The organism is Mycolicibacterium canariasense (assembly GCF_002101555.1).
Lineage (GTDB): Bacteria > Actinomycetota > Actinomycetes > Mycobacteriales > Mycobacteriaceae > Mycobacterium > Mycobacterium canariasense.
In genome coordinates this window covers 57,672-106,495 of the sequence record NZ_LQOL01000054.1, presented here as the reverse complement: position 1 = coordinate 106,495, position 48,824 = coordinate 57,672, and the positions used below count along the sequence as shown (strand labels likewise).

The 48,824-nt window shown below is 67.1% G+C and carries 51 protein-coding genes, 1 tRNA gene and 2 pseudogenes (1 of these 54 only partly in view); 27 read left to right on the top strand and 27 right to left on the bottom strand.

What is annotated here, in order from left to right:
• The 3 genes and pseudogenes from AWB94_RS19150 to AWB94_RS19140 all read left to right on the top strand — a co-directional run.
• Positions 1 to 183 (top strand): annotated as a pseudogene (locus AWB94_RS19150) (acetyl-CoA C-acyltransferase); the annotation flags it as partial.
• Between the two features lie 56 nt (positions 184 to 239).
• Positions 240 to 605: a DUF3817 domain-containing protein gene (locus tag AWB94_RS19145; RefSeq protein WP_109762228.1), complete on the top strand. Its 366-nt coding sequence runs from the start codon at positions 240 to 242 to the stop codon at positions 603 to 605.
• A gap of 13 nt (positions 606 to 618) precedes the next feature.
• Positions 619 to 1,506: a tetratricopeptide repeat protein gene (locus tag AWB94_RS19140; RefSeq protein WP_062656784.1), complete on the top strand. Its 888-nt coding sequence runs from the start codon at positions 619 to 621 to the stop codon at positions 1,504 to 1,506.
• A 72-nt stretch (positions 1,507 to 1,578) separates the two neighbouring features.
• On the opposite strand, the gene glgB is transcribed toward AWB94_RS19140, so the two are convergent.
• Positions 1,579 to 3,774, bottom strand: coding sequence for a 1,4-alpha-glucan branching protein GlgB (glgB, locus tag AWB94_RS19135; protein ID WP_062656783.1), 2,196 nt, complete (start codon positions 3,772 to 3,774; stop codon positions 1,579 to 1,581).
• A gap of 4 nt (positions 3,775 to 3,778) precedes the next feature.
• On the bottom strand, positions 3,779 to 5,848 hold the full coding sequence (locus AWB94_RS19130) for an alpha-1,4-glucan--maltose-1-phosphate maltosyltransferase (protein ID WP_062656807.1): 2,070 nt from the start codon (positions 5,846 to 5,848) through the stop codon (positions 3,779 to 3,781).
• Positions 5,849 to 6,016: 168 nt separating this feature from the next.
• On the opposite strand from AWB94_RS19130, the gene glgP reads away from it, so the two are divergent.
• Both glgP and AWB94_RS19120 read left to right on the top strand, forming a co-directional pair.
• Positions 6,017 to 8,635, top strand: coding sequence for an alpha-glucan family phosphorylase (gene glgP / locus AWB94_RS19125; RefSeq protein ID WP_062656782.1), 2,619 nt, complete (start codon positions 6,017 to 6,019; stop codon positions 8,633 to 8,635).
• Entirely contained in the window at positions 8,632 to 9,483 is an 852-nt protein-coding gene (locus AWB94_RS19120) for a Vgb family protein (protein ID WP_062656781.1), read from the top strand. The genes glgP and AWB94_RS19120 overlap by 4 nt, the downstream gene beginning before the upstream one ends.
• 10 nt (positions 9,484 to 9,493) lie before the next feature.
• On the opposite strand, the gene AWB94_RS19115 is transcribed toward AWB94_RS19120, so the two are convergent.
• The 3 genes and pseudogenes from AWB94_RS19115 to AWB94_RS19105 all read right to left on the bottom strand — a co-directional run.
• Positions 9,494 to 10,936 (bottom strand): neutral zinc metallopeptidase, encoded by a 1,443-nt coding sequence (locus AWB94_RS19115; RefSeq protein ID WP_062656780.1) that lies wholly within the window; start codon positions 10,934 to 10,936, stop codon positions 9,494 to 9,496.
• Positions 10,937 to 10,979: 43 nt separating this feature from the next.
• Complete coding sequence (locus AWB94_RS19110) at positions 10,980 to 12,962, bottom strand: ATP-dependent DNA helicase (protein ID WP_062656779.1); 1,983 nt, start codon at positions 12,960 to 12,962, stop codon at positions 10,980 to 10,982.
• Positions 12,959 to 14,266, bottom strand: a pseudogene (locus AWB94_RS19105) (nicotinate phosphoribosyltransferase); the annotation flags it as partial. The gene AWB94_RS19110 and the pseudogene AWB94_RS19105, both read right to left, overlap by 4 nt.
• Before the next feature lie 57 nt (positions 14,267 to 14,323).
• On the opposite strand from AWB94_RS19105, the gene clpS reads away from it, so the two are divergent.
• The 11 genes from clpS to AWB94_RS19050 all read left to right on the top strand — a co-directional run bounded on the left by clpS (position 14,324) and on the right by AWB94_RS19050 (position 22,444).
• Positions 14,324 to 14,638, top strand: coding sequence for an ATP-dependent Clp protease adapter ClpS (gene clpS, locus AWB94_RS19100; RefSeq protein WP_062656806.1), 315 nt, complete (start codon positions 14,324 to 14,326; stop codon positions 14,636 to 14,638).
• 4 nt (positions 14,639 to 14,642) lie between these two features.
• Entirely contained in the window at positions 14,643 to 15,221 is a 579-nt protein-coding gene (aosR, locus tag AWB94_RS19095; protein WP_062656777.1) for an oxidative stress transcriptional regulator AosR, read from the top strand.
• A gap of 42 nt (positions 15,222 to 15,263) precedes the next feature.
• Entirely contained in the window at positions 15,264 to 16,304 is a 1,041-nt protein-coding gene (locus tag AWB94_RS19090) for a P1 family peptidase (protein ID WP_062656776.1), read from the top strand.
• Position 16,305: 1 nt separating this feature from the next.
• Entirely contained in the window at positions 16,306 to 16,722 is a 417-nt protein-coding gene (locus AWB94_RS19085; protein WP_062656775.1) for a M67 family metallopeptidase, read from the top strand.
• 9 nt (positions 16,723 to 16,731) lie between these two features.
• Positions 16,732 to 17,004, top strand: a complete 273-nt coding sequence (locus tag AWB94_RS19080; RefSeq protein ID WP_062656805.1) for a MoaD/ThiS family protein — start codon at positions 16,732 to 16,734, stop codon at positions 17,002 to 17,004.
• 3 nt (positions 17,005 to 17,007) lie between these two features.
• Complete coding sequence (locus AWB94_RS19075; RefSeq protein ID WP_062656774.1) at positions 17,008 to 17,976, top strand: cysteine synthase; 969 nt, start codon at positions 17,008 to 17,010, stop codon at positions 17,974 to 17,976.
• Positions 17,936 to 18,655 carry a rhomboid family intramembrane serine protease gene (locus AWB94_RS19070; RefSeq protein ID WP_084395136.1) on the top strand — a complete coding sequence of 240 codons (720 nt, stop codon included), beginning with the start codon at positions 17,936 to 17,938 and terminating at the stop codon, positions 18,653 to 18,655. Before AWB94_RS19075 ends, AWB94_RS19070 begins: the two co-directional genes overlap by 41 nt.
• A 121-nt stretch (positions 18,656 to 18,776) precedes the next feature.
• Positions 18,777 to 19,544, top strand: coding sequence for a cyclic nucleotide-degrading phosphodiesterase (locus AWB94_RS19065; RefSeq protein WP_062656772.1), 768 nt, complete (start codon positions 18,777 to 18,779; stop codon positions 19,542 to 19,544).
• 22 nt (positions 19,545 to 19,566) lie between these two features.
• A complete protein-coding gene (rph, locus tag AWB94_RS19060) occupies positions 19,567 to 20,349 on the top strand; it encodes a ribonuclease PH (protein WP_062656771.1) in 783 nt (260 codons plus the stop codon).
• Positions 20,349 to 20,945, top strand: a complete 597-nt coding sequence (gene rdgB, locus AWB94_RS19055) for an RdgB/HAM1 family non-canonical purine NTP pyrophosphatase (protein ID WP_201029543.1) — start codon at positions 20,349 to 20,351, stop codon at positions 20,943 to 20,945. The genes rph and rdgB overlap by 1 nt, the downstream gene beginning before the upstream one ends.
• A gap of 47 nt (positions 20,946 to 20,992) precedes the next feature.
• The gene (locus AWB94_RS19050) at positions 20,993 to 22,444 is read left to right on the top strand and encodes an MFS transporter (RefSeq protein ID WP_264022183.1); all 1,452 of its coding nucleotides are present in this window, start codon (positions 20,993 to 20,995) and stop codon (positions 22,442 to 22,444) included.
• On the opposite strand, the gene AWB94_RS19045 is transcribed toward AWB94_RS19050, so the two are convergent.
• Genes AWB94_RS19045 through AWB94_RS19035 form a run of 3 tightly spaced genes read right to left on the bottom strand, consistent with a single transcriptional unit; the run spans position 22,392 to position 23,590 of the window.
• On the bottom strand, positions 22,392 to 22,736 hold the full coding sequence (locus AWB94_RS19045; protein ID WP_036396598.1) for a DUF3817 domain-containing protein: 345 nt from the start codon (positions 22,734 to 22,736) through the stop codon (positions 22,392 to 22,394). The two genes, AWB94_RS19050 and AWB94_RS19045, sit on opposite strands and share 53 nt — an antisense overlap.
• On the bottom strand, positions 22,733 to 23,092 hold the full coding sequence (locus AWB94_RS19040; RefSeq protein WP_062656768.1) for a hypothetical protein: 360 nt from the start codon (positions 23,090 to 23,092) through the stop codon (positions 22,733 to 22,735). The genes AWB94_RS19045 and AWB94_RS19040 overlap by 4 nt, the downstream gene beginning before the upstream one ends.
• 24 nt (positions 23,093 to 23,116) lie before the next feature.
• Entirely contained in the window at positions 23,117 to 23,590 is a 474-nt protein-coding gene (locus AWB94_RS19035) for an LAGLIDADG family homing endonuclease (RefSeq protein WP_234811798.1), read from the bottom strand.
• Positions 23,591 to 23,935: 345 nt separating this feature from the next.
• Between AWB94_RS19035 and AWB94_RS19030 the strand changes: the two genes are divergently transcribed.
• The 3 genes from AWB94_RS19030 to AWB94_RS35180 all read left to right on the top strand — a co-directional run bounded on the left by AWB94_RS19030 (position 23,936) and on the right by AWB94_RS35180 (position 25,504).
• Positions 23,936 to 24,021, top strand: a tRNA-Leu gene (locus AWB94_RS19030).
• 433 nt (positions 24,022 to 24,454) lie between these two features.
• A complete protein-coding gene (locus AWB94_RS19025) occupies positions 24,455 to 25,321 on the top strand; it encodes a class I SAM-dependent methyltransferase (protein WP_062656766.1) in 867 nt (288 codons plus the stop codon).
• 9 nt (positions 25,322 to 25,330) lie between these two features.
• On the top strand, positions 25,331 to 25,504 hold the full coding sequence (locus AWB94_RS35180; protein ID WP_165605318.1) for a hypothetical protein: 174 nt from the start codon (positions 25,331 to 25,333) through the stop codon (positions 25,502 to 25,504).
• 64 nt (positions 25,505 to 25,568) lie between these two features.
• Here AWB94_RS35180 and AWB94_RS19020 read toward each other — a convergent pair whose 3' ends face one another.
• Positions 25,569 to 25,832, bottom strand: coding sequence for a hypothetical protein (locus tag AWB94_RS19020; RefSeq protein ID WP_062656765.1), 264 nt, complete (start codon positions 25,830 to 25,832; stop codon positions 25,569 to 25,571).
• A 527-nt stretch (positions 25,833 to 26,359) separates the two neighbouring features.
• On the opposite strand from AWB94_RS19020, the gene AWB94_RS34680 reads away from it, so the two are divergent.
• The 3 genes from AWB94_RS34680 (at position 26,360) to AWB94_RS19010 (ending at position 29,637) form a co-directional block, all read left to right on the top strand.
• A complete protein-coding gene (locus AWB94_RS34680; protein WP_131805282.1) occupies positions 26,360 to 27,892 on the top strand; it encodes a hypothetical protein in 1,533 nt (510 codons plus the stop codon).
• Positions 27,893 to 27,895: 3 nt separating this feature from the next.
• Positions 27,896 to 28,234 carry a hypothetical protein gene (locus tag AWB94_RS19015; RefSeq protein ID WP_062656764.1) on the top strand — a complete coding sequence of 113 codons (339 nt, stop codon included), beginning with the start codon at positions 27,896 to 27,898 and terminating at the stop codon, positions 28,232 to 28,234.
• A 143-nt stretch (positions 28,235 to 28,377) separates the two neighbouring features.
• Positions 28,378 to 29,637, top strand: coding sequence for an ammonium transporter (locus AWB94_RS19010; RefSeq protein WP_062656763.1), 1,260 nt, complete (start codon positions 28,378 to 28,380; stop codon positions 29,635 to 29,637).
• Positions 29,638 to 29,641: 4 nt separating this feature from the next.
• Here the strand turns inward: AWB94_RS19010 and AWB94_RS34240 are convergent, their stop codons facing one another.
• The 5 genes from AWB94_RS34240 to AWB94_RS18985 form a co-directional block, all read right to left on the bottom strand.
• A complete protein-coding gene (locus AWB94_RS34240) occupies positions 29,642 to 30,193 on the bottom strand; it encodes a DUF4333 domain-containing protein (RefSeq protein ID WP_109762225.1) in 552 nt (183 codons plus the stop codon).
• Positions 30,194 to 30,199: 6 nt separating this feature from the next.
• Entirely contained in the window at positions 30,200 to 31,630 is a 1,431-nt protein-coding gene (locus AWB94_RS19000) for a serine/threonine-protein kinase (protein WP_062656762.1), read from the bottom strand.
• Positions 31,630 to 33,075 (bottom strand): neutral zinc metallopeptidase, encoded by a 1,446-nt coding sequence (locus AWB94_RS18995; protein WP_062656761.1) that lies wholly within the window; start codon positions 33,073 to 33,075, stop codon positions 31,630 to 31,632. The genes AWB94_RS19000 and AWB94_RS18995 overlap by 1 nt, the downstream gene beginning before the upstream one ends.
• Positions 33,076 to 33,140: 65 nt before the next feature.
• Positions 33,141 to 33,509 carry a heme-binding protein gene (locus tag AWB94_RS18990; RefSeq protein WP_062656760.1) on the bottom strand — a complete coding sequence of 123 codons (369 nt, stop codon included), beginning with the start codon at positions 33,507 to 33,509 and terminating at the stop codon, positions 33,141 to 33,143.
• Between the two features lie 188 nt (positions 33,510 to 33,697).
• Complete coding sequence (locus AWB94_RS18985; protein ID WP_234811797.1) at positions 33,698 to 34,237, bottom strand: anti-apoptotic protein; 540 nt, start codon at positions 34,235 to 34,237, stop codon at positions 33,698 to 33,700.
• A 200-nt stretch (positions 34,238 to 34,437) separates the two neighbouring features.
• Between AWB94_RS18985 and AWB94_RS18980 the strand changes: the two genes are divergently transcribed.
• Complete coding sequence (locus AWB94_RS18980; protein WP_234811796.1) at positions 34,438 to 35,058, top strand: histidine phosphatase family protein; 621 nt, start codon at positions 34,438 to 34,440, stop codon at positions 35,056 to 35,058.
• A 48-nt stretch (positions 35,059 to 35,106) separates the two neighbouring features.
• Here the strand turns inward: AWB94_RS18980 and AWB94_RS18975 are convergent, their stop codons facing one another.
• The 7 genes from AWB94_RS18975 to AWB94_RS18945 are packed head-to-tail and all read right to left on the bottom strand — an operon-like array spanning position 35,107 to position 41,283.
• The gene (locus AWB94_RS18975) at positions 35,107 to 35,874 is read right to left on the bottom strand and encodes a class II aldolase/adducin family protein (protein ID WP_062656759.1); all 768 of its coding nucleotides are present in this window, start codon (positions 35,872 to 35,874) and stop codon (positions 35,107 to 35,109) included.
• Between the two features lie 2 nt (positions 35,875 to 35,876).
• Positions 35,877 to 37,034 (bottom strand): aromatic ring-hydroxylating oxygenase subunit alpha, encoded by a 1,158-nt coding sequence (locus AWB94_RS18970; protein ID WP_234811795.1) that lies wholly within the window; start codon positions 37,032 to 37,034, stop codon positions 35,877 to 35,879.
• Between the two features lie 59 nt (positions 37,035 to 37,093).
• Complete coding sequence (locus tag AWB94_RS18965; protein ID WP_062656757.1) at positions 37,094 to 37,954, bottom strand: sugar phosphate isomerase/epimerase family protein; 861 nt, start codon at positions 37,952 to 37,954, stop codon at positions 37,094 to 37,096.
• Positions 37,951 to 38,919 (bottom strand): C-terminal binding protein, encoded by a 969-nt coding sequence (locus tag AWB94_RS18960; protein ID WP_062656756.1) that lies wholly within the window; start codon positions 38,917 to 38,919, stop codon positions 37,951 to 37,953. Before AWB94_RS18960 ends, AWB94_RS18965 begins: the two co-directional genes overlap by 4 nt.
• Positions 38,919 to 39,698, bottom strand: a complete 780-nt coding sequence (locus AWB94_RS18955; protein ID WP_062656755.1) for an amino acid ABC transporter ATP-binding protein — start codon at positions 39,696 to 39,698, stop codon at positions 38,919 to 38,921. The genes AWB94_RS18960 and AWB94_RS18955 overlap by 1 nt, the downstream gene beginning before the upstream one ends.
• Positions 39,695 to 40,426 carry an amino acid ABC transporter permease gene (locus AWB94_RS18950; RefSeq protein ID WP_062656754.1) on the bottom strand — a complete coding sequence of 244 codons (732 nt, stop codon included), beginning with the start codon at positions 40,424 to 40,426 and terminating at the stop codon, positions 39,695 to 39,697. Before AWB94_RS18950 ends, AWB94_RS18955 begins: the two co-directional genes overlap by 4 nt.
• Before the next feature lie 5 nt (positions 40,427 to 40,431).
• Entirely contained in the window at positions 40,432 to 41,283 is an 852-nt protein-coding gene (locus tag AWB94_RS18945) for an ABC transporter substrate-binding protein (protein ID WP_062656753.1), read from the bottom strand.
• Positions 41,284 to 41,476: 193 nt separating this feature from the next.
• Between AWB94_RS18945 and AWB94_RS18940 the strand changes: the two genes are divergently transcribed.
• Together AWB94_RS18940 and AWB94_RS18935 are read left to right on the top strand one after the other, a co-directional pair.
• Positions 41,477 to 42,406, top strand: a complete 930-nt coding sequence (locus AWB94_RS18940) for an Lrp/AsnC family transcriptional regulator (RefSeq protein WP_062656752.1) — start codon at positions 41,477 to 41,479, stop codon at positions 42,404 to 42,406.
• A 105-nt stretch (positions 42,407 to 42,511) separates the two neighbouring features.
• Positions 42,512 to 43,240, top strand: coding sequence for a Type 1 glutamine amidotransferase-like domain-containing protein (locus tag AWB94_RS18935; RefSeq protein WP_062656751.1), 729 nt, complete (start codon positions 42,512 to 42,514; stop codon positions 43,238 to 43,240).
• Positions 43,241 to 43,339: 99 nt separating this feature from the next.
• Here AWB94_RS18935 and AWB94_RS18930 read toward each other — a convergent pair whose 3' ends face one another.
• Positions 43,340 to 44,149 (bottom strand): helix-turn-helix domain-containing protein, encoded by an 810-nt coding sequence (locus tag AWB94_RS18930; RefSeq protein ID WP_062656750.1) that lies wholly within the window; start codon positions 44,147 to 44,149, stop codon positions 43,340 to 43,342.
• A 108-nt stretch (positions 44,150 to 44,257) separates the two neighbouring features.
• On the opposite strand from AWB94_RS18930, the gene AWB94_RS18925 reads away from it, so the two are divergent.
• Entirely contained in the window at positions 44,258 to 44,713 is a 456-nt protein-coding gene (locus tag AWB94_RS18925; protein ID WP_062656749.1) for a hypothetical protein, read from the top strand.
• A 61-nt stretch (positions 44,714 to 44,774) separates the two neighbouring features.
• Here the strand turns inward: AWB94_RS18925 and AWB94_RS18920 are convergent, their stop codons facing one another.
• On the bottom strand, positions 44,775 to 45,395 hold the full coding sequence (locus AWB94_RS18920; protein WP_062656748.1) for a DUF3887 domain-containing protein: 621 nt from the start codon (positions 45,393 to 45,395) through the stop codon (positions 44,775 to 44,777).
• A 134-nt stretch (positions 45,396 to 45,529) separates the two neighbouring features.
• Between AWB94_RS18920 and AWB94_RS34675 the strand changes: the two genes are divergently transcribed.
• On the top strand, positions 45,530 to 45,880 hold the full coding sequence (locus AWB94_RS34675) for a PASTA domain-containing protein (RefSeq protein ID WP_131805281.1): 351 nt from the start codon (positions 45,530 to 45,532) through the stop codon (positions 45,878 to 45,880).
• A gap of 109 nt (positions 45,881 to 45,989) precedes the next feature.
• Here the strand turns inward: AWB94_RS34675 and AWB94_RS18910 are convergent, their stop codons facing one another.
• The 4 genes from AWB94_RS18910 to AWB94_RS18895 form a co-directional block, all read right to left on the bottom strand.
• Positions 45,990 to 47,093 (bottom strand): endo-1,4-beta-xylanase, encoded by a 1,104-nt coding sequence (locus AWB94_RS18910; RefSeq protein WP_234811794.1) that lies wholly within the window; start codon positions 47,091 to 47,093, stop codon positions 45,990 to 45,992.
• 309 nt (positions 47,094 to 47,402) lie between these two features.
• Complete coding sequence (locus AWB94_RS18905) at positions 47,403 to 48,218, bottom strand: NAD-dependent epimerase/dehydratase family protein (RefSeq protein ID WP_062656745.1); 816 nt, start codon at positions 48,216 to 48,218, stop codon at positions 47,403 to 47,405.
• On the bottom strand, positions 48,215 to 48,673 hold the full coding sequence (locus AWB94_RS18900) for a MarR family winged helix-turn-helix transcriptional regulator (RefSeq protein ID WP_062656744.1): 459 nt from the start codon (positions 48,671 to 48,673) through the stop codon (positions 48,215 to 48,217). The genes AWB94_RS18905 and AWB94_RS18900 overlap by 4 nt, the downstream gene beginning before the upstream one ends.
• 31 nt (positions 48,674 to 48,704) lie before the next feature.
• Positions 48,705 to 48,824: the 3' portion of an ATPase gene (locus AWB94_RS18895; protein WP_201029542.1), read on the bottom strand. Its footprint extends 525 nt past the window's final position; 120 of the gene's 645 nt are visible here — the last part of the coding sequence; the start codon falls outside the window, past its right edge — the gene reads right to left on this strand; the stop codon is at positions 48,705 to 48,707.

The window sequence follows — 48,824 nt, the reverse complement described above, 5'->3', positions numbered from 1 at the left end:
GATCCGGCCAAGGTCAACGTCAGTGGTGGCGCCATCGCGATCGGGCACCCGATCGGGATGTCGGGTGCGCGGATCACGCTGCACGCCGCGCTCGAACTCGCCCGTAAGGGTTCGGGCTACGCCGTGGCGGCGCTGTGCGGCGCCGGCGGCCAAGGTGACGCACTGATCCTGCGCCGTCCCTGAGCGCCTTCTCAATCTTCAACGACAGCGCGTAGTAGCCAGCCGTCCGTTCGGGCACAATGGCGCCCATGGCACTGCTCGTCAATGGTCACCGCGCCGCAGGTTGGTTCCGGCTGGTCGCCGCGGCCGAAGCGCTCAGCTGGGTCGGTCTGCTGGTGGGGATGTACTTCAAGTACCTGGGCACACCCCGCACCGAGATCGGCGTCAAGGTCTTCGGACCCATCCACGGCGGCATCTTCATCGCCTTCGTGGTGCTGGCGGTGCTGGTCGGCGTGGCGTTCAAATGGCCGCTGACCACCTGGGTGTTGGCGTTGCTGGCCAGCATCGTGCCGTTGGCCAGTGTGATCTTCCTCATGTGGGCCGAGCGCGCCGGTCGCCTCGGCAGGAGTGCACGCCCGGCCGAGGCCACCGCGTCGGGGACGTGACAGACTTGTCGATGTGACACGACCCCGCTCTTCCCTCGGCCCCGCGCTGGCTGGCGCGGTCGATCTATCCGCTCTGAAACAACCTCCCGCTTCGGCACGGCCGGCCTCGTCGCGGCCGGCCGGTGCCGTCGAGGTCACCGAGGCCAACCTCGAAGCCGAGGTGCTGGTCCGCTCCGGCGAGGTGCCCGTCGTCGTGCTGTTGTGGACGCCGCGCAGTGAGGCCAGTGCCGCGCTCGGCGACGTCCTGGCCGAGTTGGCCGCGGCCGACGGCGGAAAGTGGTCACTGGCGCTGGTCAACGTCGACACCACGCCACGGGTGGCGCAGATGTTCGGCGTGCAGGCCGTGCCCACCGTGGTGGCACTGGCCGGCGGGCAGCCGATCGCCAGCTTCCAGGGGCCGCAGCCGCCGGAACAGTTGCGGCGGTGGATCGACTCGCTGTTGCAGGCCACCGCGGGCAAGCTCAGCGGTGGGGGCGACGAGCCCGAGCAGGCCGACCCGGAGCTCGAGGCCGCCCGCACGCACCTCGACAACGGCGATTTCGACGCGGCCCTGACCGCCTACCAAGGCATCCTCGCGAGCAGGCCCAACGACCCGGAGGCCACCGGCGCGATCCGGCAGATCACCTTCCTGCAGCGGGCCACCACGCGTCCGCAGGACGCCGTCGCGGTGGCCGACGCGGCACCCGATGATCTCGAGGCCGCGTTCGCGGCCGCCGATGTCGAGATCCTGCAGCAGAACGTCGCGGCGGCGTTCAATCGGCTCATCGGCCTGGTCAAGCGGACCACCGGTGACGACCGGACGAAGGTGCGCACCCGGCTGATCGAGCTGTTCGAGCTGTTCGACGCCGCCGACCCGGACGTCATCGCCGGCCGGCGCAACCTGGCCAACGCGCTCTACTGATCGCCGAGATCGGCGAAAAGGCCGGATCCACTCGCACTTTCCCGCCCGTTTGATCAATTGGGCGGGAGGGGGTCAGGCGGGTTCGAACCAGAGCGCGGCCAGCGGCGGCAGCGACATCACCGCCGAGGCGGGCCGGCCGTGCCACGGTTCGGCGGTGGCCTCGACTGCGCCGAAATTGCCGAGGCCCGCTCCGTTGTAGATGGTGGCGTCGGTGTTGAGCACCTCGCGCCAGCGCCCGGCGTGCGGCAGACCCAACCGGTACTGCGCATGCTCGGATCCGGAGAAATTGAACACGCAGGCCAGCACGGACCCGTCGTCCCCGAAACGCAGGAAGCTCAGCACGTTGTTGGCCGAGTCGTTGGCGTCGATCCAGGAGTAGCCGTCGGGCACGGTGTCGCGGGACCACAGCGCGCGACGGCTGGAGTACAGCGCGTTGATATCGGCGACCAGGCGCTGGATTCCGGTGGAGAAGCTCTGCTCGCCCAGTTGGTACCAGTCCAGGCCGCGCTCCTCGGACCACTCGGCGCGCTGACCGAATTCCTGGCCCATGAACAGCAGCTGCTTACCCGGATGTGCCCACTGGTAGGCCAGCAGTCCGCGCACGCCGGCGGCCTTGGTGTGGTCGTTGCCCGGCATCCGGCCCCACAACGTGCCCTTGCCGTGCACCACCTCGTCGTGGCTGATCGGTAGCACGTAGTTCTCGCTGAACGCGTACAGCATCGAGAAGGTCATCTCGTGGTGGTGATAGCTGCGGTGGATCGGGTCCCTGGCGATGTAGGCCAGCGTGTCGTTCATCCAGCCCATATTCCATTTCATCGAAAAGCCAAGGCCGCCAAGGTTGGTCGGTCGGGTGACACCCGGCCACGAGGTGGACTCCTCGGCGATGGTGACGATGCCGGGGTGCACCTTGTGCACGGTGGCGTTCATCTCCTGCAGGAACTGCACGGCCTCCAGGTTCTCCCGGCCGCCGTACTTGTTGGGCGTCCAGCCGCCCGCCGGCCGCGAGTAGTCCAGGTACAGCATCGAGGCCACGGCATCCACCCGCAGGCCGTCGATGTGGAACTCCTGCAGCCAGTACAGCGCGTTGGCCACGAGGAAGTTGCGCACCTCGGCCCGGCCGAAGTCGAAGACGTAGGTGCCCCAGTCGAGTTGCTCGCCGCGGCGTGGGTCGGCGTGTTCGTACAGTGCGGTGCCGTCGAACCGGCCCAGCGCCCAGGCGTCCTTCGGGAAGTGGGCGGGCACCCAGTCCACGATCACGCCGATACCTGCCTGGTGCAACGTGTCCACCAGGTGGCGGAAGTCGTCGGGAGTGCCCAGCCGGGAGGTGGGGGCGTAGTAGGACGTCACCTGGTAACCCCAGGACCCGCCGAACGGGTGCTCGGCCACCGGGAGCAGCTCGACGTGCGTGAAACCTTGGGCCACCACGTATTCGGTGAGCTCGGTGGCCAGCTGGCGATAACTCAGGCCGGGTCGCCACGACATCAGGTGCACCTCGTAGGTGCTCATCGGCTCGAACACCGGATTGCGCAGCACCCGCCCGGCCATCCAGTCGCCGTCGTTCCACTCGTAGTCGCTGCGGGTGACCCGGGAAGCGGTATGCGGAGGAACCTCGGTCGCGAACGCCATCGGGTCGGCCCGTTCGGTGACCACGCCGTCGGCGCCGTGCACGCGGAACTTGTACAGCCCGCCGACGGGGAAGTCCGGCCAGAACACCTCCCACACGCCCGAGGAGCCGAGGCTGCGCATCGGTGCCTCGTTGCCGACCCAATGATTGAACTCGCCGATCAGGCTGACGCCCTTGGCATTCGGTGCCCATACCGCAAACGAGACGCCATCCACCTCCCCATCGGGGGTGGTGAAGGTGCGCGGATGTGCGCCCAGCGCCTCCCACAGCCGTTCGTGGCGCCCCTCGGCGAACAGGTGCAGGTCCATCTCGCCGAGAGTGGGCAGGAAGCGATATGGGTCGGCCACGGTGAGCACCGGGGCGCCCGGGTAACCGATCTCCAACCGGTAGTCGATCAACCCGGTGATCGGGACCGCCACCGCGAACAGGCCGCCGTCGATATGGCTGGCCTCGTAGCGCACACCGCCGATCAGCGCGGCCACGGTCTCCGCGTGCGGGCGCAGCGTACGGATGACGGTGTGGTCGCCGTATTCGTGGGCGCCCAGCACCGAATGCGGGTCGTGATGCTGCCCGGACAACAGGCGATGCAGCTCCGTGTCCGGGGGACGTAGGTGGGTGCTGGTGATGGGGTTGATCCGGGTCATCGGTTCACTCCCTTCGCAGAAGGTTCAGTCGGGCGTCGTGCGGGATCAACGGCATGTTGATCACATGGGCGATTGTCTTGACGGGTTCCAGGCGCACGTAATTGGACTGGCCCCATTGGTATTCCTCACCGGTGATCTCGTCGCGCACCCAGAACCGCTCGTAGGGCTCCATGCCCAGCGCCTCCATGTCCAGCCAGAGCGTGCCCTCCTCCGGGCCGAACGCGTTGAGCGTCACCACCACCAGGACGCAATCGCCGCTGACCGGGTCGAACTTGCTGTAGGCCAGCAGCGCGTCGTTGTCGATGTGGTGGAACGTGATGGTCCGCAGCTGCGCCAGCGCCGGGTGTAGTCGCCGAATCTCGTTGAGCCTGGCCAGGAACGGTTCGAGCGACCGGCCGGCGGCCAGCGCCGCCTCGAAATCGCGGGGCCGCAGCTCGTACTTCTCGGAGTTGAGGTACTCCTCGCTGCCGGGCTTCACCGCTTCGTGCTCGAAGAGTTCGTAACCGGAGTACACACCCCACGCCGAACTCAGGGTGGCGGCCAGCGCCGCCCTGATGGCGAACATGCCCGGACCGCCGTGCTGCAGCGATTCGTGCAGGATGTCGGGCGTGTTGACGAACAGGTTGGGGCGGGCGCAGTCGGCGTACTTCGCGATCTCCTGGCCGAATTCGGTGATCTCCCATTTGGCGGTGCGCCAGGTGAAGTACGAATACGACTGCGTGAAGCCGAGTTTGGCCAAGCCGTACAGCCGGGCCGGACGGGTGAACGCCTCGGACAGGAACAGTACGTCGGGGTTCTCGTCTTTGACCTTGCCGATCAGCCAGGCCCAGAAGTTCGGTGGCTTGGTATGCGGGTTGTCGACCCGGAAGATCTTGACGCCATGGGCGACCCAGTGCCGCACCACCCGTAGCACTTCCTCGTAGAGGCCGGCCGGGTCGTTGTCGAAGTTCAGCGGATAGATGTCCTGGTACTTCTTCGGCGGATTCTCCGCATAGGCGATGGTCCCGTCGGGCAGCACGGTGAACCATTCCGGGTGAGCCTTGGCCCACGGATGGTCGGGGGCGCACTGCAACGCCAGGTCCAGGGCCACCTCCAGTCCCTGATCGGTTGCGGCAGCGACGAAATCATCGAATGCCTCGATACCGCCCAGGTCGGGATGCACGGCATCGTGGCCGCCCTCGTCGCTGCCGATCGCCCACGGCGAACCGACATCGCCTGGCTCGGCGGTCACCGAATTGTTCCGCCCTTTGCGGTGCACCTTGCCGATCGGGTGGATGGGCGGCAGGTACACCACGTCGAAACCCATCCGGGCGATGCGCGGCAGATCCTTGGCCGCGGTGGCGAAGGTGCCGTGCACCGGGTTGCCGTCGGCGTCCCAGCCTCCGGTCGATCGCGGAAACAGCTCGTACCAAGCCGAGAACCGGGCCAGCGGGCGGTCCACCCAGACGCCGTATTGGTCACCGCGGGTGAGTAATTCGCGCAGCGGGTACTTGCGCAACAGCTCGCCGACCGCGGGGGACAAGGCGGCCGCGGCGCGGGTCAGCGGATCCCCCGGTGTGCGCAGGGCGGCCGCCGCCGCCAGCAGCGGCTCCCGGTGCTCACGCGGAACCCCGGTGGATGCGCGCTCCAACAGCTGGGCGCCGAGCAACAGATCGTTGGACAACTCGGTCTCGCCCTGGCCGGCGTGGAGCTTGGCGGTGACCGCCTTACGCCAGGTGCTGATCGGGTCACCCCAGCCGTCTACCCGGTACGTCCACAATCCAACCCTGTCCGGGGTGAACTGACCGTGGAACACGTCGGGGGTGCGTCCCAGTGCCATCGGCAGTGCCTGCGGTTTGACCCGCGGCGGGGTCACGGGCCGCCGCGGCGCGGACGACAGGCCCGGCGGATCCTCGACCAACTGCGGATATGCCGTGCCGTGGTAGCGCACCACCAGCGTCGCGGCCACCGCGTCGTGGCCTTCCCGCCACACCGCCGCGCTCACGGGTACCACTTCGCCGACCACGGCCTTGGCGGGGAAACGGCCGCCGGATAGTACGGGCGCGACGTCATCGATCTCGATACGACCGGGCACCCATCCCACTCCCTTTTGCGGGCGCGGCTCTTTCACCGCGCGTTGCCAACTACCGTAGTGCTCCCTCGGCCCCAGAGTGCCCGATGAGGTCACTCTGTAATCCACCCGTCGGCTCACGTCGTGAGACGGCCCTGCTGCGGCGCATCGCAGTCAGTAAGGTGAAGCCACGTGAAAGCTCTTCGTCGGTTCACTGTCCGAGCACACCTGCCCGATCGCCTCGGCGCGCTGGAGCGCCTGTCCATCAACCTGCGGTGGTCATGGCACAAACCGACCCAGGACTTGTTCGAGGCCATCGACCCCGAGCTGTGGCGACAGGTCGGTCAGGACCCTGTCGCGCTGCTGGGCGGCGTCAGCCCCCAGCGGCTCGACGAGCTCGCGGTCGACGGCGGTTTCCTGGACCGCGTCGACCGGTTGGCCGCGGACCTGGACGACTACCTGGCCCGTCCGCTCTGGTACCAGCAGAAGCAGACCGCCGGGGACGCACTGCCCAGCGGGATTGCTTATTTCTCCATGGAGTTCGGCGTCGCCGAGGTGTTGCCGAACTACTCGGGCGGTTTGGGCATCCTCGCCGGTGATCACCTGAAATCGGCGTCGGACCTCGGCCTGCCGCTGATCGGTGTGGGCCTGTACTACCGGTCGGGTTACTTCCGCCAGTCGTTGACCGCCGACGGTTGGCAGCACGAGAACTATCCCTCACTCGACCCGCAAGGCCTGCCGCTGCGCTTGCTCACCCGGGCCGACGGGGAGCCGGTGCTCATCGAGCTTGCGCTGCCCGACGGTGCGACGCTGTTCGCCCATGTCTGGGTGGCTCAGGTCGGTCGAATCCCGTTGCTGCTGCTCGATTCCGACATCGGTGAGAACGAGCACGACCTGCGCACCGTCACCGACCGGCTCTACGGCGGTGATCAGGAACACCGCATCAAGCAGGAAATCCTGGCAGGCGTGGGCGGGGTCCGGGCCATTCGCGCATACACCGAGATCGAAGGCCGCCCCGCACCCGAGGTGTTCCACATGAACGAGGGGCACGCCGGCTTCCTCGGTGCCGAGCGCATCCGTGAGCTCATCGATGCCGGTCTGGATTTCGACACCGCGCTCACCGTGGTGCGGTCGTCCACGGTTTTCACCACGCACACCCCGGTGCCCGCCGGTATCGACCGGTTCCCGGTCGACTTGGTCAAGCGCTACTTCGGTGTCGGGGCCGACGCGAATTCGGCTCTGCTGCCCGGTGTTCCGGTGGACCGGATCATCGCCTTCGGCGCCGAGGACGACCCCTCGAAGTTCAACATGGCGCATATGGGGCTGCGGCTGGCTCAGCGCGCCAACGGGGTGTCGCTGCTGCACGGCCGGGTCAGCCGGGAGATGTTCAGTGAGCTGTGGCCCGGGTTCGACGCCACCGAGGTGCCGATCGGCTCGATCACCAATGGGGTGCACGCGCCGACGTGGGCCGCCCCGCAGTGGATCGAACTCGCGCGCGAACTGGTCGGCGACGACCTGAGTTCGCTCAACGAGGCCGAGACCTGGCAGCGACTGCAGCAGGTGGACCCGGGTCACCTGTGGTGGATCCGCTCCCAGCTGCGCACCCTGCTGGTCGACGACGTCCGGGCCCGGCTGCGCCGGTCCTGGCTGGAACGCGGCGCCTCGGAAGCGGAGCTGGGCTGGATTGCCACCGCGTTCGACCCGGAGGTGTTGACCGTGGGGTTCGCGCGACGGGTGCCGACCTACAAACGGCTGACCCTGATGCTGCGTGACCCGGACCGGCTGGAGAAGCTGCTACTCGACGAGAAGCGGCCGGTACAGCTGATCGTGGCCGGTAAATCGCACCCCGCCGACGACGGTGGCAAGGCGCTGATCCAGCAGATCGTGCGCTTCGCCGACCGCCCCGAGGTGCGGCACCGCATCGCGTTCCTGCCGGACTACGACATGTCGATGGCCCGGCTGCTGTACTGGGGCTGCGACGTCTGGCTGAACAACCCGCTGCGCCCGCTGGAGGCCTGCGGGACGTCGGGCATGAAGAGCGCGCTCAACGGCGGCCTGAACCTGTCCATCCGCGACGGATGGTGGGATGAGTGGTACGACGGCGAGAATGGGTGGGAGATCCCGACGGCCGACGGTCTGGCCGACGAGGGCCGCCGCGACGATATCGAGGCCGGCGCCCTCTACGACCTGCTGGAATCCTCGGTCACCCCGAAGTTCTACGAGCGCAATGAACACGGTGTGCCGTCCCGGTGGGTCGAGATGGTGCGCCACACGCTGCAGGTGCTCGGCCCCAAGGTGCTGGCGTCGCGGATGGTGCGGGACTACACCGAGAAGTACTACGCACCCGCCGCGCAGTCGCTGCGGGCCACCCTGGGATCCGGTGAAGGACCCGACGACGATTCGTCCAGTGATCTCTTCGGTGCCGCCAGGCAACTCGCGGACTACCGACGGCGGGTCACCGAGGCCTGGCCGAAGATCCAGATCACCGACGTGGACAGCTACGGGTTGCCCGACGCCCCGGTGCTGGGCAGCGAGCTGACCTTGACCGCCACGGTGAACCTCGCCGGGCTGGCGCCCGACGAGGTGGTGGTGCAGGCCGTGGTCGGCGGTGTGGATGCCGCCGATGTGTTGCACAACCCGGTCACCGTGCCGATGGCGCTGATCAGCACCGCCGACGGCGGGAAGCACATCTTCTCCTCCACCACGCCGCTGCCGGTCGCCGGACCCGTCGGTTACACGGTGCGGGTGTTGCCGTACCACCGGTTGCTGGCCGGCACCAACGAGCTCGGTCTCGTCACGCTCGCGTCGTGAGCCGGGCCCTCGACGTCGCCGTGCCGGGCGGCCCGTACGCCCTGGCCGCCGGACCCGACGGGGCCGTGTGGGTGACGCTGGTGCACAGCGGCGAGATCGCACGCATCGCCGCCGACGGCCGGCTCGACGTCTACCCGGTGCATCCGCAGAGCAAGCCGTCGATCATCACCGTCGGCCCCGACGCAGCGCTGTGGTTCACCCGCAACGGGGATGACCGGATCGGCCGCATCGAGCCCGGCGGTGCCGGCAGTGATATTGAATTGCCGCACGGGAGTGCGCCTTTCGGGCTTTGCGTAGGACCCGACGATGCGCTGTGGTTCACCGCGATGGACTCCGGTGCGATCGGGCGGGTCGACGCCGGCGGTGCCGTCGACGTGGTGGCGGTGCCCGGTGGTACCCCGTCGATGATCACCGCGGGACCCGATGGTGCGGTGTGGTTCACCCTCAACGCCGCCAGCGCGATCGGCCGGGTGGACATGGCGGGCACGGTCAGCATCCGTCAGACCCCGACGCCGTCGGCCGGGCCGGTGGGGATCACCGCGACCCATGACGACGCGGTGTGGTTCACCGCCATCGGTGCCGACAAACTCGGCCGCATCCCGATGAACGAGGCCATTCAGGAACTCGACCTGCCCGGCAAACCGCATGCGGTGGTGGCCGACGCGGCCGACGGGGTATGGGTGAGCTTGTGGGGCGCCGACCAGCTGGCGCGCGTCGGCGCCGACGGCGAGGTGGCCACCATCGACCTGCCGGCCGGTAGCGAACCGCACGGGCTGGCGGTGGCGCCCGACGGTGCGCTGTGGGTCGCCCTCGAGGCGGGTTACGTGCTGCGGCTGCCGGTCGGCTGAGCGGGCCGGCTCAGGGGAACCGTTTGAAGCAGCGGTCCTCGTCGCCCAGCACGCCGACCCGGAACGCGTCGATACGGGAGAAACCCGAGGGCACCGACTCGCCGTTGACGTCGCTGGCCACCAGACCGTTGATGAGAATGCCGGACACGGCTTCGTCGACATCGCCGGCGGTCAGCTGAATGGTGTTGCCGTCCGGTGTGTTCACCTCGTCGGTCATCTTCACCGTCGCGACGCCGGTCAGGCAGGCGGTGCGCAGTGCGGCCGTGGCGCTGTCGAGCGCCACGCCGCCGCGCTGGTGCTGGATCGATTGCATGTAGCGCGACACCAGCACCGAGTACGCGGTGTTGTCGCCGGTCGTCAGGCCGGTCCCGTCGTCGGACTGCGCGCCCATGGCTTCCAGCGCCGGCAGGTCCACGGCGATGGTGTTGTCGGCGGGGCAGAAGGTCACCGCGGCGTCGGAGTGCGCGTCGGGGCAGTCGGTACGGTCGAAGCGCAGCTGGGGCGGGTTCTGCGGGGTGAACAGGATGCCCATGGCATCGACGATCGAGCGCACCGACGATTCGGTGATCTGTAGTTCGCCGGACTGATCCTCCGGCAGCAAGACCGGCAGGTCGCCGCGGCGCTGCTTGATCTCGGCCGGGTCGATCGACGCACACGACGCCGCACCTTCGGTGAAACCGAACTGGAAGGCCGACACCCGCTCGAACGCCGAGCCGTGTTCGTCCTCGCCGACCGCCGAATCGCCCTCGTTCAGCAGCGGATCGCGGAACGAGATCATCGCCGCCAGAATGTTGTTCAGGCCCTCGCCGGTGGACAGGGTGAAGCGCTTGGAGTGTCCTTCGGCGACCCAGCGCAGGTATACCCCGGCCAGACAGTCGGCCTGCTGCTCGGCTACCAGGGTGGGGGTGGACCGGCCGGCCAGTCCGGCCTGCTTCTGCACCGCGTGCCCGTACTCGTGGGCCAGCACCGTGGTGACGGCCATGTCACCGTTGGCCTTGCGCAGCGAGGGCAGCAGCACTCCGCGATCCCAGCCGATGGTGTTGTCGTCGTGGCAGAACGCGGCGTTGACCAGGTTGTAGGTGTCCGAGTCGCAGAACTGGCCGTCGAATCCGTCGGCGTCCCACGAGATCAACTCGTCGACGGGGGTGAAGTCGCCGTCGAACGATTCGGGATACGCCTGCTGCCAGAACTCCTCGATATCGCTGACCGAACTCGCGGCCAGATGGTCGATTTGGCCGCCGTCGGTATCGCGCACCTCGCGGGTCGGCTCGGCGGCGTCGTCGCGCAGCCCGGTCGGGCCGTCGGTGGCGGGCATCCCGGCCACCCGGAACGGGTCGGCGAACACCGATACCGCATGGCCCTGCAGGGTGTGTGCGCAGGACGTCAACACCAGCATGGCGCACGCGGCCAATAACCCGCCCATCCGGATGCCTGCCAGCCTCCGCCGATTCATGACCGAAAGGATAAGTGACCTGGCGCTGCGCGGGGCCGGTTGATCAATTGCCGCGCAACCGCCGCAGCGCCGCGAGCACCCGTTCGGTGTCGGTGGTCGCCCAGAACGGTGGCAGCGAGGAGCGCAGGTATCCGCCGTAGCGGGCCGTCGCCATCCGCGAATCCAGGATGGCGACCACGCCGCGGTCGTCGACCCGGCGCAACAGCCGGCCGGCGCCCTGGGCCAGCAGCAGGGCGGCATGGCTGGCCGCCACCGCCATGAACCCGTTGCCGCCGCGCGCGGCGATGGCTCGTTGCCGGGCGGTGAGCAGCGGGTCGTCGGGCCGCGGGAACGGAATCCGGTCGATGATCACCAGCGACAGCGACGGACCCGGCACGTCGACGCCCTGCCACAGCGACAGCGTGCCGAACAGCGAGGTTTCGGAATCGTCGGCGAACCGCTGCACCAGGGTGGCCGTGGAATCCTCGCCCTGGCACAGCACCGGGGTGTCCAGCCGGCTCGACATCACCTCGGCGGTGGCCTTGGCCGCGCGCATCGAGGAGAACAACCCGAGGGTGCGCCCACCCGCGGCGGTGATGAGCGCGGCGATCTCGTCGAGCTGCTGCTCCGAGCCGACACCGTCACGGCCCGGCGCGGGCAGGTGTTTGGCGACGTACAGGATCCCGGACTTGGCATGTTCGAACGGTGACCCGACATCGATTCCGCGCCAAGCGGTTCCGGTGTCCGCACCGCTGAGACCCCAGCCGGCGGCCATCGCGTCGAAGTTGCCGCCCAGGGTCAGGGTGGCCGATGTCAGCACCACGGTGGAACGCGCAAAGATCCTGGTGCGCAACAGACCCGACACCGTCAGCGGGGCTACGCGCAGCGTCGCGCGCTTACCGGAACTCCTCGTCTCCTCGTGGTCCAGCCACACCACGTCGAGCCGATCGGGGATCGCCGGCACGAAGGAGTCCAGCATGCGGGCGGCGATATCGCCGATCTCGGTCACCGCGGTCACCGCCTCGGTGCGCGCCGCGGCGGCCTGCGGATCGGTGGGTGCGGTGTCGATGGCGGAGCGCACGGTGTGCGCGGCATCGCGCAGCGCGGTCAGATAGGTCGCCAGTTCGTCGTCGAGATAGTCGATGCGGCCCGGTTCGCCGTCGTGGATCGCCGCGGCCAGGGTGGCGCCGGCCGCGTCCAGCCGGTCGACGAGTTCGGGGGCGACCAGGCGGCCGACCCGGCGCTGCGCCGCTCCGAGAACCGTCGCCGACAGTTCGCCGGTGGCCACCGCGGTGACCCGGTCGACGAGCTCGTGGGCCTCGTCGACGACCAGCAGGTCGTGTTCGGGCAGCACCGAGGCATCGGCGATGGCGTCGATGGCCAGCAGCGCGTGGTTGGTGACGACGATGTCGGCGGTGCCCGCCTTGGCCCTGGCCCGTTCGGAGAAGCAGTCGGTGCCGAACGGGCAGCGGGCCACGCCGATGCATTCGCGCGCCGACACGCTGACCTGGCTCCAGGACCGGTCCGGCACGCCGGGCACCAGTTCGTCGCGGTCCCCGGTCTCGGTGTCCGACGACCATTTCGTCAGCCGCTGCACGTCCCGGCCCAGTGCCGTCGCGGCAACCGCGTCGAACAGCTCCTCCTGCGGCCGGTCGTCGGCCGGATCGGCATTGGCGCCGTTGTGGATCTTGTTCAGGCACAGATAGTTTCCGCGCCCTTTGAGCAACGCGAAGGTGGGCTTGCGGGGCAGCGCGGTGGCCAGGGCATCGGCCAACCGGGGCAGATCGCGGTCGACCAGCTGGCGTTGCAACGCGATGGTGGCGGTGGAGACGACCACCGGGGCATGCCCGGACGCGGCCCGCGCCATGGCCGGCACCAGGTAGGCGAGGGACTTGCCGGTGCCGGTGCCGGCCTGCACCGCGAGGTGTTCACCGGTGTCGAAAGATCGGGCCACCGCCTCGGCCATCTGGATCTGGCCGTGCCGCTGGCTGCCGCCGAGCGCGGTGACGGCGGCGGCGAGCAGGTCGCTGACCGGTGTCCTGGTCACGCGGGTGTGACGAGCCGGGTCGGGATGGCCGGCTCGCCCCGCGACAGTCCCAGTCCGTCCCAGGGCAGGCTGTGCAGCCCGGCCGCGACGCGCTCACGGGCGGCCGCCAGGTCAGCGCCGTGGTCGACCCGCACGCCGCCGCGCACCAGATCGACGGTCAGCGGCCGTGCGGTCAGGTTCGGGTCGGTCTCGGGCGGGCGCCCGGCCGGGTGCACCACCTCTTCGACGACCGTTCCCGATCGTTTGGCCAGCCGCAGTGCCGCTTTCCGGCCGCCGTGAGATTCCTTGTGCGCACTGCGTTTCTGGACGGCCTGGCCGTCGACCTCGACCAGCTTGTAGACCATCCCCGCGGTGGGTGCACCGGACCCGGTGACCAGCGAGGTGCCCACGCCGTAGCTGTCGACGGGCTCGGCACGCAGCGCGGCGATGGCGAACTCGTCGAGATCGCTGGAGACCACGATCTTGGTGGCGGTGGCGCCGAGCCCGTCGAGTTGCTCGCGCACCTGCCGCACCAGCACGCCCAGGTCGCCGGAGTCGATGCGCACCGCGCCCAACTCGGGCCCGGCCACGGCGATGGCGTTCGCCACGCCGACGGTGATGTCGTAGGTGTCCACCAGCAAGGTGGTGCCGACGCCGAGGGCGTCGACCTGCGCTTGGAACGCCGCGCGCTCGTCGGGGCCGGTGTCGGTGGTGTGCAGCAGGGTGAAGGCGTGTGCGCTGGTGCCCAGCGCGGGGACGCCGTAATCGTGTTGGGCGGCCAGGTTGGAGGTGCCCGTGAAACCGGCGATCCAGGCGGCCCGGGCGGCGGCGGTGGCGGCGCGTTCGTGGGTGCGTCGCGACCCCATCTCGATGAGTTGTCTGCCCTCGGCGGCGCTGACCATCCGCGCGGCGGCCGAGGCGATGGCGCTGTCGTGGTTGAGGATCGACAGCACAAGGGTTTCCAGTACGACGCATTCGGCGAAGCTGCCGTGCACCGACAATACGGGGGAGCCGGGGAAGTACAGTTCCCCCTCGGGATAGCCGTCGACGTCTCCGGAGAACCGGTACCCGGCCAGGTAGTCCAGCGTGGTCCGGTCGAGGAACCCGGCCACCGATGCCAATTCGGCGTCGTCGAACCTGAAGTCCTCCAGCGCTTCCAGGAATCGGCCGGTGCCCGCCACCACGCCGTAGCGGCGGCCCTCGGGCAACCGGCGGGCGAAGACCTCGAAGGTGCAGCGACGGTGCGCGGAACCGTCCCGCAGGGCGGCCGCGAGCATCGTGAGCTCGTACTTGTCCGTCAACAGCGCGGTAGACACGTAGGCAACCGTATCTGCACCGTTCCGATTCTCGGCGCGTGAACGCGTCCCGGTATCGTGAGCCGCATGGTTACCCCAGCGCGGACTCGTCCGGGTACCCGTGAGGAGCGCAAGTCCGACACCGGTCGCGACGAAGACGCCGCGGCCGATAGTCCCTGGGTGACGATCGTCTGGGACGACCCGGTCAACCTGATGTCCTACGTGACATACGTCTTCCAGAAGCTGTTCGGTTACAGCGAACCGCACGCGACCAAGCTGATGCTGCAGGTGCACAACGACGGCAAGGCCGTGGTGTCGGCGGGCAGCCGCGAATCCATGGAGGTCGACGTGACGAAACTGCACGCGGCCGGCCTGTGGGCGACGATGCAGCAGGACCGCTGAGCACGTGCGTAAGTGGAAGCGGGTGGACGGCCCCGCCGGCCCGCGATTCCGGTCGGCCCTGGCCGCGCACGAGGCCGCGCTGCTGCGCAACCTGGTGACGTCGATGGTGGAGATGCTCGAGGACCGCGAGTCCACGGCCCCGTCGGATGAGCTGGCCGATCTCACCGGCATCCGGACCGGGCATTCCCAGCCGCCCGAGGACGACACGATGCGGCGGCTGCTGCCGGACTTCTTCCGGTCCCGCAATGAGCACCCGGCGGGTGCGACGGCCGCGGAGAGCCTCAACCGCGCGCTGCGCAGCCTGCATGAGCCCGCCATCATCGACGCGAAACGAGAAGCGGCGCAACGTCTTCTGCAGACCCTGCCGGAGAGCGGGGGCAAGTTCGAACTGACCGAGGACGATGCGCAGGCCTGGGCGGCAGCGGTCAACGACGTACGGCTGGCGCTGGGCACCATGCTCGACATCGGGCCCGACGGGCTGGACCGGCTGCCGCCCGAGCACCCGATGGCCGGACATCTGGACGTCTACCAGTGGCTGACGGTGCTGCAGGAATACCTGGTGCTCGGAATGATGGGCAGGTAGCCCGCCGGTGCGGAAGAGCGAAGCGACCGGGGGATCGGCCCGGTGACCGGTTCCATCACCGACGTGGCGGGCATCCTCGTCGGCCATCACCACCGCATCGACGCCGACGCGACGCTGGGCAGTGGCTGGGCGTGCGGTACCACCGTCGTCGTGGCCCCGCCGGGCACCACCGCCGCGGTGGACTGCCGTGGCGGAGCACCGGGCAGCCGCGAGACCGACCTGCTCGACCCCGCCAACAGCGTCCGGCACGTGGACGCCGTGGTGCTGACCGGCGGCAGCGCCTACGGTCTGGCCACCGCCGACGGCGTGATGACCTGGCTGGAGGAGCGGGGCCGCGGCGTGGCGATGGACGGCGGGGTCGTGCCGATCGTGCCCGCGGCGGTGATCTTCGATCTGCCCGTCGGCGGCTGGGCATGCCGGCCCACCGCGGAGTTCGGTTACGCGGCCGCGCGGGCCGCCACCACCGAGGTGGCGATCGGCAATGTGGGAGCCGGGGCGGGCGCCCGGGCCGGCGTGCTGAAGGGCGGACTGGGCACCGCGTCGGTCACGCTGCCCGATATCGGCGTCACCGTGGGGGCGGTGGTCGCGGTCAACCCGGGCGGCAACGTCGTCGACCCGGTAACCGGGCTGCCCTGGATGGCGTCGCTGTCCGCGGAGTTCGGGCTGACACCGCCGCCCGCCGACCAGATCGCCGCGTATGCCGCGCTGGACAAGAAGAGCGGACCGCTGAACACCACCATCGCGGTGGTGGCCACCGATGCCGCGCTGAGCCCGGCCGGCTGCCGGCGGGTCGCCGTCGCCGCCCAGGACGGGCTCGCGCACGCCATCCGGCCGGCGCACACCCCGCTGGACGGGGACACGGTTTTCGCGCTGGCGACCGGCGCGGTGCAGGTCCCGCCGAACCCCAAGACGCCGACGGCCATGTCCCCGGAGACCGGGGTTGTCACCGCGGTGGGCGCCGCCGCTGCAGATTGCCTGGCGCGCGCGGTCCTGGTAGGAGTGCTGGCAGCCGAGTCGTTGGCAGGAATACCGACCTACCGCGACATGTTGCCCGGAGCATTCGCCCGACGAACGGAGTCCTGACGTGCTGGTGATCCGCGCCGACCTGGTGGACGCCATGGTCGCCCACGCGCGCGCCGACCACCCGGATGAGGCCTGCGGTGTGATCGCCGGGCCGGAGGGTTCGGATCGCCCTGAGCGGTTCATCCAGATGGCGAACGCCGAGCGGTCACCGACGTTCTACCGGTTCGACTCGATGGAACATCTTCAGGTGTGGCGGCAGATGGATGCCAACGACGAGGTCCCCGTCGTCATCTACCACTCCCACACCGCCACCGAGGCCTACCCGAGCCGCACCGACGTCTCGATTGCCGCGGAACCGGACGCCCACTACGTTCTCGTCTCGACCCGCGACCCCGACGAACACGAGTTGCGCAGCTACCGCATCGTGGACGGGGTCGTCACCGAAGAACCCGTGTCCATCGTTGAGAACTATCAGTAAGGAATGACCGTGGCAGTAACCGTCTCGATCCCGACGATCCTGCGTCCGCACACCGGCGGCGAGAAGCGGGTCAGCGCCAGCGGCGACACCCTCGCCGCCGTCATCACCGACCTGGAGACCAACTACGCGGGCATCTCCGCCCGCTTGGTGGACAACGGCAAGTTGCACCGCTTCGTCAACATCTATGTCAACGACGAGGACGTGCGCTTCTCCGGCGGTCTGGACACCGCCATCAGCGACGGCGACTCGGTGACCATCCTGCCTGCCGTCGCGGGTGGCTGAGTCGTGCGGTACGACTCGCTGCTGGAGGCGCTCGGGAACACACCGCTCGTCGGGCTGCAGCGGCTCTCACCGCGCTGGGCAGATGACGAGAACGGACCGCACGTGCGGTTGTGGGCCAAGCTGGAGGACCGCAACCCGACCGGATCCATCAAGGACCGGCCGGCACTGCGGATGATCGAGCAGGCCGAGCGGGACGGCTTGATCAAGCCCGGTGACACCCTGCTCGAGCCCACCAGCGGCAACACCGGTATCTCGCTGGCGATGGCCGCGCTGCTCAAGGGCTACCGGATGATCTGCGTGATGCCGGAGAACACCTCGATCGAGCGGCGCCAGCTGCTCGAGCTCTACGGCGCCAAGATCATCTTCAGCGCCGCCGAGGGCGGGTCGAACACCGCCGTCGCCTACGCGAAAGAGCTTGCCGCGCAGAACCCGTCGTGGGTGATGCTGTACCAGTACGGCAACCCGGCCAATGCCGCCGCGCACTACGAGGGCACCGGGCCCGAACTGCTGGCCGACCTGCCCGAGATCACCCATTTCGTCGGCGGGCTCGGCACCACCGGCACGCTGATGGGCACCGGCCGGTTCCTGCGCGAGCACGTACCGGGAATCCAGATCGTGGCCGCCGAACCGCGCTACGGCGAGGGCGTGTACGCCCTGCGCAACATCGACGAGGGTTTCGTGCCCGAACTGTACGACCCGGACATCCTGACCACCCGGTACTCGGTCGGCGCCTTCGACGCGGTCAAGCGGACCCGGGAGCTGGTCGAGGTGGAGGGGATCTTCGCCGGCATCTCCACCGGCGCCATCCTGCATGCCGCGCTGGGGATGGCTGCCAAGGCGATCAAGGCCGGCGAGCGCGCCGACATCGCGTTCACGGTCTGCGATGCCGGATGGAAGTACCTGTCGACCGGTGCCTACGCCGGTAGCCTGGATGACGCCGAGGACGCGTTGGAAGGGCAGCTATGGGCGTAGTCGAACGACGGTTACCGTGACCGTCCCGGTCACACCTCCCGACAAGAAGCCGGCCACCTGGAAACTCGGCGGTGCGACGGTGGTGCTGTTCGTGGCCGCGCTGTACGTCATCGAAGCGGTCGACGCCACGGTGTTCCGGGGCCGGCTCGACCAGGACGGTATCCAGCCGCTGCGCACCGACGGGCTCTGGGGCATCCTGTGGGCTCCGCTGTTGCACGGCGGTTGGCCGCACCTGGTCGCCAACACGGTGCCGGCGTTGATCTTCGGCTTTCTGGCCAGCCTGTCGGGTTACGGACGTTTCCTCGCCGCGACGGCGATCATCTGGATCCTCGGCGGATTCGGCACCTGGCTCATCGGCAACATCGGCGCGCACTGCCCGTATGTCGGTATCCAGTGCACCACCACCCACATCGGCGCGTCCGGGCTCATCATGGGCTGGCTGACCTTCGTGATCGTGCGCGGCTTCTTCACCCGCACGGCGTGGCAGATCGTGGTCGGTGTGGTGGTCGCGTTCATCTACGGCGGCGTGCTGCTGGGCGTCCTCCCCGGCGCCCCGGGGGTGTCGTGGCAGGGTCATCTCTGCGGGGCGCTGGCCGGTGTCTTCGCGGCGTACGTACTGTCCGGTCGCGAACGCAAGCCCAAGGCGCGCCGCACCGGCACGGCTCCGCTGCCCGGTTGACGCGCCTTTGCTGGTAATCCCCGATGCGGTCCGGGTCACTGTGTGGAGCCAAAATGAATCTTGTCGCGCAAAGCGGTGATGCTTTCGTCTCACGGATAGCAGACGTGGCAAGCTAGAGCTTGTGCGAATCACCGTACTGGGTTGTTCCGGCAGTGTTGTCGGGCCCGATTCGCCGGCGTCCGGTTACCTGCTGACCGAACCCGACACCACGCCGATGGTCATCGACTTCGGCGGCGGTGTGCTGGGCGCCTTACAGCGGCATGCCGACCCCGGCGCGGTGAATGTGCTGCTTTCGCATCTGCACGCCGACCACTGCCTCGACCTGCCGGGGCTGTTCGTCTGGCGCCGCTATCACCCCAACCCGCCGGTGGGACGAGCCCTGTTGTACGGGCCGACCGACACCTCGGAGCGGATGGGGGCCGCCTCGTCGCCCGAGGGCGGGGAGATCGACGACATTTCCGACATCTTCGAGGTCCAGCAGTGGGTGGACGGACAGACCGTCCAGTTGGGTGCGCTCACCGTGGAGCCGCGGCTGGTGTGCCATCCGACCGAGTCCTACGGGATGCGCTTCACTGACCGGGCCGGTGTCACGTTCGCCTACAGCGGGGACACCGGTATCTGCGATGCCGTCATCGAGTTGGCGCGCGGCGTCGACGTGTTCCTGTGCGAGGCGTCCTGGACCCACTCGCCGGACCGGCCGCCGAAACTGCATCTGTCCGGTACCGAGGCCGGGCAGATCGCCGCGCGGGCCGGCGTCGGCGAACTGCTGCTCACCCACATCCCGCCGTGGACGTCGCGTGAGGATGTCATCAGCGAGGCGAAGGCCGAGTTCGACGGCCCCGTGCACGCCGTGGTCTGCAACGAGACGATCGACATCACGCGCCGCTGAACGCAGGCGATAGGGTTGCCGGGTGTCCAGACGAGAAGACGGCAGGCTTGACGACGAACTGCGACCGGTGGTCATCACCCGCGGATTCACTTCCCACCCGGCCGGATCGGTGCTGGTCGAATTCGGCCAGACCCGGGTCATGTGCACGGCTTCGGTCACCGAGGGTGTCCCGCGTTGGCGTAAGGGTTCCGGATTGGGTTGGCTCACCGCCGAATACGCGATGCTTCCGGCGGCGACCCACTCGCGCTCGGACCGCGAATCGGTCAAGGGGCGCGTTGGTGGCCGCACCCAGGAGATCAGCCGGCTGATCGGCCGCTCGCTGCGCGCGTGTATCGACCTGCGGGCGCTGGGGGAGAGCACCATCGCCATCGACTGCGATGTGCTGCAGGCCGACGGCGGCACCCGTACCGCCGCCATCACCGGGGCCTACGTCGCCCTCGCGGATGCGGTCACCTTCCTGGCGGCGGCGGACAAACTGTCGGACCCGCGTCCGCTGTCGTGCGCCATCGCGGCGGTGTCGGTCGGCGTGGTCGACGGACGGGTCCGGGTGGACCTGCCGTACACCGAGGATTCGCGCGCCGAGGTCGATATGAACGTCGTCGCGACCGATACCGGCACGCTGGTCGAGGTGCAGGGCACGGGTGAGGGCGCCACGTTCCCGCGCTCCACCTTGGACAAGTTGCTCGACGCGGCGCTGGGCGCCTGCGATCAGTTGTTCGCCATCCAGAAGGCGGCGCTGGAATTGCCGTATCCGGGCGTGCTGCCCGAGCCGTCGGGACCGGCGAAGAAAGCGTTCGGAAGCTAGTGCAACTGCTGGTCGCCAGCCGCAACGCCAAGAAACTGGCCGAGTTGCGGCGCGTGCTCGACGCTGCCGGGGTGTCCGGGCTGGATCTGTTGTCGCTGGACGATGTGCCCGCCTTCGACGAGGCGCCCGAGACCGGCGCGACGTTCGAGGAGAACGCGCTGGCCAAGGCGCGCGACGCGTTCACCGCCACCGGGATTCCGGCGGTGGCCGACGATTCCGGGCTGGCCGTCGATGCGCTGAACGGGATGCCGGGAGTGCTGTCGGCCCGGTGGGCCGGCCGGCACGGTGACGACGTCGCCAATCTGGAGCTGCTGCTCGGCCAGCTGCGCGACGTGCCCGACGAGCGGCGCGGCGGCGCGTTCGTGTCGGCGTGTGCGTTGGTTTCGGCGTCCGGGCAGACCGTGGTGCGCGGCGAGTGGTCCGGCACCATCGCCCGTGCGCCCCGCGGGGACGGTGGCTTCGGGTACGACCCGATCTTCGTGCCGGCCGGCTCGGACCGGTCGGCGGCCGAACTGAGCCCGGCGGAGAAGGACGCCGCCTCGCATCGCGGTCGGGCGCTGGCCTTGCTGGTACCTGCGCTGCGCGCGCTGGTGTGATTTCGGCGAATTTTACATAGGCGAACTAACGTGTAATGCTCGCGGCCGTGAGTGCACGCGGTTGGGGTTCGACGCATCCACGCGTGCTGATCGGTGTGCTGTCCGCGGCCGGTATCAGCGTGTCGCTGATGCAGACGCTGATCATCCCGCTGATCCCGGAACTGCCGAAGCTGCTGGCCACCAGCCCCGCCAACGCGTCGTGGGCGATCACCGCGACACTGCTCACCGCCGCGGTGGCCACGCCCGTCTTCGGCCGCCTCGGCGACCTCTTCGGGCCCAAGCGGGTGTTGATCGCCTGTGCGGTGCTGCTGACCGCCGGGTCACTGCTGTGTGCGCTGACCTCGGCGCTGATCCCGTTCATCGCCGGTCGGGGGTTGCAAGGCCTGGCGATCCCGATCATCCCGCTGGGCATCAGCGTGCTGCGTGCCTCGGTTCCGGCCGAAAAGGTCGGCGGGGCAATGGGATTGATGAGTTCGTCGCTCGGAGTCGGCGGGGCGCTCGGTTTGCCGCTGTCGGCGGCCATCGCCCAGCACGTCAACTGGCACGCGCTGTTCTGGTTTGCCGCCGGGCTCGGCGTCGGCGCGCTGGCGTTGTTCGTCTTCTTGGTGCCCGCGGTACCGGCGACCTCATCGGACCGGCTCGATCCACTGGGCGCGGTGCTGCTCGCCGCGGGCTTGGTGGCGTTGCTACTCGGGATCACCAAGGGGCGGACGTGGGGATGGACGTCCGTGACGACGGTCGGCATGTTCGCCGCGTCGCTGGTGGTGTTCGCCGTGTTCGCGGCCTGGCAGCTGAGGTACGACTCACCGATCGTCGACCTGCGCACCACGGTGCGTCGTCCGGTGCTGACCACCAATATCGCCTCGATCGGCGTCGGCTTTGCGATGTTCGCGCTGTCGTTGATCGCGCCTCAGATCCTCGAGCTGCCGAAGGTCACCGGCTACGGGCTCGGCATGTCGATGCTCGAGGCCGGGCTCTGGATGGCGCCGGGCGGGCTGGCGATGATGGTCACCGCACCCGTCGCTGCGCGCGTCGCGGCGGTCCGGGGGCCGCGCTTCACGCTGGTCACCGGATGCACGATCATCGCCGGCTCGTACCTGGGTGGGTTGTGGTTGCTCGGTGGCGGCGCCCAGGTGCTGGTGCTCAACGTGCTGGTGAGTGTCGGGGTGGGGTTTGCCTACGCGTCGATGCCGGCGTTGATCAACGCGGCGGTGCCGATCTCGGAGACGGCCGCAGCCAACGGCATCAACGCCTTGGCACGCTCGTTGGGGACGTCGATCTCCAGCGCCGTGATCGGTGCGGTGCTGGCCGGTCTGACGATGTCGACGGGTGGCCAGGACGTGCCGACCCTCGAGGCGTTCCGGGTGGCGCTGCTGATCGCGGCGGGCGTCGCCGGACTGTCCGCGGTGCTCGCTCTGCTGATCCCGGTCGCTGCGACCGAGGGTGTCACAGACCGAAGCGCTTCTTCACGTCTTGCGTCTGGAAGTGCTCGACGATGATGCCCAGCAGCGGCACCGTGCCGGAGATCAGCGTGCCGATGGCGCGGCCGATGGGCCAGCGCGCCTTCACGGCCAGATTCGCGGTGCAGAGCAGGTAGACGAAGTACACCCAGCCGTGCACGATGCCGATCCAGCTCAGCGAGGCATCTTTGAAGACGTACTTCATCACCATCTCGTAGCACAGGGCGATCAGCCACAGACCCGTCGCCCATGCCATCACGCGGTAGCTGAGCAGCGCCTTGCGGATGGACTCGACGGAAGCGGCGGATGCGGGGGTTTCGGGGGAGGTCATTCGGTGTCTTCCTTATCCTTTTGTGCAAGCTCGGCGAGGTAGGCGTTGTATTCGCGCAGGGTCGGGTCGTCGTCGTTGGTCGTAGCCTTGGGACGCTCGGGGAGCAGGCCGGCCGGGATCTCGGTATCGGGCCTGGTCTCGACGGGTGGTGCTTCTTCCAGCCGCACGAATTTGTAGTAGGCGTAGACGCAGAAACCCGCGAACATCGGCCACTGCAACGCGTAGCCGAGATTCTGGAAGGTGCCCGACGCGGATTCGAACCGGGTCCACTGCCACCACGCCAGTAGCAGGCAGCCGACGGCGCCGAGGATCACCAGCGCGATGAGCGCCGGCCTCCTACGCCGTGTAGTGGACATGCGTCAACGGTACCGTGCGGCGTTTCAGGCTTTTGGGCCGACGAACTCGTCGAGGCGCGCCGTCGCGGCTTTCCGATAGACGGCGATGACATAGCGGCTGTTCTGCGTCCACGGTATGCCCAGCCTGTCGAGTGCCGCGCAATAGAGATTGCGGATATCGGCGGAGTGATTGGTGAAGTGGTAGCGGACGCTGCGCACCCCGCGATCGTTGGCCACCACGCGACAGCCGTCGCTGTGGATGAGCCCGCGGATGAAGGCCTCGGTCGCGGCGTCGACGTGTGCTTGCTGCCAGGGCTGCAGGACGATCGGGCGGGTGTGTTTCTGGCCGGGGCCGTGCTGGGGGAAGAGGCAGGGCCAGTGCTTGGAGTAGAGGCTGACGTCCACGCATCCCGTGTCCCGCGGAAATACGGTCGCCTGCTGACCCGACATGATCGTATCGATCGTGCGTCGGCAGCTCTCGATAATGCCGGGGTAGCGCTTGTCCAACGTGACGCGCAACCGCCAAACTCTCCGGTTCTGGCTGATACTGCCGTCACCTAGGTACAAGCCCAGAAGATATGCGTACGCATCTGAGGGTAGGTGCGAGTAATCGTGTTGAGCACACGAATCGTGTGGTCGGCGCAATTGCGGACCAGCCCGCCGCCAATCCCAGACTGTGCGCCGAGGGACGGCCGACTCCCGGGCGATTTGGCAGTCGTTCAGTCCGGCTGCGATGAGTTGTTGGACTCGGTTGAACTGAGCCGTGGAGCGCACCTAGGACCGCCTTCTACACGTTGTGTTCCACCGTAGGAGCAGCCACCGACAACTCCGGCCGGATCGGCGGGCGGTAGTCTGAACGCGCTTGCGGGCGTGATGGAACGGCAGACATGCCGGCTTTAGGTGCCGGTGCTCGAGAGAGCGTGTGGGTTCGAATCCCACCGCCCGCACCATTGAGTGCTTGCTGTAATCATCGCGAGAGCGGACGGCCTGGTACAGGTCTTTCGCCAGAGCGGGGAGCCGCCGGACGTTGTTCCGGCGGCTTTTGCGTTGCCTGGGCCGGAAGATCGGAGCCTCTCTTCGAGCGCGGTGAGCGCCGTCCACTCGCAGCCGGTCGGTCTCGGCGTTGCCAGCCGCGTCTACGGCGAGCAACGCGGTCAAGGGGAACTTCACCGCGGCGTAGCTGGCCATATCGTTGTAGACCAAATTAGGTGACCGAAGGTTGGTTGGGGCGACGCGCGTCTGGCCCTCGCCGTTGGCGCCTGCAGCGATTACACCATGAAAAGCAACCCGCGCGGTGAGCGTTCGACACCCTGGAAGACCATGGGATGTTGGGGGGGGCGGTTCCACGCCGTCCGCCATGGGTCCGCGAGTAGGTTTGCCAGTATGGACAAGGGGCCTAGCCGCACCGCCCTAGCTACCGCCTACGCCCGCGCGTATCACCAGATCGCCGATCAGCCAATGATCTTCAGCGATGATCTAGCGGTTCCGCTGCTCGGTGTCACCGCCGACGAGTTGACCGAACTGAGCACACGCGTGGGCGACCAGATCGGCGCGGTGATCAACGATCGGGACCGGCGTCTGTTCTTCGCTGCCCGCGCCCGCGTCGCCGAAGACGCGGTAGCTGCGGCCGTGGCCGCCGGTACCCGCCAGGTGGTGATCCTGGGCGCCGGGCTGGACACCTTCGCCTACCGCAACCACAATCCCGGTCTGCGAGTGTTCGAGATCGATCACCCGGCCACCCAAGCATGGAAACGCGACCGACTCGCCGCGGCCGGAATCGATATCCCTGCGACGTTGACTCTCGTGCCCGTGGACTTCGAAACCCAAGACCTGTCAGCGGAACTGGAGTCCACCGCCTTCACACGGACTGAACCCGCGATCTTCGTATGGTTGGGGGTCATCTTCTATCTAACTCCAAGCGCTGCCCGCTCTACCTTGCAGTACATCGCGGGGCAAGCCCAGCCGGTCGAAGTGGTCTTCGACTATCTGCACTCGCCAAGCACCGAGGCTGACCGCGCCGACTTGCAGGCTCGCGCTGAACGCCTCGCCGCCGCCGGCGAACCCTTCCATAGCTACTTCACGCCAACCGAAATAACAACACTGCTGCGCACACTCGGCTTCAGGATCATCGACGACCGCCCCGGCTACGACGTCGTCGCTGCCTACCTCGGTGAGGGGTCTTCAGACGGTGGAGAACTCGAGTTCGCGCGCGTCTTGCAGGCCAGCCGGATCCTGCGCGCGAGACGCTGAGGTCGTCACTTGACAGACGCGTCGGTGGCTGTCGAAAAGTGCGGCACCTGGAACATCGAAGCTGCCAAAGTTATCGAGCGTGGTGATGCGCCGGACGGCTCCGTGCTGCAGATCGAAGCACGGTGGGATCGAAACATCTACCGTCGCTTGTTGGTTCGTCGCCGCACTTCCCGGGTAACCTGAGAGGTCCGAGCACGGTGGGACCATCACTGATCGCGGGATCACCGTCGAGAGGATGGCGGCGGGTTTAGGGGGCCACTTTGATTGCCGGCGCGGTAGTGAGGCTCGATTTGATTGCGGCCCAGGTTGCGTCGGCGCCCTTCCAGAACAGCCGCCCGGCGAGGGACATGTAGAGGAAGTAGGTCAGGTAGACCGGAACGGTGCCCCAGTGGTCGATCCAGTTGGTCAGGCTGGTGATGGCGGCGAAGCCCGCGGCGAGCATGGCGAGGCCGCCCAGCAGCGCGGCGAAGTTCTTGACGTGGAACTGTGCGTTGTTGCTCGATGAATGCATGATTCCCCCGAATCGATGGTTCGGCGGCCCATGATGCCCGGGTATCGGGTCGGTTTGGCCGCCGTGTGTTGGTGGTGTCGAAGCGTAGCCGCGGTTGACGCCAATGTTGCTGTGGGATAGATCACCGTTCGCTGATGTTCGGTTTCGACGTTCGCTCCCGACTACACCCTGCAGAGTCCGTCTGGTTGACGGGCTCGATTGGGATGTCGAGGGGGAGGCGTCATGGGGGGATTATTGCGGTCTGACCTGCGCGGGTTCGACCTCTGGGTGAGGTCGGCCGGTCATAGCTGCGCTGTGCAGGTGGCGTGGTGACGCGGTATCGGTGCGCGGTGTCGGTTGGGTCTGGTGCTCGTGCGATCGTCGCGGACGGTGGGTCGGCTCTTTGCTCTGATGTGTCGAGTGGTGAGTGGTTGATGCCGCTAGGGGTGTCGAGCGCGCGCCGCGTGTCTCAGGGTCGGCATCGGGCGGTTTCGGGCCGATCAGTCGGTGATCGTGGTCGTTGGTTGCGCTTGGGTGTCGCGGCGGGGTTGACCGCTTTTCTGGTGCCGATTGTGGGTTTGGTGGTGCCGTTGGTCAGTAGTGATCCTGCGGTGGTGGCGCACGCTGGAGCGACGCCGAAACCGGGTTCGCCGGGTGGTAATCACTCCAAGCCAGGGGATAACAAGAAGAAGAAAAAGAAGAGCGACAACAAGAAGTCGAACACCAACGGCCAACATAATGATGCGGGTTCGCGGGGCTCTTCTGAGGGTCAGCGTGCGACGCAGCGGTCGGGATCGAGCTTTTCTGAGCGGACCAACGCCAACAATCGCTGGAGGGCTGACGGGCCGAATCGCAGTGTGAATACGCGTATCTCAAGCCAGGTACAACCCTCGCAGTCGGAGCAGGCGCCGAGTCCGGTGGTCCAAGCGCCCCCGAACCAATGGCACCAGAACACGAACCCACCCGCGTCACCAACCCAGGACACCGCGCCGCCGCCCACTACACAGAACACGCCTGTCCAGCAACAGATTCCGCCGGCAACATCGTCATCGCAACAATCTATCGCTCAGCCTCCCGCGGTGACTGCAGCCGCTCCGGAATCCCCGAGCAATCCAATCAACACCACCACGGGTGTGGTTATCGGACTGGGAGCGGCTGCGGGCGCGGGTCTGGCCCGACGGCGCAATGGTGCAAGCGCGCCGGCGGCGGGCCCCGATGTTCGTCCAGCTCCCCAGAGCCGGGCTGTGACGCTAACGAGCTCGTCGTCGGCCGCACCCGCATTCACGCCGAGTCGCCAAGATGTGGCTGTCTTGCGCCAAGTGATAGCCAACGACGGCGTCCCAGCTTCGCAGTTGGACCAGCGGGTCAACCAGGTCGTTAACGGCGCGGCCCAGCTCAATACCCAGATCGCCAACGGCACACTGCCGCAGGTTTCGACAGTCCCGACCACACCTGTGCCTGAGCCCGGCTTCGCGGAAGGTTTTCGTGACAGCTGGGACGCCGGGATTGAAAGCATCCAGGTGCTTGTCGGTGCGGCGGGCCCCGGAGCACCAGGTGTGGCCGAGTCCTGGGGCAACCTTGCCCAAGCACTCGCGCAGCAGGCAGTCAACCCGCTCTCGTCCGCCATCAGTCAGGTCAACTCGGTGTTCGATGCTCCGAATGCCGCTTACTTCGCCGGGGGAGCGAGCGCGCAACTTGCCCAGCAAGTACCAGGACTCGTGTTCGGAGGCGGAGAAGCGGCGGTAGCGCGGGCAGCGGCCGCGGCGCGGGCAGCTGAAGCAACGGCTGATCGAATTGCGACCCAACTTCCGGTCGGCCGGAGGGGAGCCCCGTTGAATGTGCCGCCGGGGACAAACGCTGAGTCGGTCATTATGGGGCGGCTTTATACTGGTCACAGCCTTGATCGCCTGATGGGCCGAGGGGTAACGCCGACTGTGGTGGAGGATGCCATTGCGAACGGCATTGCCGGTCCAGGGAATTTGCCGGGCACAATGACCTACGCAGTGCCGGAGAACGGCATCAAGGTCGTTGTCAATTCGATAGGTGAAGTGGTTACAGTGCTGCACATTGGAAGGGGCTGACGCATGGCCAATGTCGCGTTCCGGTTTGAGGAGCATAAAAACTACCTGCGGTACTCGCTCGAGCTGATCAAGGATTTTGAATCCGGAGCCGTCGAGTTCCAAGAGTTCGTGTGGCGGCTCGAGGATGCGGCGTTGAGTGCAGAATCGGCGGACGATCCACGGGCCGGCGAGTTTTACGAAGTCTGGTCGGAACTTGAGATCGTCAACGCCCTGATGCTGGCGGCCGCCGAACGCGGCTATACCCGTGAGGATTTCGAACCAAACGTCGAAATCCCGAAGGCGATCGCCAAGATCAAACAGTTCTTGACCAGCTGGGCTGAATCCCAAGGGTCACCGGGCTAGCGACACAGACCACCCGTGGCCTCCACGTCGTAGGGGGACCTGACCGGCATCACAAACTGCATCACGGTGCGGTGCCTGGCACGGACCGATAACACCGTGTCGTACTCTCGTCCGAGCGTTTGCCCTGAGACGAAGGAGTCCGTGTGCAGATCGATCCGGCCGCGACCGCTTGGCTGCTCGCCAGCACCGCGTTGGTGTTGTTGATGACGCCCGGTCTGGCGATCTTCTACGGCGGGATGGTGCGCTCCACCGGCGTGCTCAACATGATCATGATGAGCTTCATCGCCATCCCGGTGGTCACCGTGACCTGGCTGCTGGCCGGATACAGCCTGGCCTTCGGCGCCGATGCGGGATCCGGCCTGATCGGCAACCTGGACCATCTCGGCCTGGCCAACATCGACCTCGCGGCCGTCCGGTCGAACGTGCCGGAACTGCTGTTCGTCACCTTCCAGTTGGCATTCGCGATCTTGACGGCGGCGCTGGTCAGCGGCGCGATCGCCGACCGGGCCAGGTTCTCGGCATGGATCGTCTTCCTGCCGGTGTGGACCTTGCTGGTCTACGCCCCGGTGGCGCACTGGGTGTGGGGCCCGGGTGGCTGGCTGACGACGTTCGGTGCGCTGGACTACGCCGGCGGGCTGGTGGTGGAGATCGTGTCGGGCGCCTCGGCGCTGGCGCTGGCCCTGGTGCTCGGTCCGCGCATCGGCTTCAAATCCGAGGCCATGCGCCCGCACAACCTGCCCTTCGTACTGCTCGGCGTGGGGCTGCTGTGGTTCGGCTGGTTCGGTTTCAACGCCGGGTCGGCATTCGCCGTCGACGGCAAGGCCGCGGTCATCTTCCTCAACACGCTGGTTGCCGGCTGCCTCGGAATGCTGGGCTGGCTCGCGGTCGAACGGGTGCGCGACGGCCGTCCCACCACGTTCGGTGCCGCGTCGGGTGTGGTTGCCGGCCTGGTCGCGATCACCCCCTCGTGCGGGTTCGTGACGCCGGTCGGTGCGGCCGTGGTCGGCACCGTCGCTGGGGTTGTGTGTTCGTATGCCATCGGGTGGAAGTTCCGGGCGGGTTACGACGATTCGCTCGACGTGGTCGGGGTGCACTTCGTGGGCGGTGTGGTCGGCACGTTCCTGATCGGCGTGCTGGCGGCGGAGATGATCTCCGGCGGCCCGTCGGGCCTGTTGTACGGCGGTGGGCTGACCCAGTTGGGTAAGCAATCGGTGGCCATCGTGGTGGTCGCAGTCTTCGCCTTCGCGGTGTCGTTCGGCATCGCCAAGCTCATCGACATGACGCTTGGATTTCGGGTCACCCGGGAAGACGAGCTGGCGGGTATCGATTTCACCCAGCACGCCGAGACCGCTTATGCCGAGGGCGTGCACGGGCACCAGCACAAGCGTCCCGGCGGGCCGTAATCGCTCAGCGCGGCCCGTCGACGGCGAAGGTGCCTTTGTCGTCGGAGAACACCGCGGTGACATGCCGCACCGTGCCGTTGATCTCCACCTCGCAGGTGAAGCTGTCACCTTTGGCCGCGGACGGGTTCTTGCCGTCGTTGCAGCGCAAGGCGCTGATCGTGTTCGACCCGTAGCCGTTGATCGGATCGGACAGGATCTGCCGCACACCGGCTTCGGCCTGTGCCACGTCGATGACGGTGCTGTTGCGGAACTTCCACGCCCAGACACCGACCGCCGCGACGGCCATCAGCGCAATGGCGGCGCCGATCCCGCCGAGCAGCAACACATTTCGTCGGGGGGACTGGCTCGGTGCCCGGTGCGCGTGGGGTGGCGAGGGCGGCAGCCGATAGCGGTTGGGGTCCTCGGGCGGCGGTGGCGCGGGCTGCCGCTGCGGTGGCGGCGGATACGGCGCCCGGGAGGCCGGTGCCGGCGCTGGTGGCGGTGGTGCGGCGCCGGGCGGGGGCGCACCACCGGGGCGGGTCCACCAGGGCTGCAACGGGTCTGTCGGTGTCGTCATCGGGCCTCAGAACGTCGACGCATACTGCTCCATCGGTTCGGTGTGTACGGTGCCGTCGGAGCCGATGATGGTCAGCGCCGTATCGCGGACCTGATACTGCGTTCCATCAGTGGGATTGGTGATGTCGAATCCCCCGCCAGGCACGTGCACCGCGTCGCCGAGTTCGATACCGGCGTTGTCGTTCAGTCGGACACCGCGGTAAACCAGGGCACCGGCGGGGCTTTGGCAGATGACCACCGCGGACTGCGCGGTCAGCCCGAGGGCGACGGGAACCTGGGCCGGATCACACCGCGCACCGGGATAGGCCAGAAAGCCGAGGACATCAGTTCCCGGCAGTGACGCCCGAGGGGCAACCGCCGACGTGGTCGTCAGCACTGCGCTGTGGGATGTTGCGGTGGTGGGGGCGGGCAGGGCGGTGCGGGTCACCGTCGTCGGTACGGCCGTCGTGGTGTCGTCCCCACCGAGAATCAGCCATGCCGCGGCGCCGGCCGCCACCACCAGCACGACCAGTCCCAGTGCGCCGAGTAGAAGTGGGCGGCTGGAACGCGTTGTCCGGGAAACGGTCCCGGACGCCTTTCCGTCGAGCACGGTGGGTGCAGACGGTGTCGTCTGGACGGCAACCGCCGCCGCGGCGGCGGCACGTGCCAGCCCGCCTGCGCTCGGGCAGCGGTGCGCCGGGTCCTTGGCCATGCCCCAGGCCACCACGTCGTCGAAGGCGGGGCTGACACCCGGCCTGACCATGCTGGGCCGGGGTGGCGGCGAGAACAGGTGTGCATTCATCAGCATGGCGATGTCACCGGCGGGGAATGGCGGTGTCCCGGTCAGGAGTTCGTAGAGCAGGCAGGCCAGTGAGTAGACATCGGTGGGTGGACCGACGTAACCGTCGGTGAACCGTTCCGGGGCCATGTAGGCGCATGACCCGATCGCCGAACCGGCGGTGGTCAATCCGCTGTCGGTGCCCGACCGCGCGATACCGAAGTCCACCAGGTAGGCGAAGTCGTCGGCGGTCAACAACACGTTCTCGGGTTTGACGTCACGGTGGGTCAAGCCGGCGGCGTGGGCGGCATCCAGGGCGGCCGCAATCTGGCTCAGCACGGCCACCGCTCGGCCGGGGTGTAGCGGACCCTGTTGCACAAGAACAGATTTCAGATCAAGACCGGACACCAGGCGCATGTCGATAAAGAGCACACCGTCGATGTCACCGAAATCGTGAACGGGAATGATGTGCGGCTCGTGCAATTGCGCGGCGATCCTCGATTCCCGCCGGAACCGCTCCTGGAAGGACGGATCAGCGGCCAGTTCGGGCCGCAGCAGCTTCAGCGCGACCAATCGGCCCTTCACCGTGTCGAAGGCCTGGTACACCTCGCCCATACCGCCGACACCCAGCAGCGTGCGCAGCTCGTACGGCCCGAACCTCGCCCCGACCCGGATGTTCATCAGGAGAACCTCTGATAGCACTGTTCGGCGTCGCCCTGCAGACCGGCCCGGTACGCCAGGATCCGGGTGAAACCCGCCAGCGCCGTGGCGCCGTCGACGTCGCTGGCCACCAGGCCGCTGGTGAGCAGTCCGGAGATCGCTTCGTCGGTGTCGCCCGCCGACAGCATCAGCGGGCTGCCCGGCTCGGTCATCTTGCTCTGCGCGATGCCGGTGAGGCAGGCCGTCCGCAGGGCCGTGGTGGTCGACTGCAGCGGTGCGCCCCGCTGGCGTTGCAGCGCAAGGACATAGCGGGAGGTGACCATGGACAATGCCGTGTTGTCACCCTGCAGCAGCACGCCTTGGCTCTCACTGCGCGGGGTGCCGGCCTCTTCGAGAGCCGGCATGTCGATGCCGATGGTGTTGGTGGCCGGGCAATACGACGCGGGTGATGTCGGTTTCGCATCGGGGCAGGTCTCGGGCTCCAGACTCAGCTGGGGCGGGCTGGTGGGCGCGAAAATCTGGTTCAGCGACGCCATCAGCTTGTTCAGCAGGTCGGCATTGATGGGGCTGTCACCGGTGGCCGGATAGCCGTAGGCGTCATACGACAGGAACTGCGGAAGGTCGCCCTGACGTTTCTTGATCTCGGCCATGTCGATGGCCGCACACTGATCGGCGTTGCCGCTGAACCCGATCTGGAAGGCGCTGATCCGGTCGAGGGCCGAGCCGTGGGCGTCGCCGGTGGCCAGCGCCTCCTCCTGCGTCATCAACGGGTCGCGGATATAGATCGCGCCTGCCAGAACGTGATTGAGGCCGTCACCGGTGCTCAGGGAGAACCGCGGCGATTTGCCGGACGCGACCCAGTGCAGATAGACGCCGGCGAAGCAGTCGGCCTGCTGCTCCTTCACCAGGACCGGTGTGCCCTTCTCCACCAGGTGGGCCTTGGCCTGGACGGCATGGCCGAATTCGTGCGCCATGATGCCGACTACGCCCATATCGCCGAAGTACTTCGCCGCACCGGGGATGAAACTGCCCCGATCCCACGCCATGGTGTCGTTGTCGAAGCAGTAGAACGCGTTGGCCATATCGGTCAGGCCGCCGCCGCACACGTCCGGATTGTTGGAGCTGTTGGAGTCGTATGACACCAAACCCGACACCGGCGAGAATGTCCCGCTCAGCGCCCCGTCCCAGTTGTGCGACCAGAAATCTTGCAGATCGTCGACGGCGAGCAGGGCGAGGTGATCGGCCGGGCCACCGTCGCTGTTGACGGCGCTGCTGGTCGGTTCCGGTGCCCCGGCCCGCGGCCCGCTGTAGCCGTCCTTCGCCGGCAGGCCACCGGCCCGGGTGGGGTCGTACAACATCGACACAGCGTGTCCGTCGAGCACCGTTGTGCTGCAACCGGTCAACACGAGCAGCGCGGCCAGTACGGCCGCGGTCACCGAGCCCGTGCGTCGCGCCCACCGCTGCATGAGGCAAAGGCTAACAAGGAGGTAGCGCCGGGGTGCGGCGGTCGTGCCCCGCCGTCAGCGCGGCGTCAGGCGCCGGGTGCCTGCCCGCAGCGGTTCTTCAGGTCCTGCAGCGGCTGCCGGATCCCGACGAGCTCGTCGTGGGTCTGCGGATTCTGGGCCATGTAGGTCTTCACCTTGGCCACCGTCTGCTCTCTGGTGAGACCTTTGAGGCTGGTGAAGAAGTTGTTGACGTCCGGATGGGTGAACAGGTAGGCCGACGTGGCTGCCGAGACGCCGGCGCGTACCCCCTCCAGGTCTGCGGCGGTGCAGTTCGGCGGGTCGGCCGCCGGGTCCTGGTTGGCGAACGCGGAGGGGATCGCGCCGAACAACCCGAACAAGGCGGATGCGGCCAGGGTGCCTGCGCCGATGGCAAGACGGGTCGGTCGGACGTGCATGGTGTACTCCTCCTTCGGATGACGGCGAGATGGCCGCAGCATTCAGTGTGTCGACCGGAACCGGCGAACGCTGGTGGCCACAGTCAACTCCCAGCGACTTCGGACATGCCGCACAGTGCAGACACATCACCGGCCCGGCGCGGCGGTGCACCCGATCACCGTGCTGGCCGAGCTCGCCCGCTGATTCGCTACTGCGGCTGGTCGTCGACCTTGAAATCGAATTTCACGTCGCCGCCCTTGACACTGGTGACGGTCACGGTGACGCCGTAGGTCTCACCCGAGTCGGTGAGCTGGCAGCGCAGTGTCTGGCCCTTGTCGCCCTTCAGATCCGACGGACACGTCACGGACTCGGGGGCTCGTCCCACCTGCTGGCTGAGTTGCTGGGAGATCTGCTCGGCAACCGCGTTCTTGTCGACGGTCTGCACGATGTCGAAGTTCACCGTCTTGCCGTCGACGCTGGTGACGGTGACGTTGACGCCGTAGTCCTTGGAGCCGTCGGACATCGTGCAGTCCAGGGTGGCGCCGATCTCGGCCTTCAGGTCGGCCGGGCATGTCACCGACGCGGGCTTGGTGCCGCCCTGCTCGGTGACCTTCTCGCTGATCTGGTTTTGGACCTGGTCCTTGCTCACCGTGTTGTCGCCCACTGAGGCCGAGAACGAACAGGCGGCCAGTGCTACCGCCGCGGCCAGCATCGCCGGGGCCGCCATCCACCGCGCCATCGGGTTCATCGAGCCTCCTCCAAGTCGATGCACAAGAATGGCACAGATGACGGCCCGTCGGCGCTATTCGTAGCGAACGGCAAGTGCTTTGCCGTTCGCGGTGGGGAACCGAACATCGCCTGGTCAGTGTGGTCGACGGCCGCCGACGCGACTCCCGTGGGAGGTGCGGTGCAGGCATCATGGTGCCGATGCGGACCTTGAGCGTCGTCGTGCACCCGGAGGCCACTCATCATGTCGAGGGTGTGGTGGGCGGGTGGCACGATTCGAGCCTCACTGAGCGGGGCGCGCGGGATGCAGCGGCGATCGCTGAGGCGGTGTCGGCCGATGTCCCGGCCGGGGAGTCGGTTGTGGTCGTCACTTCAGACCTTCGTCGTGCATCCGAGACCGCGGAGGCGATCTGTTCTGCTTTGGGTGTGTCCGCGATTGTCGATCGCCGGCTGCGGGAGAAGTCGTACGGCGCCGCCGATGGGCGGCCTCAGGCGTGGCTTGAGGAACGCTTCGTCCCGCCCCCGCCTGAGGGGGACCGGATGGGCCATGACGAAGGGATCGTGGGTTCGGAGTCGAAGCGGGAATTCGCAACGCGGGTCTATGCGGCCGTCGAGGATCTTCTTGGCCGACAGGCTTCGCATTGTGTGGTGGTGACTCACGGTTTCGCGTTGACGTTCGTGGTGAGCGCCTTCATGCGGCTGCCGATCGACGGACTCGGTTACGTGAATTTTCGGAGCCGTCCCGGGGGAATCACGGTGTTGTGCGAAGACGACGAGTTCCACAACCGCCAACTCGTGCGACTGAGTGATATTGCGCATCTGCAGGCGCTGCGGAATCCGTGATGGCCCAGGAGGAATCGCCGAGCAGTCGCACGCGCGAGGTCCACTCCGTCAGTCGCGATAATCCGGCTGCGTACGATCGAGCATCCGGAGCATCGCTGCCCACGCCAGGTCGTATCCCACGTCGTCGGTGAAGTCATCTCCGGCGGCATCGCCTACCAGCTGCTGTGCGGCGTGCTCGCTGATGCTCGGGTCGGGAATCACCAACTCTCCGAGTTGTGATGCAGCGACCTGGATCTCGCAGGCTTTGTTCAAGTAGTACATCCGCAGGAAGGCCCGTGCGGGGGTCGCGCCAACCGTCAGCAGGCCGTGGTTGCGCAGGATCAGCGCGTCGTGCGTACCGAGATCCTCGACGAGCCGCTTCTGCTCATCGAGGTTCAGCGCCACGCCCTCGTAGTCGTGATAGCCCACGCGGTCGAAGAACTCCATCGAGATCTGGTTCACGGGCAGGAGCCCCGACGCTGAGGCCGCCACCGCACAGCCGGCGAGCGTGTGCGTGTGCAACACGCACATCGCGTCCTCACGCGCAGCGTGGATCGCACTGTGGATGACGAAACCGGCGGGGTTCACGCGATGGGTGGTCTCGCCGATGACGTTGCCGTCCAGATCGATTCGCAAGAGGCTCGATGCGGTGATCTCTTCGAAGAACAGCCCGTAGGGGTTGATCAGGAAGTGGTCGTCCGCTCCGGGCAGTCGCACCGAGATGTGTGTGAACACCAGGTCGGTCATCCGGTAGTGGGCGACCAGGCGGTACACCGCGGCCAGTTCCTGGCGCAGGTCCGCCTCGGTCGCCGCCGGGTCGCGTTGATCGATGCCCATGCTCAGTACCCCTTGGTTGTAGGGTCGGCGATGCGGTCGGCGACCAATTGCTGGAACATGGCGGTCACCTGATCCCAGTGTGGCACCAGGCTGGTGCGGTCAGATGCCGGTGAATAGCGCCCTGCCTGCAGCTTGTCCAGGATCGGCAGGTCCTGTTCGTTGACGCCGAACAGCACTTCGGCCAGACGTTTTCGGTTCACCGAGTGGTCCTCGGATGTGCCGTCTTGGTCGACGAAGATCGCCATGTGCTCTACGGTACGGTCGGCGCTCAACGCTTCGAAGCCGATCACCTGAAACCAATCCGCTTCCAGGAACAGCAGGGCGTTGGGGAACACACAGAAGATGTCCTGGTTCTCGGTCTTCTCCCGCGGAACCTCGCCCAGGAACGGCAGCGCCTCCGACGTCTTCGCCGCCTTCCCCGTCGCGCCCCGCGGGTAGCAGCCGCCGATGATCTCCGGTGCCAGCACCTCGTCGTCGACGTCCAGCGATGAATTCACCGGGCCGACCTGTGGGTGGATGAACGGCAAGTGGTAGAAGTCCAGGAAGTTCTCCACGACGAGTTTCCAGTTGGCGGCGACGTCGAACACGCGCTCCTCGGCCAGCCGGATCCGGTCGAAGTCGATGTGTGACCATCGCTGCGCCAGCGGCCCGATAAACCGATCGAAAGACGCCGCCGCCGTGTCGATATCGCGTTCGGCGAGGTCGACGAACACCATCCCCGCCCACACCCGGCTGGCCACCGGCAGCAGGCCCAGCGCCCGCTTGTCCGCAGGCCCGCTACGCCCCTGGCGTTCGCGCTGGAAGTATGGAGTCGCCGCGAGACTGCCATCCAGGTCGTAGGACCAGCAGTGGTAGGCGCACTGGATCCGGCGCTTGACCGTGATGGGTTCCTCCGTCAGCGCCATCCCACGATGCCGGCACGAATTGTGGAAGACCCGGATCTCACCGTCCTCGCCACGGATCATCAGAAGTGGTTGGCCGGCAACGGCGACCGGCTTGACCTGTCCCGGTTCGCCCACCCAGTGGGCATAGCCCGCCCAGACCCAGCCGGCGGCGAAGATCCGCTCACGTTCGAGCTCGTGGACCGCGGCGCTGGTGTACGCGTGCGCGGGCACCAACGCGCGTTGGGAGCTGTCGCTGGTGAGCGGTCCCGTCGCCACCCGATTACCCGTGGAGGTGGTTCTGAAGTCGACATCGTGCATCGTGTGCCGTCCAATCTCTATGGTGCCGTCGCTGGTCGCGCGCCGAGTGCCGCGTCGAAGGCGTCTGCCGCCCAGCGCATCAGTGTCAATGACTCTGCCCAGCGATCCGAGATCTGCACGCCCTGCGCGTCGGTGATCGCGTACGGGGTGGTCCCGAGTTCGGTGAGGAAACGGGCCGGACGGTCGGGGTGTCGCCGCAGCAACGACTCGAATCCTCGTGTCCACCAATCTCGGAACCGGGGTTCCCACGGCTGCGCCATCGGGTGAGCGAGCGGCACCTGGATCTGGGCACGTGTGGCGATCCGTCCCTGCAGGGACCCCGAGCGGTCGAGGATGGTCGCGACGAGGGATTCGTATTCCGGTTCGGGAGCCTCGGGGATCTCATGCGCGCATACGTAGTGCGACAGGTCGGCGGCGAGTTCGATCGAGTCGTCGAGGTCCTCGAGCAGCATGCAGGTGAACCGCAGATCGTTGGTGACGGTGTTGCGATGCGTCTCCAGCTCCATCTCGATGCCGGCGTCCGCACACATCCGGTGCCACCCGCTGAGCAGATTCGCGAGTCTGGGCGCATCGAACCCGAATACCCTTGCACAACAGATGATCCAGTCCGCCCTGATGGCCCTCGCGTAGCGAATTGCCTCGCGGATGTCGTCGTCGGAGGTGGCAAACACCAGGACGCAACCGCGCAGCCGGTGTTCGGCCAGCAACGGGGCGATGTCGGTCGCCGAGGGAGCTCGGCGCGCCCCCAGGTCGACTCCGATGCCCGTGTAACCCGCCCCAGCGATCCACGCCAGCTGTTCGGACAGCGTCCACGGTGCACCCCGCCATGGCAGGTCCTCCATGGCCCACATCGATTGGTAGAGCTGCAATTCCGTCATGATCGCACCGCCAATCGGTTGATGGCGCGGTCCGGCCGACCGCTGGTGCGCCACGACACCACCGCATCGGCCTGCCGTCGTACGTATTCGGCGTCGGTGGCGTCGGACAGAAATCCGACGTGCGGCGTCGTGATGACCCGGGGATGGCCGAGCAGGGGATGCGACGCGGGCAGCGGCTCCTGAGCGAACACGTCGAGAGCGGCTCCGGCGAGATGTCCCGAATCCACGGCGGCCAGCAGTGCCTCGGCATCGACCACTGCACCCCGAGAGACGTTGACCACGTGCGCACCGCGGGGCATCCGCGCGTAGGCGTGCGCGTCGAGTAACCCGCGGGTGTCGTCGGTCAAGGGCAGGAACACGCCGAGCACGTCGCTGATGGCGAGCACTTCGGCGTAGGGCGCCATCTCGACCCCCGGTACCGGCACGGAACCAGGACGCTGCGCCGCGACCACGCGGTGCGCGGCCGCAGAGGCGAATTCGCCGTACCGGCGACCGATGGAGCCGAGCCCCAGGATCCCGATCGTCAGCTCGGAGAGCCGACGCGGGGCCTCGACGGGACGGGCCTCCCACGGGTGCTCGACGCCGGAGCCCATGAAGAAGGGGAGCCGACGGATCAGCGCCAGGGTGAGCGCCCAGGCGTGCGTCGCGACCTCCTCACTCGCCACGGGACCGACGGTCGCCACCCAGATCCCGCGGCGCGAGGCGGCCTCGACGTCCACATTGTCCGAACCGTTCGACAGCAAGGAGATGATGCGCAGCTTGGGCAACCGCTCGAGCAGGGCGTCGTCGACGGGCGCGTACCCGACCAGCAGTGCCTCGGCGTCCCGTGCGGCGGCGGCGATCACGTCGGGATCGCGCGATTGCGCGTAGGCCACCTCGAAACCGTTGGCTCGCAACAGCCCCATTCCGACGGTGGGGTCGTCGCCGTCGTCGAGATCGGTGTAGACCGCCAGCGGTGCGTGCATCAGTGGCCCACCCCGTGCAGGTGGGAGAGGAACTGGCGGGTGCGCTCGTGACGGGGATCGTCGAAGAACTGGTCGGGAGGCGCCTGTTCGACGATCACGCCGCCGTCGAAGAGCATGACCTCGTCGGCCACCCGTCGCGCGAACCGGGTCTCGTGGGTCACCACCACCATGGTCATGCCGGCTTCGGCGAGGCCCTCCATCACCTCGAGCACCTCACCGACCAATTCCGGGTCGAGTGCGGACGTCGGTTCGTCGAAGAGCATCACCGAGGGGTTCGTGACGAGGGCGCGGGCGATCGCGACGCGCTGTTGCTGACCACCGGACAGTTCGCTCGGGTAGTGCCGCAACCGGTCGGCCATGCCCACGCGCTCCAGCATCGCCTGGGCGCTCTCGGCCGCGTCGGCCTTGCTCATGCCGACCACCTCGGTCAGCGCCAGCGTGACGTTGCGCAGGACGTCGAGATGGGCGAACAGGTTGAACCGCTGGAACACCATCCCGATGTCGCGGCGCTGCACCGCCAGGCGGCGCTCGGGGAGTCGGCGGGTGGAGCCGTCCGAGGACGTGGAGACGCCAACCTGCTTGCCGTTCAACAGGATGTCCCCGGCGTCGGGGTGTTCCAGGAGGGCCATCAACCGCAAGATCGTCGACTTGCCCGATCCCGAGGGGCCGAGCAGGGCCTTGACTTCGCCTCTCGCGACGGAGAAGTCGACACCCTTGAGGACATCGGTTTCCCCGTATCGGCGATGCAGGTCGATCGCCTGCAGGACGGGCGTACTCATGCGGGCACCGCCGTGCCGACGCCTGCGCCCGGAATCTGGCCGACCCGTTTCGCGGAGATCCACCGGTAGCGGCGCTCGACGACATGCTGCACGGCCATCAGCGCCGAGACGATCACCAGGTAGTAGATCAGCGCGGCCGAGTAGTACTCCGCGTAGCGGAACGTCACCGACACCTGTGACTGTGCGGTGGTCAGCAACTCACGCAGCGAGATCACCGATGCGAGCGACGTGTACTTCAGCATCGCGATCAGCTCGTTGCCCGACGGCGGGATTGCCACCTTGATGGCTTGGGGCAGAACCACTTTGAACAACACCTTGTGCGGCGCCAGGCCAAGGGCGCGGGCCGCCAGGTGTTGCCCCTCGTCGACCGAGAGCAGGGCCGACCGCAGGATCTCCGCCATGTACGCGGCCTCGACGATCGAGAACCCGATCAGCGCCGCGAGGAAGGGCGTGAACCAGTCATCCCGCAGAGCGGGCAGCAGCTGAGGTCCGGCGTTCCAGATCAGCAGCAGGACGAGCAGTGTCGGAATGGCCCGGAAGAACCAGACATACGCACCGCCGATGACGGTGGCGACCCGGTTGGAGGCGATCCGCAGCAGTGCCACACCGAAACCCACGATCGAGGCGAGCACCATGGCGCACACCGCGAGCGCCACCGACAACAGGGCGCCCCGCAGGAACGCACTCGACGTCAGGGCCGCGGTGAACATGTCCCATTCGAAGTCCATGGCGGTCAGGGGCTGACGAGGCGGGACGGATCCAGACCGTACTTCTTCGCCAGGTCGGGCAGGGTCCCGTCGGAGATGAGTTGCTTGATCCCGGCGGTCACGGGCTGCGTCAGCTCCGAGCCCTTGCGGGTGAACACCCCGAACTGCGTTTCGGTGGGGAAGATCCCGGGTTTCGAGGCGAGCTTCCCGCCCGACTTGCTGACCATGTCGACCACGGCGACGTCGGTTTCGATGAGCGCGTCGGCCTTGCCGTTGGTCACGGCGGCAACCGTCTCCGCCGTCTTCGGATAGGGCTGGATCGTGATGCCGGGCTTGCCCGCGGCGGTGAATTTGTCCGAGAGTGCCTTCAGCGTCAGCTCATTGGATCCACCGCCCTGCACGGCGACGGTCTTGCCGGACAGGTCGTCGGCTGAGCGGATCGACTCGTCGCCGCTGCGGATGATCAGCCCGGGCCCGGTGGTCATGAACGGGATGCCGTCGGCGACGCGTTGGCGCTCGGGGCTGACGTACAGGGCGGACCAGGTGATGTCGCAACGCTTTGCGTTCAACGCCGGGATGAGCCCGTCGAAGGACGTGTTCTGGAACACCACCTTGACGTCCCAGAGCTTGCCGAGGGCGCGGGCTCCGTCGGAGTCGAAGCCCGTCGGGTTGGCCGTGTCCCCGTTCTCCAGGTATTCCATGGGCGGATACTCCGGGTCGGTGCACACCGACAGCTGCCCCGCCTGGAGCAGACCGGCGGGCGCCTTGCCCGACGCCGCACTTGTGCCGGCACCGCCGCTACAAGCGCTGAGCAGGACGGCGCTCAACGCCGCACCGAGGATGGTGGCGACGTGGGCAGGCTGACTCCGCCGATTCATGGGAACTCCTGTGGTGGGCTGCAGGGTGCAGTGAAAACAGTAGGAGCGCCATCACGAACCATCAACACCAAATCTGCACTTCGCCCGAGCAATATCGATGATTCGTGAAGCAGTACTGGCCGATAACGCTCGAATCTGCTCACGTCTGCTGTGATACTGAAGATCTGCGTAGCGAAGGCGGGGTGTTCGGCGTTTGTTAATTTCAGATGACTCGCGCTTCGGCGGCCGACTCGACGACGTCGACGACAAGATCCTGGCGGCGCTGCGCGTCGACGGACGGATCGGACCAGGGGAGCTGGCCAAGCGCCTGGGCGTTTCTCGGACGACGGCGTCCAAGCGCTTGGCGGCCTTACTGCACACGACCGACGTGCGCGTGGTCGGCATGGTGCATCCCGAAACGGTCGGCGTGCGCTCTCTGGCGCACGTGTCCATCGCCACCAACGCGCCGGCCATCGAGGTCGGCAGGCGCCTGGCCGCACGTCCCGAAGTCCCGTTCGTGTCCCTGGCCAGCGGGGCCTATCCATTGATCGCCGAGGTCCGTGCTCACGATGACTCCGAACTCTCCGAACTGCTGGATATCATCCGCTCTCTGGACGGCGTCGAATCGACCGAGACACTCGTCTACACCGATCTGGTGCGCGACGTCCTCGGGCCCACCAAGGTCTCGGTGGCGTGGCTCGACGGCGTCGACCGGCGACTGCTCTCGCTGCTGCAGCGCGACGGCCGGATGCCTTACACCGCGCTGGCCGCCGGATCCGGCATCTCCGTGGGGACGGCTCGGGCACGCACCCTGCGCATGATCGAGGCCGGGGTGGTCCGCATCGGCGCGATCGCGGCGCCGGGCCGGGAGGGGCGCAAGGTCGATGTCGGACTCGGGGTTCGGATGCGGGGACGGGCCGGAGCGGGCGTCGAGCAGATTCGCCAACTCTCGGAGATCCGGTTCTTGGCCACCACGATCGGGCGCTACGACGTCGTCGCGACGCTGCACGCCGACACCCTCACCGATGTCGTGACCGCCCTCGAAGAGGTCAGGGCCCTGACCTCGGTAACACAGCTGCACAGCTGGGTGCACCTACACACGCTGAAGGAGAGCTACCGGTATCCGATCGAGACGGTTCGATGAACACATCGGCTGGGCGATGCGACATTCCGGCTTGCCGGACGACACGACGGAATACGATCACGCTTCGATTGTCTGCCGGCGGCAGATTCGCCTACCGTCGCAGTCATGCCCGCCGATGCTCCGACGATCCTGGCGACCAGCGGGGGCATCGGTGCCGGCCGCCGCACGCGGTTCGAGTTCACTGCGATGACGGATTTCGCGGTCGAGCTGTCCGGCGTCACCGGCCGAGCCCCACGGATCTGTCTACTGGCGACGGCGATGGGCGACGACAAGGCGGTTCTGCACTACCTGACCGAGGCGGCTCAGGTACGTGGCTTTGTGGCGTCGCACGTGGCCTTGTTCCCGATGCCTACGGTCGACGACATCACGGCCCACCTACTGGAGCACGATGTGGTGTGGGTGTTCGGCGGCAGCGTGGCGGGACTGCTCGCGATGTGGCGGTTGCATGGCGTGGATGACGCGTTGCGTGCGGCGTGGCAGGCCGGGGTGGTGTTGACCGGGGTGTCGGCCGGATCGATCTGCTGGCATGTCGGCGGTACCACCGATTCGTTCGGCCCGCAGTTGCGGCCCATCACCAACGGCCTCGGATTCCCGCCTTACGCCAACGGAGTGCACTACGACTCCGAACAGCAGCGCCGGCCGTTCCTGCACGAGTTGGTCGGTTCCGGCGTGTTGCCAGCGGCCTATGCCACCGACGACGGCGCCGGGCTCCTCTATCGGGGTACTCAACTCGTGGAAGCCGTGGCCGAGAATGACGGTGCGGGTGCATATTTCGTTGAGCGAGCAGGTGCCGGGGCAGTGGAGAGCGTGCTGGATGTGCGCCGGTTGCGGTGATGAACGCGTGGTGACGGTCATGTCCTGTCCGGGTATCGGGTGGGGGCGACGTGCCGCAGGGTGGCTGCTGACGTCTCATGGCTGAGTACGTGGTGCTCGTCAACGGCTTTCCGCCCGATGCCGCGCAAGCGATTCGAACGCATCGGCAGTCACCTGATCGGCGGGAAAGAGCAGTTCGACGGCCAACTCGGAAATCGTCACCTCGAATGGCATGTCGAGCGTGCCGAACATGCCGAAGAATGACCACTCGCCGCCGTCACGCGTACGGACTCTGACCGGGCCGAGATTCTGGGCGAAGTCGGATTCCCCTGCCGTATCGCGGTCTTCACGTGGCAGATACGTCTCGAACTCCTCCAGCAGTTGCTCGAGCTGAGCGTCGGCGGTGGCAGCGAGCTGACGCTGAATGCGATCACGAAAGTAGTCCATGACATCGCGGGCGTTGATGATGTGCGGAATCAACTCCAGTGCGACGCGCAGGACGTTGACAGGCGGAATCAGCAAGGCAGGCTCGACCGTCGCGACCAGAGGTTGTATGGCCGCGTTCGCGGCGACGAGGTTCCAATGCCGGTCGAAGACGACGGCTGGATACGGCTCATGGCTTTTCAGGACTCGCTGCAGTGCTTCCCGGACCGGAGCCAATTCAGGCGCCGCGAACGGATGCTCGGGAAAGGCCGGGGCGTGCCCTGCGGCGAGCAACAACCGGTTGCGTTCGCGGAACGGCATGTCGAGCCGCTCTCCAAGGCGCAGCAGCATATCTCGCCCGGGCTTGGCGCGGCCGGTCTCGATGAAACTCAGATGTCGCGCCGAGACGCCGGCATCCAGGGCAAGCTCCAACTGGGTCAGCCGACGCCGTTGCCGCCACTCGCGCAGAGACGGTCCGACCTGCGCAGCGGAGCTAATGGTCGCCATTCGCACCGACTGTAGCCGTATCGGGTTGGCTACTCCATTACCTCCACGTAATCGACAGCACAACCTCCGGAAGCAACGATCACTCGGTAGGACCCTGAGGAGGACGGCATGACCGCATTGCTTCGACGGCTGATCTGCGGCGCAGCGGGCGCCTTGATGGTGGTTGCACTATTGCTGCCGTGGAACGAGATTCAGGACGCCGACCGCGTCGCGTGGGGATTGTGGAAGCTTACTTTTCCGCTCTGCGTGGCTGTGGCCGGCTGTGCGTTGACCAGTGCGATCACCGGCGGGCAGATTGGCCTGAACAGGCCCGATGTTTCGATCATCGGTGCGACTGATGGACTTGGCGTCATCACCACGGTGACGCTGGGCTGGCTGCTGTTTTACACCCTTCCCGCCAACGCCGTCCGCCAGCCTGCCCTCATCCTGGCTTTCATATCGGCGGCCGCAGCAGCCTTCGCGGCCGCCGACTATCGCCCGCTGCGGGGAGCGCCGTGGTTTCCGAAGATGGTCGATCAGCGCGGCAGCAATCGGGCCCCTCGGAGTCTTTCTGGATCACGCTGACGACGACGTTCGAGGGTCCATCCAGATCGATTGGTTGGCTTGCCATTTCGCGTGGGGGCGATCACCCCGCACTGCCTGCCACCTGGGGGTCAAGGATGTACAGGCCCGCGACCGTCCGATCGTCGCGGAAGGTGATGCGAGCGACGAAATCACCAGCCTCGAAACTCAACGGCGTGTTGGTGGTGGTGAAATCACCGGCACGCACGGCCTCAGTGTCGCCGTGGCTCTCGTAGGCTCCGGCCAAGCCCGCAATGTGAGCCCACGCCTCGGCAAGGCCTTCGTCGGTGAGCCGATCGCGCATCGTGTCGTCAAAGCGCGCGCTGACGTCAGCCCACCTGCCGTGCGCGAGATCGTCGATGACGGTTGCGGCCAACTCGTCGGCTCCGGGCAGTGGATTGGTGTTCATGGCTTCGCCGGTTCTGGGATCGATGGGCTTGCCGTAACGCTGGAAAGCGGCCTGTCGCGACACCCCGAGGACGTCGCCGATCTCCTGCCACGTTCGGCCGGCATCGCGTGCTTGCTCGACGGCTGCGGCCATAAAGGCATCAGCCTGACGCTGGACATCGCGAGCGGCGCGCACCCAGTCGAGCGGATCGTTGTCGCTGCGAAGAACCGGGGCAGCGAGGATCTGGCCAAGTTCGTGGTGGAGCTGCTTGCCCAATGTCGTGAACGAACGTGCCATGTGTCAATGATCGCTTGACGAGCGGTGAAGTGTCAAGGTGTGGTTGACGCCGGTTTTGGGTCCGGTCGATGCTTTTCGGAAGGTGAGCGGGCGCCTAGCATCGCGATGTGGGGATAACGGGGGTGGGTCGCGGCGTGACGTTGTCTGCGGTGATCTGGGGATGTGCCGCGATCGCTGTGCTCGGCATCGCCGGGTGTTCGCACGGCGTTGCGCCGCCGCGCGCGGCGTCATCTCTGCCCTCAGCGTCACCGGCGCACGACAAGAACCGACCCGCATCGCTCGTCATGCCGGATGTGCGGGGCAGGTTCTGGTTCGATGTTGCGCGGCAGTTGCAGGCATGGGGTTGGTCGGGCTCTCTTCTCAAGGGCTCCGATGTCCACGGCTCGGGGTATGCGCCCGGCCAGATTGTCACGCAGGATCCGGAACCCGGGGAGCGTATTGCCATGAACGGAATGATCACGCTACAGTTCGCCGGCTCTGATTAAACGCCGTTCGAGTCATCCACCTTGAGACCAGAGTTGTTGCGGCGGAGCCTTTCTGGTCCGACCCCCTCGGCTCGGGCTTATCGTGGCGGCGACGGATAGGCCCGGCATGTCATGGTTTGGTGAGTGCGTCGGTGATGCCCGCCCAGGCGGGTTTGCGGGTGTAGTCGGTGGTGGTTGGGGTGGCCGCGCCGTAGCCGGAGAAGGTGTCGGGGTAATCGGTGATCCATGAGTGCCTGTCGGTGAATCCCCAGAACGTGATGCCTGAGCAGCGTGGCTGGTGCAGGCACAGCTCGGTCATGGTCTGGTAGACCTGCCGCTGGCGGACGAGGTCGGCAGGGTCGGCGATGCCGTTGACGACGGGGATGCGTACGTCGAGTTCGGTGAACCGGATGGTCAGGCCCAGATCGACGAATCGCTGCAGGTTGCCGGCCATGTCGGTAATGGATGGTTGTTGGCCTTGGCCACCGAGCATGTGGGCTTGGAAGCCGACTCCGTCGATCAGCGGTTTGGTGGTTGGTGTGCCGTCGATGACCACGTCGACGGTGGTGTCGTGCAGGCGTTTGACCAGATCGTAGATGGCGTTGGATTTGTCGCTGTGGGTCTCGGCGCTGTGGTCGTTGTAGAGCAGCTGCGCGGTCGGGTCGGCGAGACGGGCGGCACGGAAGGCGTCGAAGATGTACTGGTCGCTGCCGGTGGTGGCCCACCAGGTGGTGGGTTGCAGGTGGCCCATCTGATCGAATGCTTCGTTGACGACGGTGACGGTGCTTGCCTTGCCCGCATAGCGTTTCATGATGGTGGTGATGGAGTCGAGCATCAGTTGATGGCGTTGGGCCGGCGGCAACTCTTTGACGGCCGTTGGCACAATCTGCCATTGGGGCTGATCCAGCGGGTCCCAGATCAACGAGTGGATCTGGAATTCGCGATGGTGTTGTGCGGCCAGCTGCGCGACGGCGTCGGCTTCGCGGAAGTCGAAAACACCGGGGGCGGGTTGGATGGTGTTCATCATCGTTCCGATTTCGGTTGTGAGTGAGCCGAATTCGGTGACAGCCACCTGCTGGTAACACTGGTCGCCGGCCGCGTAGGAACTGCGGTAGGCCGTGCCGAACGTCTTGCCGCGCGCCAACGCCAGGTCGGCTAGCGGGCTGCCCTCCATGTCGCAGCCAGCATCGTGGATGTGGTCTGTGGGCGCAGCCGGGGTCGAGCACCCCGACATCACGACACCAACAACCAGAGCGAGGGCCACGAGTCGTATGCGCGTTCTCGTGCCCATACCGGCCTTCGCTCACTAACCCGTTGGAGTGGAGCGTTTTTCGTGCGATCCGGACGCTGCGGCGCATTCCGCAATGGCAACCGGTCTACGTGCGTCGGCAGCCACCGCTCGAATGTCCGGTCCGTCGATTCGGTCGCACGCAGTCACGGCGCAGCCTTGTAGCAGAGCATATTTCCAACCCCCAGTACCTCTTCGCGACATGCGAGGCAGCCGCGATTCCCCTGTCGAGATGGTGCCGCATCCGAGCGGATATCACAACATGTTTTGCTCGACGGCGTGATGGACGGTGCGCACGCTGGGCCGGAAGCCGAGTCGGCGCGCGAGCCCACCATCCATGTGCAGACGCCACGGGTCTTTCAGTGCCTGTGACGACGGGTCCATCGCGCCGCCGCCGATCTCGACGAGTTCATAGAGTGACGTCGGTGCTTCATCGGTGATGTTGACGATTCGGCCGTCCCAGGCTCCGGTGAGTGCGATGCGGGTTGCGGTCGCGATGTCACGATGATGAACGAGGCTCATTCGCTGCGCCGGATGCATTCCGGCGCTCGTCGCATGAGCGGGCAGCGACTCGAGGTGGCCGTCGCCGTCACCGTAGACGAAGCCGTAACGCTGGATCGTCCACGTTAAATTACTGCTGCGCAGGGCATTCTCGGCCGCGAGCTTGCTTGCCGGGTAGGCCAGCGTCGGGGCGGCGGGGTCGTCCTCGCGGCCCGGACGCGTGCCGTCAGCGTCGTAGATGTGTGCCGTGCTCGCCATGATCAGGCGCGCCGCGGGTGCGTGCTGCTGGACCGCGGAGATGAGGTTGACGGTCCCGTCGCGGTTCGTCTTCCAGATCAGGTCGGTGTCCGTCGTGCGGAAGACGGCGGCCAGATGCACGATCGCCTCGACACCGCTCACTGCTGCGGTGAGGGAGGTGCTGTCGGAGAGATCGGCTATCACCTCCGTCACGTGCGGTGGCACCGACCCGGGCCGGCGCACCACGGCGCGGCAGTCGTGGCCGTCCTCGACGAGGCGCGGCAGCAGCCGGGTGCCCACCAGGCCGGTGGCACCGGTTACCAGAATCTTCATGAGCCCTCCCTCTGTGAGAATTGTTCGAGGCGCTCGGTGGCGGCTCGCAACACCCGAATGGCGGCCTCGATGTCGGCCGGGGCCATCCCGTCGAACGCCACGGCGTGTATTCGGGTCAGGTCGGGCAGCTCGTGCCACAACGTTTGACCGATCTCGGTGAGGCGCAACAGTTTTTGTCGGTGATCGATGCTGTCGGGGATCTGCTCGACGAGCCGCTTGCGGACCAGAGTGACGACGACGGCGCTCAGAGTTGCACGCTCGACTTGGAGGATGCGTTGCAACTCCCGTTGCCGGGTGGGGCCGGCGTGCACGAGTTGGCACAGCACATACCACTGGGTCGCACCGAGGTCGTAGGGCCGTAACGAGTACTCCATGGCTGCACGCGCGGCGAGGTAGCAGCGCTTGGTCCACGCACCAACGGTGTCGTGCTGAGCCGCCCCGGTTTTGTCTGCCACCAGACAATAATGTCTGCTAGCAGACAAGATGTCAATCCGCCGTCGGCGCCCGCCATGGGGTGCACGCGAGGACGTCGGCCGCGACGTCGCAGACACTGCGGTCGTCGGTTGCGATCAGGTGCACATCGTCGTTGATGCCGGCGGCCAAAGT

Excerpts from the sequence above, each read along its gene's own strand:
- AWB94_RS18975 (WP_062656759.1), bottom strand. The coding sequence starts at position 35,874 with ATGGGCATCGATCAACGCGACCCGGCGGCGACCGAGGCGGACCTGCGC.
- AWB94_RS18905 (WP_062656745.1), bottom strand. The coding sequence starts at position 48,218 with ATGAAGATTCTGGTAACCGGTGCCACCGGCCTGGTGGGCACCCGGCTG.
- AWB94_RS18930 (WP_062656750.1), bottom strand. The coding sequence starts at position 44,149 with ATGGCGACCATTAGCTCCGCTGCGCAGGTCGGACCGTCTCTGCGCGAG.
- AWB94_RS18925 (WP_062656749.1), top strand. The coding sequence starts at position 44,258 with ATGACCGCATTGCTTCGACGGCTGATCTGCGGCGCAGCGGGCGCCTTG.
- AWB94_RS18995 (WP_062656761.1), bottom strand. The coding sequence starts at position 33,075 with ATGCAGCGGTGGGCGCGACGCACGGGCTCGGTGACCGCGGCCGTACTG.
- AWB94_RS18950 (WP_062656754.1), bottom strand. The coding sequence starts at position 40,426 with ATGGACTTCGAATGGGACATGTTCACCGCGGCCCTGACGTCGAGTGCG.
- AWB94_RS19000 (WP_062656762.1), bottom strand. The coding sequence starts at position 31,630 with ATGAACATCCGGGTCGGGGCGAGGTTCGGGCCGTACGAGCTGCGCACG.
- AWB94_RS18985 (WP_234811797.1), bottom strand. The coding sequence starts at position 34,237 with ATGAACCCGATGGCGCGGTGGATGGCGGCCCCGGCGATGCTGGCCGCG.
- AWB94_RS18920 (WP_062656748.1), bottom strand. The coding sequence starts at position 45,395 with ATGGCACGTTCGTTCACGACATTGGGCAAGCAGCTCCACCACGAACTT.
- AWB94_RS19040 (WP_062656768.1), bottom strand. The coding sequence starts at position 23,092 with ATGTCCACTACACGGCGTAGGAGGCCGGCGCTCATCGCGCTGGTGATC.
- AWB94_RS18990 (WP_062656760.1), bottom strand. The coding sequence starts at position 33,509 with ATGCACGTCCGACCGACCCGTCTTGCCATCGGCGCAGGCACCCTGGCC.
- AWB94_RS18910 (WP_234811794.1), bottom strand. The coding sequence starts at position 47,093 with ATGTCGGGGTGCTCGACCCCGGCTGCGCCCACAGACCACATCCACGAT.
- clpS (WP_062656806.1), top strand. The coding sequence starts at position 14,324 with ATGGTTACCCCAGCGCGGACTCGTCCGGGTACCCGTGAGGAGCGCAAG.
- AWB94_RS19070 (WP_084395136.1), top strand. The coding sequence starts at position 17,936 with ATGACGCCGAGGACGCGTTGGAAGGGCAGCTATGGGCGTAGTCGAACG.
- AWB94_RS19015 (WP_062656764.1), top strand. The coding sequence starts at position 27,896 with ATGGCCAATGTCGCGTTCCGGTTTGAGGAGCATAAAAACTACCTGCGG.
- AWB94_RS18955 (WP_062656755.1), bottom strand. The coding sequence starts at position 39,698 with ATGAGTACGCCCGTCCTGCAGGCGATCGACCTGCATCGCCGATACGGG.
- AWB94_RS18965 (WP_062656757.1), bottom strand. The coding sequence starts at position 37,954 with ATGACGGAATTGCAGCTCTACCAATCGATGTGGGCCATGGAGGACCTG.
- AWB94_RS19045 (WP_036396598.1), bottom strand. The coding sequence starts at position 22,736 with ATGACCTCCCCCGAAACCCCCGCATCCGCCGCTTCCGTCGAGTCCATC.
- AWB94_RS19020 (WP_062656765.1), bottom strand. The coding sequence starts at position 25,832 with ATGCATTCATCGAGCAACAACGCACAGTTCCACGTCAAGAACTTCGCC.
- AWB94_RS19025 (WP_062656766.1), top strand. The coding sequence starts at position 24,455 with ATGGACAAGGGGCCTAGCCGCACCGCCCTAGCTACCGCCTACGCCCGC.
- glgB (WP_062656783.1), bottom strand. The coding sequence starts at position 3,774 with ATGACCCGGATCAACCCCATCACCAGCACCCACCTACGTCCCCCGGAC.
- AWB94_RS18945 (WP_062656753.1), bottom strand. The coding sequence starts at position 41,283 with ATGAATCGGCGGAGTCAGCCTGCCCACGTCGCCACCATCCTCGGTGCG.
- AWB94_RS34240 (WP_109762225.1), bottom strand. The coding sequence starts at position 30,193 with ATGACGACACCGACAGACCCGTTGCAGCCCTGGTGGACCCGCCCCGGT.
- AWB94_RS18960 (WP_062656756.1), bottom strand. The coding sequence starts at position 38,919 with ATGCACGCACCGCTGGCGGTCTACACCGATCTCGACGACGGCGACGAC.
- AWB94_RS19145 (WP_109762228.1), top strand. The coding sequence starts at position 240 with ATGGCGCCCATGGCACTGCTCGTCAATGGTCACCGCGCCGCAGGTTGG.
- AWB94_RS19115 (WP_062656780.1), bottom strand. The coding sequence starts at position 10,936 with ATGAATCGGCGGAGGCTGGCAGGCATCCGGATGGGCGGGTTATTGGCC.
- AWB94_RS18935 (WP_062656751.1), top strand. The coding sequence starts at position 42,512 with ATGCCCGCCGATGCTCCGACGATCCTGGCGACCAGCGGGGGCATCGGT.